The organism is Lichenibacterium minor, assembly GCF_004137685.1.
Taxonomy (GTDB): domain Bacteria; phylum Pseudomonadota; class Alphaproteobacteria; order Rhizobiales; family Beijerinckiaceae; genus Lichenihabitans; species Lichenihabitans minor.
Map to the genome: position 1 here is coordinate 1 of NZ_QYBB01000037.1, position 44,302 is coordinate 44,302.

Consider the following 44,302-nt stretch of genomic DNA (forward strand, 5'->3'; position numbering starts at 1 on the left):
GAGAAGCTGCAGGGCATGCCGCTGCCTCGGCGGTGCGTGGAGACCTACACTCCCCATCCTGATCTCCCGAATGACAGACTCCTGCACAGGACTTGGATGCCCGGCGAGCGGCGCATCACCCGCCGGGCCGAGATTATCGCCGCCCACAATACGTGGATGGTTGAGCGCCAGGCTGTGAAGGATCGGCTCGGGATGGACGCGGCCGATGACGCCGAGGAAGAGGCCTTCCGAGTGCTGTGGGAGGTCGAGGCCGAGATCCTGTCGACGCTGCCGACGACGACAGCGGGGCTCGTCGCGAAGGCACGGTGGGCATCGTGGGATGGGCTCCCGAAGGCAACCGCGGAGGTCTGGGCCAAGCAGGTCACAGGCGACGTGATCGCCATGGCGGAACGCAGCGGGGTGGCGTCGTGATCCTCGCCTCAATCCTCCGACAGGATGGTCCGCAGATCCTCCTTCCGGCGCTGGATCAGATCGGCCCAGGCCGTCAGGGCGCCGTGCAGCGTGTCCAGCGCCACGGCAACCACTTCGATGTCGGCGACGTCCGTGACCATGACCTCCACCTCGGCATTCGCGTTGGGCCCCTCCACCGCAAAGGTCACGGAAAACAGGTCCTCCGGCCCATCGTCCTCGGCGTCGGGTTCGATGCGCTGCACCTCCCTCATGCGGACTTCCCAATCGAGGTCGGTGATCTCCTCGGCCGCAGCCGCTTCGCCCTTATCGTCGTCCGCCATGCCGCCCTCCCGCTGCTGATGTCCGCAGCATCGCAGGACCGGCGGCGGAAACGGGCCACAGGTCGTGGTGACTGCACCACGGTCGGTGGGGGCTCGCCCGACGCCGTCGCGGCGGAGCTGCGGGACCTCGTGCACCAAGCCGCGGGGAACGTGGCGGGGAAAACGGTTGCAGCGCAGGTCCGGCAGGCGGCGCGGCACCTCGGCTACCCGGCGGAGAGCTGGCGCGTCCGGGAAGCCTGGTACGGCCGGGCTGGTGGGTGGTCGGCCGCGGCGGTCGACGACCTGCGGCGGCGGTTCGTGGCCTGGCGGGATGGGGGACGTGGACGGGCCGGCTCGGACGCTTTGGTCCGGCGCATCCACGATCTGAGGGCCGGCTTTGCCCAATTCGATCGAGACCTCGCCGCCCTAGAGGTCGAGGTCGCCCGGCTGTCGAGTGCCGCCGAGCGCGAGGGAAACCCCGATGCGTGACGCGGTTCGGCGAAGCCGATCAGTAGGTCCGTTCGAATTGGATCTGCCGGCTCACGGCATTCTCCTGCGCGTTGAGCGTGCGCTGCTCGCCGCGGGAGATAGCTCCGCCTCCGATGGTCGCGTCGGCGCGCTCCTCCAGGCGGATCGCCGTGTCCTCCTGGTGCAGCCGGTGCGCCTGGCCGGCGGACGGCTCGCCATCGCGGAGACCGTCAACGATGCGGTCCTGCTGGCGGTCAAGCCTCGCGCCGACCTCAGCGCGACGTGGGTGGTTCCAGTCCCACTCGCTCGCATGCGCGGCGGTGCCGGCGCCGAGCGCGAGGACGAGGGCAGCGGCGCGGAGGGCAGAAAAGGCGGTCATGGCGAGGTCCCCATCGAAGACGGAGCCACCCTGATCCGTGGGCCCTTAACCTGGGCTGAGAAAGCGCTTCAGCGGGCGTTCACGCTCCGGTCGCCCGCCCCTTCCCTAGGGCTGGTCCCCCTACGCTGCGGGTTATTAGCCCTCGCGGCTGATCCGCTCGCGTCGGGCGGGCCTTCAAGCCGCGACCGCGTCGAACTGCAAGACGGCCGGCATCTCGGACAGGAACTGCCGGTAGCCCTGTCGAGCGAGCTGGTAGTCTGCCATGCGGAGGATGAGCTTGGCTTTGCCTTCTTTGACGACGGCGATCGAAGTCTCGGAGGCGAACAGGCCGTCCCGGTAGAGCCGGAGCAGGACTTCGAACCGACCGTCCGCGGCCGGGCGCATCCTCAGATCGAAGCGGATTTTGTCGGTCTGCTCAGCCATGGCTGCTTCCGCCTCCTACCCCTTAATCCCGTTGCGATGGAAGGTAGAAGCGTCATGGTTAACGGCCGGTTAAAGAATGCAATCGCCTTGTATGCTGAGAAAGTTAACTGTGCCGAGGCCGCTCCAGGGGGCAGGCGGTTGGCGCACTGCAGGCGTAGCCTTGACCACACCTCACTGCCGGGAAGACGGGTTTCCGGCGGTGGTCCTCCTCTAGCGGAAGCGGATATCGGAGCGTTCGCGAATTGGCTGGACCCGGTAGGGTTCGGTTGCCCCAGGCCGATACGGCTGCTGTCGCGGCGCCACCGACGGCGCGGCCTTGCGCGATCGGCGATGCAGGAGCCTGCCGAACGTATAGCCGACGAAGGCAACCACAGCGACCTTAGCCAACGGGTGGGTCAGGTCGATGCCGAGTACGATGGGCTGCGCAGCCCGGGTTTGCCGAGTGAACGGCGCTTGGCCGCCGACTTGGCTGGACCACTCTCGGAAACCAGATCGGGCATGATCATGCCCGGTTTGAGAATGGTCAGGATGCGGCATCGGTCGTGGGTTCAGCGGCATAGATGCCTCCTTGTCGGAGGGCAATGGACCGAGGCCGGCTTGGTTCCTGACCCTGTCATCAGCAGGGAGCACAGAGAGATGGCCGCGGCGCTCACGCTGGGCACGGGTAAGGTGCCGCGGCCATCCCGAGCCGTTGGGTCGAACCGGCTCGCCCGAAGAGTCCCTGATCGTTGCGAAGCCTCAAGCGAGTGGCGCACTCAAGCTGAAGACGGCCGCGGCACGGATCGCTCTGAGGGACCCATCCGCGGCCGTCCGAGCCGAGGCGCCCCTCTCGGCTCTGAGGAAACGATAGCAAAACCACGCTAGCCCTCAAGCGGGCGCTACCTATCTGCTACCTAGGTAATCCTACCTCGCCCACTTCTACGAGGTAAAACACCCTTGAATTACCTGCCCTCCTTCGGAAGGTCGGCGGGAGCGAGGTTGACGGTGATCCGCTTCGCCGGCAGCGCCAGGCCCGACGCCGACAGGGCCGAGCGCACCCGCTCGCGCGATTCAGCGACGGCCTTGTCGCCGAGGCCGACGACGTTGAACACCACGGTGCCGTTGGTGATCTGCACCTGGACGTCGACCGGCCGGGCCTCGATGCCCTCGAAGGCGACCGTCGCAATCCGCACGACCATCGCGCCCTCGCCGATGCGATCCAAGATGGCAGGAGGCTAGCGCGGGGCCGGCCGCGCCGCAAGGCGCCCGCCGCGGCGGCCCCGGGGCGGCCCCGGGGCGGTGTGGACAGGGGCGCCGGGCTCCGCATGGCCGACGGCAACCCCTCCTTCCCAACCTGTCACGGGCGGGAGCGCGCCGAGCGGCCCCGTTTCCCATCGAGCCGACCCGGGCAAGGGATCCGCGGCCGGTCCGCCGACCGCTCGGACGCTCAAGCGGCGTCGAAGGGCTCCGCGCCGGCCGGCTTGCCATCGGCGCCGAGGGTGATCTTCTCGATGCGCATCTCGGCGCTGCGGAGCAGCTTGTCGCAATGCGTCTTCAGCGCTTCGCCGCGCTCGTAGATCGCGATCGAATCCTCCAGGGCGACGTTGCCCCGCTCCAACCGGGTCACGATGTCCTCGAGTTCCGCCAATGCCTTCTCGAAGGGCAATGCGGCAATCTCGCCCAATCCTGCCTGATCCAAATCGAAACCTCGCTTCCGCGTCCGTCGTACCACCTTGGAGGCCCGCGCCAGGAAGGCAAGGCCGTCCGTCCGTTCGATCGAGATCCGATCCCACCATGACAGATGCCACCACCGTCCCCCGGCCGCGGCTGATCAAGCGCCACAGCGCCCTCGTGCGCGTGACGCACTGGATCAACGCCCTGTGTCTCGTCCTCCTGCTGATGAGCGGGTTGCAGATCTTCAACGCCCACCCCGCGCTCTACCTCGGCTCCAAATCCGACTTCGCCGCCCCGGTCTTCGCCATCGACTCGCGCGACGTGAACGGCCACACGGAAGGCTACACGGCGCTGCTCGGCCACAGCGTGAACACGTCGGGCGTGCTCGGCCTGTCGCAGTCCGGCGGCCGGGCGGTGGAGCGGGCGTTCCCGAGCTGGCTCACGCTGCCGTCCAACCAGGACCTGGAGACGGGCCGCCACTGGCATTTCCTGATGGCGTGGCTGCTGGTCGTCAACGGCACGCTCTACCTGCTCTACGGCCTGGTCTCGCGCCACTTCGCCCGCGATATCGTGCCGGACCGGGGCGAGCTCGCCCACACGGGCCAGGCCATCGTCGACCACCTCAAGCTGAGGTTCCCGCACGGCGAAAACGCGCGCCGCTACAACGTGCTGCAGAAGCTCACCTATTTCGCCGTGATCTTTGTCGCCTTGCCGCTCATCGTGGTCGCGGGCTGGACCATGTCGCCGGGCCTCGACGCCGCTTTCCCGTTCCTGACCACCCTGCTCGGCGGCCGGCAGACCGCCCGGACCATCCATTTCGTCGTCGCCTGGGGGCTCGTCGCCTTCTTCGTGGTGCACATCGCCATGGTGCTGCTGACGGGGGTGTTCAACAACATGCGCTCCATGATCACCGGCTGGTTCGACACCGGCGAAGCCAAGGACAGCGAGGTGACCACCAATGCGTGACCATGACCAGTCCCGGCGCGGGCTCATCAAGGGCGCGCTCGCCAGCCTGGGCGGCCTCGGCCTCGCGGGCTGCGATGGCGGCGCCAACAACCCGCTCGTGCAGAAGCTGTTCGCCCTCGAAGAGATGCTGACCTTTCGGACGCAGAGCGCCATCCTCGGCCCGGACTCCCTCGCCCGGGAATATACCGAGTCCGACATCAGCCGCTTCTTCAAGCCGAACGGCTCGAAGGACCCGCAGGACGAATCCTACAAGGCCCTGGCGGCCGACGGCTTCAAGGACTACCGGCTCGCCGTCGACGGCCTGGTGGAGCGCCCGGCGCACTACAGCCTGGCGGAGCTGCGCGCCATGCCGTCCCGCACGCAGATCACGCGGCACGATTGCGTGGAGGGCTGGAGCTGCATCGGCAAATGGTCGGGCGTGCGGCTGTCGCACATCCTCGACGCGGCCGGTGTGAAACCCGCCGCGCGCTACGTCGTGTTCCACTGCGCCGACACGCCCGACGAAGCCTCCTTCGGCGAGGAGCCGGCCCATTTCTACGGATCGATCGACTTCCAGGCGGCACGCCACGAACAGACGATCCTGGCCTACGACTTCAACGGGGCCCCGCTGGAAGTCCCGCACGGGGCGCCGCTGCGGTTGAGGGTGGAGCGCCAGCTCGGCTACAAAATGTCGAAATACGTGATGCGCATCGAGGTCGTGGACAGCTTCGCCCATCTCGGCGACGGCCACGGCGGCTATTGGGAAGACAACGGCTATACCTGGTACGCGGGCGTGTGACCCGCCCACCGGCCGGCCGATCGCGGTCGCGGCGGCGTCAAACGGCGGCCGCCTCGCGCCGGTCCGGCACGTCGAGGGCGAAGACGTCGCCCTCGAAGCAGTCCCGGCCACGCCCGATGGCGCGGATCGCGTCCACCATGCGGCCGGCGCGTCCCAGGGCGTCGTCGGCCAGGGCGATCAGGCGGGGGTTCGGCGTGGCGCTGGGCGACGCCCGGCGGAGCGACGCCGCGATCTCGGCCTCGCCGCGCTCCGGCCGGAGCGCGCAGGCGACCGCGTAGGCCGCCGCGGTCGAGCGGCTGACGCCGGCATAGCAGTGGAGGACCAGCGGCCGGTGCCGATCCCAGGCCCGCGCGAAGCCGAGCAGATCCGCGACATGGTCGGCGCCGGGAAGGGCGAAGCCGTCGCGCGGCGCGGTGATGTCGGAGGCGTCGAGCATCAGGCGCGCGACGCCCGGCATCGGCGGCAGCCCCGCGCGCCGATCTGCCGCCAGCAGGGTGACGACGTGGCGGGCGCCGGTCGCCGCGAGCACCTCCGCCAGCCGCGATTGCGGGCAGACGACGATGCTGGCCGTCAAACGTCCACCATGCCGAGAGCGCGGCAGCGGTCGACGAAGGCGGCCTCGACCTGGTCGGAGGGGCGGGGGCGAAGCCAGGCCGCGAAGCCATCGAGCCCCGCCTCCGCGGGCCCCAGCACGGCCTCGGCTTCGGCCTCGTCGAAGCCGGCGAGCAGCACGGCTTCGAGGCGGGCGGCGGCGCGGTCGGCGCGCTTGATCAGCGCCAGCAACGCGGCGTCGGGGGGCGCCAGGGCGAACCGGTCGAGGATGGCGGCGAAGAGGCGGGCTTCCACGGCCTTGTAGGCGTCGCCCACGCAGGCCTTGAAGGGCGAGATCAGGTCGCCGACGACGTATTCGGGCGCATCGTGCAGCATCGCCACCGCCCGGGCGTGGCGGTCGGCCTTCGGGCGGAGGTGGCCGAGCAGCGCTTCCACGAGCAGCGAATGCTGAGCCACCGACAGGATGTAGGGCCCGCGCGTCTGGCCGTTCCACCGCGCCACGCGGGCGAGGCCGTGGGCGATGTCGTGGAGGTCGATGTCGCGAGGCGAGGGCGCGAGGAGGTCCAGGCGGCGGCCGGACAGCATGCGCTGCCACGCCGGGCCGGTGCCGACATCATGGATCGCCTCGCCCATGACGGCCGAAGCGTCCGTCACGACAGCGCCAGCGCGACGTGGACGCCGTCGGCGATCGCCGGCGCGCCGAGCGCGGCCGCGTCGGCGGCACGATCGGTCCGCACCGTGGCGAGGCCGACCTCGCCGGAACTCGTGCCCATGGTGCCGATGGCGGTCTCGCCGACGGTGATCTCCGCGCCCGGCGCCGGCGCGCGGCCGTCGAACCTCACCGGGACGATGCGCTTCCGGGCCGTGCCGCGATGGTGGACGCGCGACACGACCTCCTGGCCGACGTAGCAGCCCTTGGCGAAGTCGACGCCGCCGAGACGGTCGAGGTTGGCGTCGTGCGGGAACGCGTCGCCGTAGGCGAAGTCGCGGCCGCCATCCGGCACCCCGAGGGCGATGCGGTGCGCGTCATAGGCGGATGCCGCGTCGGCGTCCGCGGCGGCGCGGGCCCCGACGGCGCGCGTGCCGAGGTCGGGGTGGCGCGGGTCGCGCGGGCCGGGGCCGTCCGGCCAGTGCGCCGTGACGCCGAGCTCGGCGCTGCGGTCGACGATGCGGACGTCGGCGCGCAATCGATACAGCGACAGCTTCCTGGCGAGGTCCCCCGCCTGAGCGGCCGGCACGTCGAGCAGGAACCGGTCCGGCCCTGCCTCGCCCGTCCCGTCCACGATGAGAAAATCGAAGGTGATCTTGCCTTGCGGGCTGAGGAGCGCGGCGTAGCGCGTTTCGCCCCGGCGGAGCCCCGCCACGTCGCTGGTGACGAGGCGATGGAGGAGCGCGCGTGCGTCGGGGCCATCGACCTCGACGATGCCCCGCTCGGCGAGAAAGGCCGTCCCCATGTCAGACTCCGCCGAAAGCACCGCCGCCGCGGCGACCGATCCTAACGGGACATAAACCCTCACCGCGCCGGCGCAAGATGCCCCGCCGCGCCGTCCACCGTTCAGCGCATGTCGCGCCCTAGGACCGAGTCTGCGCCGCGGCTCATTTTGCAGGATCGGCAGGAGGCTCGGATCGGCGGGACGCCGCCACGGTCGGGGCACTGCGACGCGCGGACAAATCACCTGGGCCCGCAGGTCCGAATCGCGATGGCCGCCCGACGCGTGGTGGCGCTCGCCGACACGAGCCTAGCGGCCGCATGCGGTTTCCGTCACGCCGCACGGCACGATCCGACGCCACGCGCCCCCGGATCGGCGACCGGGCTTGTTGGCGACGCATGCCCGACGGATCGAGACGCACCGCCGTCGGCGCATTTCGGCGCCGGAACCACCCGTCAGCCGATCGGCACTTCGAAGGCGTCGGCGACGTGGCGGGGCCAGCGCCGCGGCACGACCAGCACGGCGTCGCCGCGGAACGCGTGGCCGGACGCCCACGCGTTCCGGGACAGCCACACGGCGGCGGCGCGGGCGATGCGGCGGCGTTTCGGCCCGTCGATGGCGGCGAGCGCGGCTTCGGCGTCGGCGCGCGCCTTGACCTCGACGAAGGCGATCCGGTCGCCCCGCAACGCCACGATGTCGATCTCGCCGCCCGACACGGTGAAGCTCCGGGCCAGAATGCGATAGCCCTTCGCGACCAGCAGCGCGGCCGCGATCCACTCGGCGCGCCGCCCGGCCCGCCCGGCCCGCCGGCGGTCCTCCGCGCCGCGCCGGGTCACCGCCCGTCGCGCCGGGCGGCCACCAGGGCCACGGCGCGGCCGTAGACGTCGCGCCGCGGCAGGCCCGTCTCGCCCGCCACCACGGCGGCGGCGTCCTTCACCGACAGGGTGTCGAGCGCCGCGGCGAGGCGGGCGTCGAGCTCGGCGGCGCTCGGCACCGCTCCGGCGGCCGGCCGGTCCACCAGCACCACGCATTCGCCGCGCGGCGCGCCTTCGGCCGCGTAATGGGCGGCCAGCGCATCCGCGGTGCCCCGGCGAACCTCCTCGAACTTCTTGGTGAGCTCGCGCGCCACCGCGGCCGGCCGGGGCCCGAGCACGGCGGCGACGTCGGCGAGCGCGTCGGCGAGGCGGCGGGCCGATTCGAAGAACACCAGCGTGCCCGGCACGGCGGCGAGGTCGGCCAGCCGCGTGCGCCGCGCGCCGGACTTTTCCGGCAGGAAGCCTTCGAAGAAGAAGCGGTCCGTCGGCAGGCCGCCGAGCACCAGCGCGGCCATCACGGCGGACGGGCCCGGCAGGGCCGTGATGGCCGCCTCGGCCGCGACGGCGTCGAGCACGAGCTTGTAGCCGGGGTCGGACACGAGCGGCGTGCCGGCGTCCGAGATCAGCGCCAGCGCCTGGCCGGCGGCGAGGCGGGCCAGGACCTGCGGGCGCATCGCCGCGGCGTTGTGCTCATGGTAGGGGATCAGCGGCGCGTCGATCCCGTAATGGTTCAACAGCACGCGCGACACCCGCGTGTCCTCGGCCAGAACGGCGTCGGCACCGGCGAGGGTGTGGAGCGCGCGAAGCGTGATGTCGCCGAGGTTGCCGATGGGCGTGGCGACGACGTGGAGCCCCGGCGCCGAAGCGGCGGCGGGCACGCGCGCGCCGAACGCCGTGAAGCTCCTGTCCCGGCGGCGCTCGCCGCCGTCCGCCTTCGGGTGATCGTCGCTGCGGTGAGGGTCCATCGCCCCTGTGTGGCGCGACGGCCGCGCCCTGGCAAGCGCCGGTGGTCTCGGTCGCGGGGAGGTGTTAGGCTGGCGACTCGACGGAGGCCCCGGCCCGGGCCTTCTCGCGCGGATGCGCTTCGGGGAGACGCGGTTTGGTGTCGGCACGATTTTTCGGGACCTGCGCGCTGGCCCTGGCTTCGGCGTCGCTGCTGTCGGCCTGCGGCCAGTTCGGCGCGGGGACCGACCGCCCGCGCGTCGCGGCGGCTCCGCCGCCGCTGTCCGCGCCCGTTTCACCCGTCCAGTCGCGCCCGCTCGCCAGCGCGGCGCCGATCGGCGCCATCGGCAGCGGCCCCGTCAAGGTCGCCCTGGTGCTGCCGCTGACCCAGGCCAACGGCGGCGCTTCGGGCGTCGGCGTGTCGCTGCGCAACGCGGCCGAGCTCGCCTACGCGGACGCCGGGACCAACGACCTCACCATCCTGGTGAAGGACGACCATTCGACGCCCGACGGCGCGCGCGATGCCGCCCAGGCGGCGGTCGGCGACGGCGCCGAGCTGATCATCGGCCCCGTCTTCGCGCCCGACCTGCGCGAAGCCGCCAAGGTCGCCAAGGCGGCCGACAAGCCGGTGATCGGCTTCTCCACCGACACGTCCACGGCCACCAAGGGCGTGTACCTCCTGTCCTTCCTGATCGAGGGCTACGTCGACCGCGTCGTCGACTACGCGGCCTCGCACGGCAAGAAGAGCCTCGGCGCGCTGGTGCCGGAGTCGGATTACGGCAACGTCGCCCTCGCCGAATACCAGCAGGCCGCGGCGAAGCTCGGCCTGCGCGTCGAGGCGATCGAGCGCTACAAGCCCGGCGCGCCGGCCGACGCGGCGGCACGGATCGCCGCCGCCCTGCCCCGCATCGACGCGCTGTTCATCCCCGGCACGCCCGACGAGATGCCCGCAGTGGCGGCCGCCCTGACGGCGAACGGCATCGATGGGGCCAAGGTGCAGATCCTCGGCACGGGCCTGTGGGTCGACCCCAAGGTGCTGAAGCTGCCGGCGCTCCAAGGGGCCTGGTTCGCCGCGCCCGAGAACGCCGGCTTCGCCGGCTTCGCCGGGCGCTACCGCGCGAAATACGGCACCGATCCGTCGCGCATCGCCACCCTGTCCTACGACGCCGTGTCGCTCGCCGCGGCCTTGGCCCACCAGCCGGCGTCGCCGCACTTCACGCCGGAGCTGCTGACCAGCACATCGGGCTTCAACGGCGCCGACGGCGTGTTCCGCTTCCGCGCGGACGGGCCCAACGAGCGCGGCCTGGCGGTGCTGCAGATCTCGGGCGGCGCCACCACGGTGCTGAGCGCGGCCCCGCGCAGCTTCGCCAGCGCCCCGTCGGGGTTCTGACGCGCCGCGATAACAGCGAGGCGGACATGCGGATCATCGAAGGCTTCGCGCCGTTCGACGGCTTCGAAACCTGGTACCGCGTCACGGGCGACCTTCGGGGTCCGCGGGCACCCGTGGTGGTGGTCCATGGCGGCCCGGGCTGCACCCACGACTACGTCGACAGCTTCAAGGACCTCGCCGACGACGGCCGGGCGGTCGTGCATTACGACCAGCTCGGCAACGGCCGCTCGACCCACCTGCCCGACCGCGGCGCGGATTTCTGGACGGTCGCGCTGTTCCTGGCCGAGCTCGACAACCTCTTGGCGCATCTCGGCATCGGGGAGCGCTACCACCTGGTGGGGCAGTCCTGGGGCGGGATGCTGGGCGCCGAGCACGCGGTACGGCGACCGTCGGGGCTGTGCGCGCTGGTGATCGCGGATTCACCCGCCTCCATGGCGCTGTGGGTGGCGGAAGCGAACCGTCTCCGGCTCGCGCTTCCCCCGGACACCCAGGACGCCCTGCTCCGCCACGAGGTCGCCGGCACGACGGCGCATCCCGAATACGAGGCCGCCACCCAGGCGTTCTACCGTCGGCACGTGTGCCGCCTCGACCCGTGGCCCCCGGAGGTGACCCGCACCTTCGACGCGATGGCGTCCGACCCCACGGTCTACGGCACGATGAACGGTCCCAACGAGTTCCACGTCATCGGCACGCTGCGCGACTGGACGGTGGTGGACAGGCTCCACGCCGTCCTGGCACCGACCTTGCTGATCTCCGGGCGCCACGACGAAGCCACGCCGGCGACGATCCAGCCCTTTGCAGACCGCATCCCCGACGTGAGATGGACGGTGTTCCCCGACTCCTCCCACATGCCCCACGTCGAGGAGCGCCGCGCCTGCATGGAAGTCGTCGGCACGTTTTTGCGGCAACGCGATTGATATTTGGGCAGCGACGCGATCAACACTCGCTTACAAGCCGCCGCGACCGAGGGACCACCATGCGTTTGAGGACATTGCTGACCACGAGCGCCCTGGCGCTGGGCTTCGCCGCCTCGGCGGTGCAGGCGGCGCCCGACCGGGCCGAGCTGATGAAGCAGCATCGCGGCGGCACGCTGAAGCTGAACGCCCACGGCTCGGCCGGCACGATCGATCCGCAGATCAACTACGAAGCCGAGTTCTGGCAGCTCCTCTACACCACAAACGACGGACTGGTGACCTTCAAGAAAGTCGAGGGCAAGGACTCGAACGACGTCGTGCCCGACCTCGCCGAGGCCATCCCGAGCCCGCAGGACGGGGGCAAGACCTACGTCTTCAAGCTGCGCCCCGGCGTCAAGTTCTCGACCGGCAAGGACGTGATGCCGTCCGACGTCGTCGCCTCGCTCCAGCGCGTCTTCAAGGTGTCGAGCCCCACGGCGGGCTCCTTCTTCAACGGCATAGTCGGCGCCGACGACTGCCTCAAGACGCCGGCGACCTGCACGCTGAAGGACGGCGTGATCGGGGACGACAAGGCGGGCACCGTCACGGTCCACCTGACGGAACCGGACGCCGACTTCTTCTACAAGATGTCCGCCGTGCATGCCTCCATCCTGCCCGCCGACACGCCGGCGAAGGACCTCGGGACGACGCCGGCCGCCGCGACCGGCCCCTACATGATTGAGAGCTACAACCCCGACCGCGGGATGAAGATCGTCCGCAATCCCTACTTCAAGCAGTTCAGCGCCGACGCGCAGCCGGACGGCTACGTCGACGGCATCGAGTACAACTTCGGGCTGGACGACCAGGCCGGCGTCACCGCCGTGGCCAACGGCCAGGCCGACTGGACCTTCGACGACGTCCCGACCGATCGCTTGAACGAGCTCGGCACCAAATACCCCAAGCAGGTGCACGTCCACACGCTGCTGGCCTACTATTACGTGCCGATGAACGTGAACCTCGCGCCGTTCAACAATGTCAAGGCGCGACAGGCGGTGGCCTATGCGGTGGACCGCAAGGCGCTGGTGGGCCTGTTCGGCGGGCCGAACCTCGCGAGCCCGCTGTGCCAGCAGCTGCCGGCCGGCATGGCGGGGCACGAGGACTATTGCCCCTTCACGCAGAAGCCGGGCGCGAAGTGGACGGCGCCCGACATGGCGAAGGCCAAGCAGTTGATCGAGGAATCCGGCACCAAGGGCGCCAAGATCACGCTGATCGGCGACGACAAGGCGATCCCCAAGTCCATCGCCACCTACATGCAGAGCCTCCTGCGCGAGCTCGGCTACGACGTCGACCTGAGGGTGGTGTCCCACAACATCCAGTTCACCTACATCCAGAACACCAACAACAAGGTGCAGATCTCGGTGTCGGACTGGTACCAGGACTATCCCGCGCCGTCCGACTTCCTCGGCGTGCTGTTCTCCTGCGCGTCGTTCCACGAGGGATCCGACTCCTCGATCAACATCTCGGGCTTCTGCGACAAGAAGATCGACGACGACATGAAGAAGGCGGCCGCGACCGCGGTGACGGACCGCGCGGCCGCCGACAAGATGTGGGCGCAGGTGGACCGGGAAGTGACCGACGCCGCGCCCGCCGCGGCGCTGTTCCAGCCGAAAAGGGTGGATTTCGTCGCGTCCCGCGTCGGCAATTTCACCTACTCCGACCAGATCCACTTCCTGTTCTCGCAGGCCTGGGTGCAGTGAGGCCGGTCGCTTGACGCTGGCCTCCCCCGGCGCGGCATCCCAGGATGCCGCGTCGCAGGTCGCAGGATCGGAGCGCCCGGACACGCCCGGCGCCGGCCGGGAGCCCGGGGCGCGGGCGACGAGCCGTGGGCCCTGGGTCACGGCGCTCCGCAAGCTGCTCCAGGACCGGGCAGCGGTGGCGTCGCTGGCGGCCCTAGTGCTCATCGTGCTGTGCACGCTGGCGGCGCCCCTCTACGCCACCCGCGTGTCGGAAACCGACCCCTTCACCTCCAACCTCAGCGGTTCCGTCGTGGTCGACGGCGAAACCGTGGACGTGATCCAGGCCGACACCGGCGGGCTCGGGCTCGGCACGACGCCCATCGGGCCGACCTGGACCGGCCACTACTTCATGGGCGCCGACGGCCAGGGGCGCGACGTGATGGCTCGCCTGCTCTACGGCGGCCAGAACTCGCTCGTCATCGCGGGCGGCGCGACGGTCATCACGCTGGTGGCCGCCGCGGTGGTGGGCATCGTGGCGGGCTTCTTCGGCGGGATCGTCGATGCCGTTCTGTCGCGGCTGCTCGACGTGCTCTGGGCCTTCCCGGTCTACCTGCTCGCCATCTCGCTCTCGATCGTCACCATCGGGCGCGGGCTCGTGCTGGGCCCCGTCACCATCAGCTCGTCGAGCCTGCTGCTGCCGATCGTCATCATCGGGATCATCTACGTGCCCTACGTGGCACGGCCCATCCGGGGCCAGGTGCTGCAGCTGAAGCGGAGCGAATTCGTGCTGGCCGCCACGGGGCTCGGCGTGCCGCGGCACCGCATCCTGGTCACCGACATCCTGCCCAACGTCGCCACGACGCTGATCGTGTTCGCGCCCCTGATGATGGCGCTGAACATGATCACCGAATCCGCCCTGTCGTTCCTGTCGATCGGGGTGCAGTCCCCCGCGGCCTCCTGGGGCACCATCATCGAGGACGGGCAGGGGCTGCTCTACACGCGCCCGTGGGTGGCGATCGCCCCGGGCATCGCGATCGTGCTCACCGTGCTGGCGTTGAACGTCCTGGGCGACGGGGTGCGCGACGCGCTCGACCCCAAGGCCAAGCTGCGCGTGAGGAAGGGCCGATGATCCGCGTCGTGCTGGCCCGGCTGGGCCAGATGGCCTTCGTGATGGCGGGGATCTCGATCCTGGTCTTCCTGATCTTCTTCGCCACGCCCGGCACGGATCCCGCTGCCCGCATCGCGGGGCGGAACGCCGCGCCGGAGGTGCTGGCCGCGGTGCGGCACGATTTCGGCTTCGATCAGCCGCTCGCCGTCCAATACGTCCTGCTGATGAAGCGCCTCTTCGTCACCGGCGACCTCACCTCCTTCGTCAACCGCGGACAGAAGGTCGTGCCCTCGATCCTCCAGGCCGTGCCGGTGACGATGTCGCTCGTGGTCGGTGCGGCGCTGGTCTGGGTCGTCGCTTCCGTCGCGGTGGGCACGCTCGCCTGCGTGTGGCGCGGCACGGTCGTCGACAAGGCGCTGATGATCCTCGGGCTCATCGGCATCTCCATGCCGGTGTTCTGGGTCGGCGAGGTGGCGAACCTCATCACCCAGAGCCGCTACCACGACACCTGGCTCTTCTCCTGGGTGCCGGGGCTCGGCTACGTGCCGCTGACCCAGGACCCGGTCGGATGGTTCAAGGCCCTCGTCATCCCCTGGGTGGCCCTGGCGATCCTGTTCGTCGGGCTCTACGGGCGCGTGCTGCGGGCGAGCCTCGTCGAGGCCTACGGCGAGGACTTCATCCGCACCGCGCGAGCGAAGGGCCTCGGCGAAGGGCGCATCCTGTTCCGGCACGCCCTGCGCACCTCGATGGTCACCTTCGTGTCGATGTTCGGGCTCGACTTCGGCCTGCTGGTCGGCGGCGGCGCCCTGCTGACGGAGGTCGTCTTCGGGCTGCAGGGGGTCGGCTACCTCACCTACAACGCGCTGCAGAACCTCGACCTGCCCGTCATCATGGCGACGGTGATGTACGCGTCCTTCTTCGTCGTCGCGTCCAACGCCGCCGTGGACCTGATCTACGCGGCGCTCGACCCGCGCGTGAGGCTCGCCCGTGCCTGACCCCGTCGCCGAGCCGCTCCTGCGCGTCGAGAACCTTTGCGTGTCGTTCCGGTCCGAGCGCGGGATGCTGCGCGCCGTCGAAAACCTGTCCTTCGCGCTGCAGCCGGGCGAAATCCTGTCGGTTGTGGGCGAATCGGGCTCCGGCAAGTCGCTGACGAGCCTCGCCGTGATGGGCCTCATCGACGACCCGAACGCGGTGCTGACGGGCTCGATCCGCTACAAGGGGCGCGAGCTGATGGGGCTGTCGCGGCGCGCGCTGCGCGAGGTGCGCGGCGCCGAGATCGCCATGATCTTCCAGGACCCGATGAGCGCCATGACGCCGGTCTACACGATCGGCTGGCAGATCGCCGAGCAGGTGCGCGCCCATTCGGGGCTGACGAAGCGCCAGGCGCGGGCGCGGGCCGTCGAGCTGCTGGGCGAGATGGGCATGCCGAACCCGGAGCTGCAGGTGGACCGCTTCCCCCACCAGCTTTCGGGCGGCATGCGCCAGCGCGCCATGATCGCCATGGCGCTCAGCTGCAACCCGTCGCTGCTGATCGCCGACGAGCCCACGACGGCGCTCGACGTCACCGTGCAGGCGCAGATCCTGCGGCTCCTGGAGCAGCTGCGCCGCCACCACGGTTCGTCCATCGTCTTCATCACCCATGACATGGGCGTCGTGGCCGAGATCGCCGACCGGGTCATGGTGATGTACGCCGGCAAGGTCGTGGAGCGCGGCCCGAAGCCGGACGTGTTCGCACGGCCCGCCCACCCCTACACGGTCGGGCTGCTCGACTCGATCCCCCCCATGGCGGGGGAGAAGCCGCACCGCCTGCCCGCGATCCCCGGCGCGCCGCCGTCCATCGCGAGCCGGCCGACCGGCTGCCCCTTCGGCCCGCGCTGCGCCCACCACCACGACGCGTGCCGGATCGACCCTCCGCTCTTCGCGCTGGGCCGCCAGGACGTCAGCTGCCACCTCGTGCCCGAAGGCGCCGCCGCTTGACCGCCCTGCTCGAAGCCGAGAACCTGTCGAAGCACTTCACCCTCGGGGGGCGCTTCACGGCCGGCGGGCCGCAACTGCTGCGGGCGGTCGACGGCGTGTCGCTCAAGGTCGAGCGCGGCGAAACGCTGGGGCTCGTCGGCGAATCGGGCTGCGGCAAGTCCACGCTCGGCCGCTGCCTCGTGCGCCTCTACGAGGTCGATGGCGGCACGGTGCGGTTCGAGGGACGCGACATCACGCGGCTCGGCACGGGGGCGCTCCGGCCGCTGCGGCCGCGGATGCAGATGGTGTTCCAGGACCCGTCCTCGTCGCTGAACCCACGCCGCCGCGTCGCCGACCTCATCGCCGAACCGTTGCGGGTCCACCGAGGCGCCGACGGCCGCGCGCGGGGCCGGGGCGAGATCCGCGAGCGCCTGCACGAGCTGATGGACATCGTCGGCCTGTCGCGCGAACACCTGGAGCGCTTCCCGCACGAGTTCTCGGGCGGCCAGCGTCAGCGCATCGGCATCGCGCGCGCCCTGGCGCTGGAGCCGGCGCTGATCGTCGCCGACGAATCGGTGTCCGCGCTCGACGTGTCGGTGCAGGCGCAGATCATCAACCTGTTCATGGACCTGCAGGACCGGTTGGGCATCACCTACCTGTTCATCGCCCACGACCTTTCCGTGGTGCGGCAGATCTCGACGCGCACCGCGGTCATGTACCTCGGCTCGGTCGTCGAGACGGGCGACACCGAGGTGCTGTTCCGCAGGCCGGCGCATCCCTACACCGAGGCGCTGCTGTCCGCCGTGCCGGTGGCCCATGCCGGGGAAGCGCGGCGGGAGCGCATCGTGCTCAAGGGCGACGTGCCGAGCCCGCTCCGCCCGCCGCCCGGCTGCCGTTTCCACACGCGCTGCCCCAAGATGCAGGAGCGCTGCCGGACCGAACCGCCGGCCCTGCGCGACGTCGGCGACGGCCGCGTCGCCGCCTGCCACTACCCGAACGGGTGAGGCCGGGCCGTCCGGTGCGATCCGCGGCGGCCCGGCGCGCGAGGCGGGCGTCTCGCGAGCGCCGTGCGGGCCGGTGGATCGGGGCTCACTTCGGGTAGTTCCCCGCCGCCTCCGTCATGTCGAGATCGCCCCCCTTCGCGTCGAGCGCGTGGATGGTCCAGATGTAGTGGTGGCTCGCGCCCTTCGGCGGGCACGGCCCGGTGTAGGACACGGCGCCCCTCGGCACAGCGCCGCGGCCGGCGTAGGGGACGGTCGAGCCGCTTTCCCGGGCGTCCGGGGCGTCGCGGTCGCGCATCGCCAGGCTGAGCGAGGCGGTTCCGCGCGGCACGCCCTTCAGCGCGAAGGCGGGCGACACGGCCGCACAGGCCGGGATGCCGCGCCAGGAAAAGCGGGCCGAGAAGGCCGCGGCGGGCGCCGTCGCCGCCAGGAGGGCCGCGACCGTCAGGGTGGACACGACACCGCGGGGCATGCGGGAGCTCACGTCGCGGACCTCGCCGGGGTCGCCGAGCGCGGCAGGAGCAGGATCAGCGCCGAGCCGATCACCGCCGACACCGCCAGCGCGTAAAGGCTGGCCGACGGGGCCCCGAACGTCGACTCCGCCCAAACGCGCAGGTTCGGGGCCAGGAAGCCGCCCAGGTTGCCGACGGAGTTGATCGCCGCGATGCCGCCCGCGGCGGCGACGCCGCCGAGGTAGTTGGTCGGGAAGGTCCAGAAGATGGGCTGGGCCGATGCGATGCCCGCCGTGGTGATGCACAGCGCCGCCACCGCCCAGAACGGCGGCGCCGAGACGGCGATCACCAGCCCCACCGCGATGGCGAGGACCGACAGGGCGCCGAAGCCGCGTTCCCGGCCCGACGTCACCGCCCAGTGCGGCCACACCGCCATGGCGAGCAGCGCCACCGCCCACGGAATCGCCGACACGAAGCCGACGAGCGGCCCGACCTTGACGCCGAGCAGCGCCGACACCTGCGTGGGCAGGTAGAAGGCCACGCCGTAGCTGCCGACCTGGATCAGGAAATAGATCAGCACGAAATGGAGCATGCGGGGATCGGTGAAGGCGGCCTTGAGCGAGGCGGGTCCATGGCCGACCTTGGTGGTCTCCTCGTGAGCGATCTGGCGCGCCACGGCGGCACGCTCGCCCGCGCCCAGCCACGCCGCCTGCTCGGGCCGGTCCGTCAGCACGAAGAACGCGAACACGCCGACCGCCGAGGCGCACAGGCCCTCGACGAGGTACATCCATTGCCAGCCGTGCAGGCCCAGCGAACCGTCGAGCGCCAGGAGCAGGCCGCTCACCGGGCTGCCGAACATCAGCGACAGCGGGTAGCCGAAGTAAAACATGCCGAGGATGCGGCCGCGCTCGGCGCGCGGGAACCAGTAGGTCACGAACAGGATGACGCCGGGGAAGAAGCCCGCTTCCGCCATGCCGAGCAGCACCCGCAGGACGTAGAACGACAGCTCGCCTTGGGCGAACATCATGGCGGCGGCCACGATGCCCCAGGTGACCATGATGCGGCACAGCCAGCGGCGCGCCCCGATGCGGTGGAGGATGAGGTTCGACGGCACCTCGAGGATGGCGTAGCCGACGAAGAACAGCCCGGCGCCGAACGCGAAAGCGGCATCGCCGATCCCCGTGTCCGCCTGGAACGCCTGCTTGGCGAACCCGACGTTGGAGCGGTCGAGGAAGGCCATCGTGTACATCAGGATCAGGAAGGGCACGAGCCGCCCCCGCGCCTTGCGCACGGCGGCCGCGAGATCGCCGCCGCCGCCGATCCGCGCCGCATCTCCCGTGAGGGCCGTCATGCCGTGTCTCCCCGATGCCGGCCGCCGTGTCGCGGCCTTCGCGCCGGGAGGTTAGGCCGCGGGGGCACCCGGGATCAAGCCACGGTCAGCGCGCCTCGGTTTGCCGCGCCCGCGGCACCAGCAGCACCAGCCCGGACGCCAGCGCCGCGGCGGCCGCGAGGGCGTAGAAGCCCGCCGCCGGCGTGCCGAAGGTCTGCTCGGCGAGCACGCGCAGGTTCGGCGCCACGAAGCCGCCGAGGTTTCCCACCGACGAGATCAGCGCGATGCCGCCCGCCGCCGCGGCGCCGCCGAGCCGCGTCGTGGGGAAGGTCCATACGATGGGCTGCGCGGCGGTGATCCCCGCCGCCGTGGCGCTCAGCGCGACGATGGCGAGCGCCGACGGGGCCGTCGCCGCGACGGCGAGCCCGACAGCCGCCACGGCGAGCAGCACCGCCACGGTCTGCTTTTCGCGCCCGCTGCGCACCGCGCGGTCGGGCAGCAGCGCCATGGCGACGAGCGCCACCCCCCAGGGCCCCGCCGACACCAGCCCCACTTCGGGGCCGACCTTGACGTCGAGCAGCGTGGCGATGGTGGTCGGCAGCGAGAAGGCCAAGCCGTAGGAGCCGACCTGGATCAGCGTGTAGAGCGCGACGAGCAGCAGCATGACGGGATCGGTGAAGGCGCGGCCCAGCGACACGTCGCCGGCTTCCGCCTTGCCCCGCTCCTCGGCGGCGATCTCGTCCGACAGCGCGCGCTTGGCGTCGTCGTCGAGCCACGGCGCGTCCGCCGGCCCGTCGACCAGCACGAACCAGGCGGCGACGCCGACCATGGAGGCCAGCGCGCCCTCGGCGAGGAAGAGCCATTGCCAGCCGTGCAGGCCGAGCGCCCCGTCGAGCGACAGCAGCGCGCCGCCGAGCGGGTTGCCGAGCACCAGGGCGAGCGGCAGGCCGAAGTAGAAATAACCGAGGACGCGCCCCCGCTCCCGGCGGGGAAACCAGGAGCCGAGGTACAGGATCACGCCCGGGAAGAAGCCCGCCTCGGCGACGCCGAGCAGGAACCGCACGGACCAGAAGGACCGGTCGCCCTGGGCGAAGACCGTGGCGGCCGCCACGATGCCCCAACTCACCATGATGCGGGCGAGCCAAGCCCGCGCGCCGACGCGCCGCAGGATCAGGTTCGACGGCACTTCGAGGATCGCGTAGCCGACGAAGAACAGCCCTGCCCCGAAGGCGAAGCCGGCGTCGCTGACCCCCGTGTCGGCGCGGAACGCCTGCTCGGCCAAGCCGATGTTAGTGCGGTCGAGGTAGGCGAGGGTGAACATGAGCACGAGGAACGGCACGAGGCGCGCTCGTGCCGTGCCGACCGCGCGGGCGAGCCCGGCGTCGCGCGTTCCCGTCGATGTCATGCCGAACCCGATCCCCGCGCCACGATCCGCCCGACTATGGCGAGCCCCCGCCCCGGCGCGCAAGCGCGCCCGCGTCGCGGGGGCATGGGTCAGGGTTTGGCGGGGTCGAGCCCCGTCCGCTCCATCACGGGCGCCGCGGCGGGCGACGCCATGAAGGCGATGAGGGCGCGGCCGGCCTCGGGGTGCCGCGCCTTGGCGGAGATGCCCGCGGAGAAGACGGTGTTCTTCTGGACCTCGGCCGGGAGGCGGCCCGCGAAGGTGATGCCCGGGACCGGCAGGATCTCGGCGACCTGCTGGAACCCGAGTTCAGCTTCGCCCCTGGCCACGATCTCGGCCACCGGGGTCGCCGGGATCATGCGCGCCCGGCCCTTCATCTCGGCCGCGATGCCGAGGCGCGTGAACAGCTCGTTTTCGATGTAGACGCCGCTCGCGCTGTCCGAATAGGCGACCGACTTGGCGGCGAGCAGCGCGGCCCTGAGCTTGTCGACGGTGGAAATGTCCGGCACCGGCGCACCCGCCTTCACCGCCATGCCGATGGGCGACAGCGCGAGGTCCACCTTCGAGCCCGGCACCGCCGCCCCGTCCCGGACGAGGCCGTCGAGGGCCGAACCCACCATGATCAGCACGTCGTCGGGCTCGCCGCGGGCGAGGCGCTGCGGGATCGCGTCCGGCGTCGTGCCCATGGACGGTCCGGGGCGCGTCGTGACGCGGTCGCCGCTCGCCGCCTCGAAGGCCGGCAGCAGCGCCCCGTAGGTCGATTTGAAGCCGCCGGAGATCATGACGTCGACGTCCTCGGCGCGGGCCGCCGCTGGAACGAGGACGAGCGCGGCGAGCGCGACGGCGCGGAACGTGTGGGGCATGCGGACCACCTCCCAGGATTTCGGCGAGATGTCCCACATCCGGCCCGCGACCGGAAGGGCAGGTTCCCCGCACCCGTCGCGCCGTCGGTGGCGGGACCGCTACCGCCCCGACCGCAGAAAGGCTTCGAAGGCGTCGAGCGTCGCGTCGGACACGTGGTGTTCGATGCCTTCCGCGTCCGTTTCGGCGGCGTCGGGCGGCACGCCCACGGCGAGCAGCAGCTTCACCACCGCGCGGTGGCGGGCCCGGCAGCGCTCCGCCATCGCCTGCCCGGCCTCCGTCAGGAAGATGCCGCGATAGGGCTTGGAGGTCGCGAGCCCTTCGCGCTTCAGCCGCGCGATGGCCTTGTTGGCGGTGGGATGCGTGACGCCCAGGGCCCGGGCGATGTCGGTCGTGCGCGCCTCCCCCCGCCCTGCCTGGAGGTCGGCGATCAGCTCCGTGTAGTCCTCCAGCACCGCGGAGGACCGGGCCGAACGCGCCTTGCCGAAACGCTGCGCGGCGTCGTCCCGCCCTTCGCCCGCCGGCCGGACCTCCTCGTCCATCTGCTGTCGCCCCGCGTTGGCCATGTCGCGCCCGATGTCGGCCGTTTCGGCCACCGGCGTCAACCGAGCCGATTGACGACGATGTAGCCTCGGCTACATTCCGGCTCAGAGGCGAGGTCGGGACGGCATGGGGAGCATGGGATGTCGGTGCGGGACACGGCGGCGGGTGCCGTGAGCGGGAAAACGGACGCGGCGATCCGCGACGTGCTGGCGGGGCGGCGGGGCGGCTTCGGCTCGGCGCTGGTGATGGCGGGGCCGGCCGTGGTGGCGTCGATCGCCTACATGGACCCCGGCAACTTCGCCACCAACATCCAGGCCGGAGCCAAGTTCGGCTACACGCTTCTGTGGGTCGTCGTGGTGGCGAACCTCGTCGCCATGCTGTTCCAGGCGCTGTCGGCCAAGCTCGGCATCGTGACGAGCACCAACCTCGCCGAGATGTGCCGCCGCCATTGGCCGGCCCGCGTCACCGTGCCGATGTGGCTCGCCAGCGAGGTCGCCGCCATGGCGACCGACCTCGCGGAGTTCCTCGGCGGCGCCATCGGCTTGTCGCTGCTCGCCGGCATCCCGCTGCTGGCCGGCATGGCCGTGACCGCGGTCGCCACCTACGCGCTGCTGTCGCTGGAGCGGCGCGGCTATCGTTCGCTCGAGGTGGTGATCGGCGTCCTCGTCGGCGTCATCGGCCTGTCCTACCTCGCCGAGGTGCTCATCGCGCCGGTCGACTGGGCGGCGGCGGGCCTGGGCAGCGTGGTGCCGCGGATCCCCGCCGCCGAAGCGCTCACCATCGCGGTCGGCATCATCGGCGCCACCGTGATGCCCCATGCCCTGTACCTCCACTCGGGCCTCACCCAGCACCGCGCGCCGGCGCGGGACGATCGCGAGCGCGCGCTGCTCGTGCGCTTCTCCAACCGCGAGGTGCTGGCGGCGCTGACGGCGGCGGGGCTGATCAACATGGCCATGGTGGTGATGGCGGCCGCCGCCTTCCACGGAGGGCACGACGACGTGGCGGAGATCGGCACCGCCTACCGCACGCTGACGCCGCTGCTCGGGCCCGCCGCGGCCGGCATCTTCCTGGTGTCGCTGCTGGCCTCGGGCCTGTCCTCCTCGGCCGTGGGCACGATGGCGGGCCAGATGATCATGCAGGGCTTCGTCGGCATCTCCATCCCGGTCTGGGTCCGGCGGCTGGTCACCATGGTGCCGGCCTTCGCCGTGGTGGCGATGGGGGTCGATTCCACGAGGGCGCTCGTGTTGAGCCAGGTCGTGCTGAGCTTCGTGCTGCCGCTCCCCATGGTGGCGCTGGTGCTGTTCACGCGCCGCCGCGACATCATGGGGCCCTTCGCCAACACGCGGCTGGTCGACGCCGCGGCGATGGTCGGCACCGCGGTGATCGTGGCGCTGAACGTCGTGCTGATTCTGCAGGTCGTCGGCGTCCCGATCCCCGGCCTGCCGGACGCGGGCTGAAGCGGATCGCGATTCACCGGAGTCGCCTGCCCGAGGCGAGGCGCGACGGCGCTAGCCCGGGCGCCGGGCCAGCACGGCGGACAGGGCCAGCGCGACGAGGAGGACGCAGCCGGCGAGCGCCACCACGCCGTCCCATCCGGCGCGGCCGTAGGCGACGCCGCCCATCCAGCCCACGACGCTCGATCCCGTGTAGTAGCTGAACAGGTACAGCGACGCCGCCTGCGCCTTGGCTCGCCCCGCCGCGATGCCGACCCAGGCCGACGCGACCGTGTGGGCGCCGTAGAACGCGAAGGTCACGACGGCCATGCCGAGCAGGATCACGGCGACGCTGCTCGACAGCGTCATGGCCGTGCCGGCCCCGATCAGCGCGACCAGCGCCGGGAACACGCGCCCGCGCCCGAGCCGGCCCGCGAGGTCGCCCACCCAGGCAGACGACACGATGCCGACGAGGCCGATCGCGAAGATCAGGCCCACCGCGGTCTGGCTGAAGCCGTAGGGCGGGGCCATCAGCCGATAGCCGAGGTAGTTGTAGAGGGACACGAAGACGCCGAGCAGCAGCAGCCCCTCGGCGTAGAGCAGGAGCTGCGTCGGGCGTCCGAGATGGCGCGCGAAGCCCGCCGCCAGCGCGCGCGGGTCGGGCCGGCCCGGGCGGAAATGGCGGGACGCCGGCAAGGCCAGCACAAAGACGAAGCTCGACAGCAGCGCCAGCACGCCGACGACGAAGAGCCCGATGCGCCACGAACCGAGGTCGGTGAAGGCGCCGACGATCAGCCGCCCACCCAGCGCTCCGAGCCCGGTACCGCCGATGTAGAGCCCCATGGCGAGGCCGAGCGAGCCCGCGTCCATTTCCTCGCCCACGTAGGCCATGGCGGTGGCGGGCAGGCCGCCGAAGGCGATGCCGGCCAGGGCGCGGACGACCAGCAGGCTCGTCCAGTCCGGCGCGAAGGCCGAGCCGATCATCAGCGCCGACGAGGCGAACAGCGACAGCACCATCACGGGCTTGCGGCCGTAGACCTCGGACAGCGAGGACGCGACCAGCATCGACACGGCGAGGCACTGCGTGGTGGCGGACAGCGACAGGCTGGCGGTGGCGGCGTCGACGCCGAAGTCGCGGCCCAGCACCGGCATGATCGGCTGCACGCAGTAGATCAGCGCGAAAGTGGTGAAGCCGGCGGCGAAGAGCGCCAGGTTGGCGAGGGCGAATTCGCGCGTGCCGCGGCGGATGAAGCGTGCGGCGTCGCCGGCGGCGGACGCCTCGCGGGCGACGGCGGCGCCGGCAGGTTCGGATGCGGACATGGCGGCGTTGTCCCCCGCGGAACCCGGCCTGGCAAGGCCGGGGCCCTGCGGGCCCGTCACGCCGGGGACGGCCTTCGCCGTCGCGCGAAGGGCCGGCTGCGCTCGGTCTCGTCCCGCATCGTTCCGGCGCGCACCTGGAGCAGGTCCTTGCGGGTCACAATGCCGACGAGGCGCCCCGTCGCGGGGTCGGTCACGGCGAGCCGGCCACGGTCCGCCGACAGCATCGCATCCACGGCGCGCGACGCCACGTCGCCGGGATGCAGCACCGGCATGGCGGCGTCCGACACGCGGTCGCCCAGCATCGAGCCGTCGTCGACGGCGTCCGACATCCAGCGCAGGGCGTCGGCTCGGGTCGCCATCCCGACCGGACGGCCGGCGGCGTCGATCACCGGATAGGCGCGGTGGCGCCCCGCGCCGATCGCCGCGAGGGCGTGGGACAGGGGCATGTCGGCCGGCAGCGTGTCCACGCCGCGCGCCATGATCTCGCCGACGCGCGTCAGCTCGTAGGGGTCGACGGCGTATTCGCGCGTGATGTGCTGGCCGCGCCGGGCGATCTTCTCCGTCAGCATGGAGCGTCGCAGCAGCAGCACCGTGGTGGCATAGGCCACCGCGGTGGCGGCCAGCAGCGCCGGCAGGGCGCGCAGGTCGCCCGTGAGCTCCACCGCGAAGAGCGCGCCCGTCAGCGGCGCCCGCATGGTGCCGCCCAGCATCGCCGCCATGCCGATCAGCGCCCAGAAGCCGGGCTCGCCGGGCAGGGCCAGGCCGAGCAGCCAGCCGATGGCGCCGCCCAGGATCAGCAGCGGCGCCAGCACGCCGCCCGACGTGCCGGACGACAGCGCGACGAGCCAGATGGCGGCCTTGACGCCGAGGATGAGAGCGACGGCGCCGACGAGCATGTGGCCGGCGAGGAGGTCGGCGATGACGTCGTAGCCGACCCCGAGGGCGCGCGGCTCGACGAGGCCGCCGACGCCGACCGCGAGGCCGCCGAGCGCCGGCCACCACATCCAATGCACCGGAAGGTGCTCGAACAGGTCCTCGCAGGCGTACAGGAGCTTGGTCAGCACGGTGGCGGCGAGGCCGGCCGCGAGGCCGATCAGCGCCGCGGCGCCGATGCCCCAGGCGGCCTGCGCGGGGTCGGCCGCGAAGGGGAACAGGGGACCCGACCCGAACAGGAGCGGGCGCCAGCAGATGGCCGCCAGCGCCGCCGCCACCACGGGGACGAAGGAGCGGGGGCGCCATTCGAACAGCAGCAGTTCGACGGCGAGCAGCACGGCCGCCACCGGGGTGCCGAAGATGCCCGTCATGCCGGCCGCCGCGCCCGCCACGAGCAGCGCCTTGCGCTCCGCGGCGCTGAGGTCGAAGAACTGGGCGAACAGCGAGCCGATGGCGCCGCCCGTCATGATGATGGGCCCTTCGGCGCCGAAGGGCCCGCCGGTGCCGATCGACACCGCCGACGAGACCGGCTTCAGCACCGCCACCTTCGGCGACATGCGGCTGCCGCCGATCAGGATGGCCTCGATGGCTTCGGGGATGCCGTGGCCGCGGATCTTCTCCGAGCCGAACCGCGCCATGAGCCCGATGACGAGCCCGCCGAGCGCGGGCGCCGCCACCGTCCAGGGCCCCCGGTGGATGGACCCCATGGGGCGGGACAGCGTGTCGGCGGCGCCGAACCAGACCAGGTTGGTGACGAGCACGATGAGCTTCACCAGTACCCAGGCGGCGAAGGCGCCGCCGGAGCCGATCAGCAGCGCCATGGCGGCGAGCATCAGGAGCCGCGGGTCCGCCTTGAAGTCGGCGAGGCGCCGCTCGTCCACCCGCGCCGGCGCCACGCCCGCTGTTCCATCCGGTTCCACCATCGTCCGTCCTCGTTCCGTCGCCATCGGATATATATCGTGTTACGACACATTCCAGGGTCGACCAGGAGCGCGGGCATGGAAGACGGGTCGCGGACGGTCGGTCCCGAGCAATACCGGGCGCTCGCACGGTTCCGGCACGAGCTCCGTCGCTTCCTGCACTTCAGCGAGGCGGCCGCGGTGGCAGCAGGGTTGCCGGCCCAGCAGCACCAGGCGCTGCTGGCCATCATGGGCCACGACGGCCCCGGTCGGCCGACCGTGGGCGACCTCGCCGAACGGCTCGTGGTCGCGCCCCACACCGCGGCCGAACTCGCGTCGCGCATGGCGGAAGCCGGTCTGGTGACGAAGGCGCACCCGCCCGCCGACCGCCGGCGGACCGAGCTGGCGCCGACCGCCAGAGCGGAGGCGCTGCTGGCCGGGCTGACCGAGGCTCACCTGCGCGAACTCGAACAGCTGGCGCCGGCCTTGGCGCGGGCCTTGGGACTGGATGGGCCGCCGGGCGGGTGAGCCGCGGCGCGGTCGCCTCGAACAGGTCCGGTCTATCCGACGGCGATGGGGGCCCTCACCGGGGTTCCGTCGCCGGCCGGCCCCGCGCGAGGTCACGCAGCAGCAGCGCCACCACGCCGGCGCTCAGCGCGATGTCCACCGCCGACAGCGCGGCGCTGCCCTGCCACAGGCTCGCCGCCGCGAAGCAGGCCAGCGCCACGTTGGTCACCGCCACCCGCGCCAGCACCTCGCGCACCGTGAAGCCGCGCGCCACCGCCACTTGGTAGAAGTGGTGGCGGTGCGCTTCCCACACGCGGTCGCCGCGGCGCAGCCGCCAGACCAGCGTGAGGCCGCTGTCGGCGATGTAATAGAGCGGCAGGATCACCGCCGCGGCGAGGCCGCCGCGCGATGCGAGGTCGAACAGCCCATAGGCGACCAGAAGCCCGATCGCGAGGCTGCCGACGTCGCCGAGGAACAGCCGCGCCACCGGCTTGTTGAAAGGCGCGAAGCCTAGGATGGCGCCGAGCAGCGCCAGCATGAGGATTCCCGCCGGGGCCGACACGGCCCCGAAGAACCAGAACAACGACAGCGCGGCCGTCACCGGCACGGTTTCGGCCACCGTCATCCAGTCCATGCCGTCCATGAAGTTGGTGAGATTGACGAACCACGCGCCGCCCACGACGAGCAGCAGCCGCTCGAGCGCCAGGGGGATCCACGGCAGCACCCGCGCGCCGTCCGGCAGCGCCGACACCGCGATCCCCACCGCGATGATCTGCAGCGCCAGCCGTGGCAGGGGTGGCAGCGGGCGGATGTCGTCGACGGCACCGACGACCCCCACCAGCACGGCGGCGCCGAGCGCGGTCCACATCCGCCACCAGCCGGCGACGTCGACGGCGAAGCTCGATCCCGGGCCGAAGCCCAGCGCCGTCGGCCCCTCGCTTCCCAGGGCGGCGGCGCCGAGCCAGCCGGCCAGCACCACGGTGCCGACCACCGCCATGCCGCCCCCCTGGGGCGTCGGCGCGGTGTGGGCCGAGCGGGCGTTGGGCCGCGCTATCGCGTAGCGCACCAGCAGCGGGCGAAGGAGGCCGATCAGCATCAGGCAGCCGAAGGCGGTCGCGACGACGTAAATCAGCCCGAAGGCGCCCAGCAGGGCGCCGAAGGGGGACAGGACCTCGTTCATGCCCGAAATCCCCCGCCCACGAACGGCGCCCTCAACGGAGGCATGCGCGCGGCGTCTTGTTGCAGTGCATCGATCGACCTTATATCAGCGCCAGTTTTCGCCGTGACCCAGAGCCGCAAATGCCGGGACGTTTGTCCGCCCATCTCCGACGCCTCGAATCCGAGGCCATCCATATCATGCGCGAGGTGGTGGCCGAATTCCGCAAGCCGGTCATGCTGTACTCGATCGGCAAGGACTCCACCGCCATGCTGCACGTGGCGCAGAAGGCGTTTTTCCCCGCCGTGCCGCCCTTCCCGCTGCTCCACGTCGACACGACGTGGAAGTTCAGGGAGATGATCGCGTTCCGCGACGACGCCGCGAAGCGCGCCGGCATGGAGCTCATCGTCCACGTCAACCAGGACGGCGTGCGCCGCGGAATCTCCCCGGTGGCCTCGGGCTCCTCCGTCCACACCCAGGTGATGAAGACGGAAGGGCTGCGACAGGCGCTCGACCAGCACGGGTTCGACGCGGCCTTCGGCGGCGCGCGGCGCGACGAGGAGAAGAGCCGCGCCAAGGAGCGCGTCTTCTCCCACCGCTCCGAAGCCCATGCCTGGGACCCGCGCAACCAGCGCCCGGAGCTTTGGCACCTCTACAACACGCGCATCCGCCAGGGCGAAAGCATGCGGGTGTTCCCCCTGTCGAACTGGACCGAGTTCGACGTCTGGGACTACATCCAGGCCGAGGACATCCCGGTCGTGCCGCTGTACTTCGCCAAGGAGCGGCCGGTGGTGCGGCGGGACGGCGCCCTCATCATGGTGGACGACGAGCGCCTGCCGCTGAAGTCCGGCGAGACTCCCGAGATGCGCCGCGTGCGCTTCCGCACGCTGGGCTGCTACCCGCTGACCGGCGCGGTGGATTCCGACGCCGACACGCTCGACGCCGTGCTGGCCGAGATGCGCGATTCCACCACCTCCGAGCGGCAGGGACGCCTCATCGATTCGGACGAGGCGGGCTCCATGGAAAAGAAGAAGCGGGAAGGGTACTTCTGATGTCCGGCGACGCGAACCACTTCGCCCTCCCCACCCTGCGCTTCCTCACCTGCGGCTCCGTCGACGACGGCAAGTCGACGCTGATCGGTCGGCTGCTCTACGAGCAGAAGTCGATCTTCGACGACCAGATGTCGGCGCTCGAACGCGATTCGAAGAAGCACGGCACGGTCGGCGACGACATCGACTTCGCGCTGCTGGTCGACGGCCTCGAGGCCGAGCGCGAGCAGGGCATCACCATCGACGTCGCGTACCGCTACTTTTCCACGAAGAAGCGCGCCTTCGTGGTGGCCGACACGCCCGGCCACGAGCAGTTCACCCGCAACATGGCGACCGGCGCGTCCAACGCCGACCTCGCCATCCTGCTGGTCGATGCGCGCAAAGGGCTGCTGCCGCAGACGCGCCGCCACGCCTTCATCGTGTCCCTGCTCGGCATCCGCGACGTGGTGCTGGCGGTGAACAAGATCGACCTCGTGGGCCACGATCCCCACGTGTTCTCGTCCATCGTGAAGGACTTCGAAACCTTCGCGGAGCGGCTGAACTTCCGCTCCGTCACGCCGATCCCGGTGTCGGCGCGCTACGGCGACAACCTTAGCGAGCCGTCGCAGGCCATGCCCTGGTACACGGGGCCGACGCTGGTGGGCTTCCTCGAAACGGTGGAGGTGCGCGACCGCCGCGCCGACGGGCCGTTCCGCCTGCCGGTGCAGTGGGTGAACCGCCCCAACCTCGACTTCCGCGGCTATGCCGGCACGGTTGCGGGCGGGCGCGTGTCGCCCGGGGACGAGGTGGCGGTGTCGGCGTCGGGCCGCACCACGCGGGTCCTGCGCGTGATCGCGTCGGGCCACGACGTCGAAGCGGCCGAGGCCGGCGACGCCGTGACGCTGACGCTCGCCGACGAGATCGACATCGCCCGCGGCGACCTCCTGGCCGACCCGAAGGCGCGGCCGCCGGTGGCGGACCAGTTCGCCGCCCACGTGATCTGGATGAGCGAGGAGCGCCTGCTGCCCGGCCGCTCCTACCTGATGAAGATCGCCGAAAAGCTCGTGCCCGTGACGGTGACGGACCTGAAGCACCGCATCGACATCAATTCGCTGGAGCACAATGCCGCGAAGACGCTGGGGCTGAACGAGATCGGCTTCTGCAACTTCGCCACCTCGGCGCCGATCGCCTTCGACCCCTACGGCAAGAACCGCGACACGGGCGCGTTCATCCTCATCGACCGCGCCACCAACGCCACGGCGGCGGCCGGCCTCGTCGACTTCGCGCTGCGCCGCGCCACCAACATCCACCTCCAGGACCTCGCCGTCACCAAGGCGGCGCGCGCCGCGCTGAAGCACCAGAAGCCGGCCATCCTGTGGTTCACGGGCCTGTCGGGCGCCGGCAAGTCGACGGTGGCCAACGTCGTGGAGACCAAGCTCCACGCGCGCGGCGTCCACACCGTGATGCTCGACGGCGACAACGTGCGCCACGGGCTGAACAAGGACCTCGGCTTCACCGACGCCGACCGCGTCGAGAACATCCGCCGCGTCGGCGAGGTGGCGAAGCTGATGGTGGAAGCCGGCACGGTGGCGCTGTGCTCCTTCATCTCGCCCTTCGCGGCGGAGCGGCGGATGGTGCGCGAGCTGGTGGAGCCGGGCGAGTTCGTCGAAGTCTTCGTCGACGCCCCGATCGAAAGCTGCATCGCGCGCGACCCCAAGGGCCTCTACAAGCGGGCGCTGGCGGGCGAGATCCGCAACTTCACCGGCATCGACCAGCCCTACGAGCGGCCGGAGCACGCCGAGGTGGTGCTGGCCGCCGGGGAAGCCACCCCCGAAGCCCTGGCCGACCAGGTCATCGCGGCCCTGGAAGAGCGCGGCATCATCCAGCGGTTCTGACCGCCCTGCCCGGTCCGGTTCGCCCCGGACCGGGCCGACGCGATGGCGCCAGCCCGGCCCTTCACCATTTGTCCGACGAAGCCGGGACGAGCGGCAATCTTCGTTTGACAGAGCAGCCATGCGTCCCCCTAATGCGGCCATCCGAGCGGTGAACACGCCGCCGGTTCGACGGATTCGGCCGCGCTGCCGCTCGCGACGAGCGGGCTGCACGGTCCGCGAAAGGGAGTGGAACGTGATCAATAGACGGACGTTTGCCGGCATGGCGCTCGGCGCGATGGCCCTGTCCTCGACCGCCCTGACCCCGGCCTACGCCGCCAAGGGGGACCTCATCGGCGTCGCCATGCCGACCAAGTCGTCGGCCCGGTGGATCGACGACGGCAACAACATGGTCAAGCAGCTCCAGGACAAGGGCTACAAGGTCGACCTGCAGTACGCCGACGACGACATCCCGAACCAGCTCGCCCAGATCGAGAACATGGTCACGAAGGGCGCCAAGGTGCTCGTGGTCGCGTCCATCGACGGCACCACGCTGACCGACGTGCTGCAGAAGGCGCACGACGCCGGCGTCAAGGTCATCGCCTACGACCGCCTCATCCGCAATTCGCCCAACGTCGACTATTACGCCACCTTCGACAACTTCAAGGTGGGCGTCCTCCAGGGGCAGAGCCTGGTCGACGCGCTCGACCTGAAGGACGGCAAGGGTCCGCTCAACATCGAGCTGTTCGGCGGCTCGCCCGACGACAACAACGCCTACTTCTTCTACGACGGCGCCATGTCGGTGCTGAACCCCTATATCAACTCGAAGAAGCTGGTCATCCAGTCCGGCCAGCAGGGCATGAAGCAGGTGTCCACGCTGCGGTGGGACGCGGCGGTCGCCCAGGCGCGCATGGACAACCTCCTGTCGGCCTACTACACCAACAAGAAGGTGGACGCCGTCCTGTCGCCCTACGACGGCCTGTCGATCGGCATCCTGTCGTCGCTGAAGGGCGTCGGCTACGGTTCCGGCGACATGAAATATCCGGCCGTCTCCGGCCAGGACTGCGAAGTCCAGTCGGTCAAGTCCATCATCGCCGGCGAGCAGTACTCGTCCATCTACAAGGACACGCGCGAGCTCGCCAAGGTCGTGGTGTCGATGGTGGACGCGCTGGAGAACGGCTCGAAGCCGGAGATCAACGACTCCAAGACCTACGACAACGGCAAGAAGGTCGTCCCCTCCTACCTCCTGAATCCGGTCCTCGTCACCAAGGCGAACTGGAAGCAGGTGCTGGTGGACGGTGGCTACTACACCCTGAAGCAGCTCGGCCAGTAGGACCGGGTCATCAGCCCGCCCGGGACGCCCGGGCGGGCCCTTCCATCGCGATGCCGCGGCGATCCGCCCGGGCCTGCGCCCGCGCATCGCCAGCGTGACGATTGCGCGAACGCGCGCGATCTGGTGAACTCAGCCGCAACAGCGCCCAGGGTGCGGGTCGACCCCGTGCGAGCGGACCAATAAAGGGACCGAATGAGCCCGATCCTTGAAATGCGGGGGATCACGAAGACGTTTCCGGGCGTCAAGGCGCTGGACAACGTCAATCTGGTCGTCAACCCCGGCGAGATCCACGCCATCTGCGGCGAGAACGGCGCCGGCAAGTCGACCCTGATGAAGGTCCTGTCCGGCGTCTACCCGCACGGCACCTACACGGGCGACATCCTCTACGAGGGCAAGACGGTGTCGTTCCGCGACATCTCCGAATCCGAGCACCTCGGCATCATCATCATCCACCAGGAGCTGGCGCTGGTGCCCCTCCTGTCGATCGCCGAGAACATGTTCCTCGGCAACGAGACGTCCCGCTTCGGCGTGATCGACTGGGACCGCGCCTTCGCCCGCACCCGCGAGCTCCTCGCCCTGGTCGGCCTGCAAGAGAACCCCGAAACGCTGATCACCAACATCGGCATCGGCAAGCAGCAGCTCGTCGAGATCGCCAAGGCGCTGGCCAAGAAGGTCAAGCTGCTCATCCTCGACGAACCGACGGCGTCTTTGAACGAGAGCGACAGCCAGAAGCTGCTGAACCTCCTGCTCGACTTCAAGAAGCAGGGCATGGCGTCCATCATCATCTCGCACAAGCTGAACGAGATTTCCAAGGTCGCCGACCAGATCACCATTATCAGGGACGGCACTTCGGTCGAAACGCTCGACTGCCGGACGGATGCCATCTCGGAAGACCGCATCATCAAGGGGATGGTGGGCCGCGACATGGAGAGCCGCTACCCGCCGCGCACGCCGAAGGTCGGCGAGCCGCTGCTGGACGTGCGGAACTGGAACGCCTACCACCACCTTCATGCCGACCGCGCCGTGTGCCGCAACATCAACCTCACGGTGCGCCGCGGCGAGATCGTCGGCGTGGCGGGACTGATGGGCGCCGGCCGGACGGAGCTCGCCATGAGCCTCTTCGGCCGGTCCTACGGCCAGAACATCTCCGGCGAGGTGACCATGAACGGCGCGCCGGTGGACGTGTCGACGATCACCAAGGCGATCCGCGCCGGCATCGCCTACGTGACCGAGGACCGCAAGCAGCTCGGCCTCGTGCTGGACGAAAGCATCACCAAGAACACCACGCTGGCGAACCTGCCGAGCGTGTCCTCCGCCATGGTGATCGATTCCGACAAGGAGTTCCGGGTCGCCACCGACTACCGCAGCAAGCTGAACATCCGCTCCTTCGGCGTCGAGCAGCAGGCGGTGAACCTCAGCGGCGGCAACCAGCAGAAGGTCGTGCTCAGCAAGTGGCTGTTCACGAAGCCCGAGGTGCTGATCCTCGACGAGCCGACGCGCGGCATCGACGTCGGCGCGAAATACGAGATCTACACGATCATCAACGCGCTGGCCGACGAGGGCAAGGGGGTGCTGATGATCTCCTCCGAGATGCCCGAGCTGCTCGGCATGTGCGACCGGATCTACGTGATGAACGAGGGCCGCTTCGTCGGCGAGTTCCCGGGGCGCGAGGCGACCCAGGAGATCATCATGCGCGCCATCATGCGATCGAAGGAACTCCACTGATGAGCTCTGTCAACGCCCCCGGCGGGCTCGACCCCGTCACCGTCGCGCATCCGAAGCCGGGCGCGCTGCCGCCCGCCAAGACCGGCACCGGCTCGGGCCTGCGGCAGATGCTCGCCAAGGGCAACTTCCGCGACTACGGGCTGCTGATCGCCCTCGTGGCTATCATGCTGTTCTTCGAATACGCGACCGGCGGCGTGCTGTTCCAGCCGCTGAACCTGACCAACCTGATCCTGCAGAACTCCTACGTCGTCGTGATGGCGCTGGGCATGCTGCTGATCATCGTGGCGGGTCACATCGACCTGTCGGTCGGCTCCATCGTGGGCTTCGTCGGCGCGCTGGCGGCGGTGCTGATGGTGAACTACCAGGTCGAATACATCACGGCGACGCTGCTCTGCCTCGTGGTCGGCGGCATCGTGGGCGCCAGCCAGGGCTATTTCGTCGCCTATTTCGGCATCCCGAGCTTCATCGTCACGCTGGCGGGCATGCTGGTGTTCCGCGGCCTGACGCTGTCGATCCTGAACGGCTCCTCGGTCGGGCCCTTCCCGGACGTGTTCCAGCTCCTCGCCAAGGGCTTCTTCCCGAACTTCGCCGGCCCCTACACGTCGCTGGTCATCGCGCTCGTCATCTGCGCCATCTTCATCGGGACGAGCCTGCGCCGCCGCGCGGTGCAGCAGCGCCACGGCGCCCTGGCGGAAAGCATGGCCGCCTTCGCCCTGCGCAACGGCCTCCTCGCCGTGGTGCTGCTGGCCTTCGCGTGGTCGATGGGCCAGTACCGCGGCCTGCCCAACGTTCTCATCATCATGACGGTGCTGATCCTGCTCTACCGGTTCGTCACCAACAAGACGACGGTCGGGCGGCGGATCTACGCGCTCGGCGGCAACATCAAGGCCGCGCGCCTGTCCGGCATCAAGACCGAGCGCCTGACCTTCCTCACCTTCGTCAACATGGGCGTCCTCGCCGGTCTCGCCGGCATGATCTTCGCCGCCCGGCTCAACACCGCCACGCCGAAGGGGGGCCTCGGCTTCGAGCTCGACGTCATCGCGGCCTGCTTCATCGGCGGCGCTTCGGCGTCGGGCGGCGTCGGCAAGGTCACGGGCGTGGTGATCGGCGCCTTCATCATCGGCGTGATGAACAACGGCATGTCGATCATCGGCATCGGCATCGACTACCAGCAGGTCATCAAGGGCCTTGTGCTGCTCGGCGCCGTCTGCCTCGACGTGTACAACAAGAAGGCCTCGGCCTGATCCGGCCGGCACGCCGACTCCATCGCGCCGGGGAGACCGTCCCCGGCGCAGGAGGGCGGAAACGGGCGGCAGATGCGCAGTCCCCCGAACGGCCGCAACGGCACATCGGCGTCGTGCGCGTCTCGACGTAGCCTGCGCGGCGAATCGAGCGCCGCCCCCGCCTGCGGATCTCATCCATACGGGCGCCCCAAGAGGCCATCGCCCTCGACGCGGGAAATCCTAAGATCGGACGCATCAGGGATGCTGCCCGGGATCCTCGCACGATCGCCGAAGTGTCAGGCGGCAGCGACGCCGCGGCGGTCCGCTGCGTGGGCCCGACGATAGCGCACCACGGTGCGGCAGGTCGGGCGTCAGAGCCCTGCCCCGCGCCCTAGACGGGCGACCACGGCAGCGCGAGCATCGAGGTCCACCCCTGTCCCGAACGGCCCCGACGAGCCGATCAGGCGCGGCGGATGAGCCTGACTGCGAAGAACCCATCCAGGCCGGCCATCGGGGGGTCCAGCCGCGCGAGGTGGCACGGCAGTGTCCTCAGCTCGCCCTGGGCGTTGATGCTGTCGGGAAGGCTGCCGATCTCCTCGGCGAGGATGGGAGAGCGCACGAGGTCGGGGTTGCGGCGCAGCAGGGCCGCGATCTGCGCTTCCCCCTCCTCCGGCTCGATCGAGCAGGTGCAGTACACGAGGCGTCCGCCCGGGCGCAGCAGCGATGCCGCGCGGTCGAGCATGCGCGACTGCAGCGCCGACAGCGTCGTGATGTCGGACGCGCGCTTGGTCCAACCGACGTCGGGGTGGCGCCGCATCGTGCCCGTCGCCGTGCAGGGGGCGTCGAGCAGCACCGCGTCGAAGGGCTGGGCCGTGTAGGACGTCGCGTCGGCGACCTCGGTTTCCGCGGTGAAGCCCAGGCGTTCCAGGTTGGCGGCGAAGCGCTTCAGCCGCTCGGCCGAGCGGTCGACAGCCGTGACCGTGGCGCCCGTTAGGCAGAGCTGGGCGGTCTTGCCGCCCGGCGCGGCGCACAGGTCCGCCACGCGCTCGCCGGATTCGGCCTTGAGCAGGCGCGCCGGCAGCGCCGCCGCCGCGTCCTGGACCCACCACTCGCCTTCGGCATAGCCCGGCATGTCCCTCACGGGCACATGGCCGCGCAGGCGCACGGAGCCGGTCGCGAGCACGTCCCCGTCGAGCCGCTCGGCCCATCCCGCCGCATCGGACTTGACCGACACGTCGAGGGACACCTCGGCGCGATGGGCCGCCGCGATCGCCGCCGCGGTCTCGTCGCCGTAGGTCTTGCGCCAGCGGGTGGCGAGCCAGGTCGGCGTGTCGACGAAGGGATCGTCGCTCTCGTGCTCATCGCGCTGGCGGGCAACGTTGCGCGCCACCGCGTTGGCGAGCGCGGCGAAACCCTGGCTGGCGGGGTCGAGCCTCACCGCCTGGACGCAGGCGTTGACCGCCGCATGGTCGGGCACGTCGAGGAACAGGATCTGCGCCGCCGTGACGATGAGGATCCACTCGAGCTGCACGCTCTTCTTGGGCAGCCCTTTGTCCAGCAGCTTGCCGAGGAAGCGCCGCAGCGTTCCCAGCCTCCGCAGCGAGACGACCACGATGGAACGCGCCAGGGCGCGGTCTCGATCCTCGAGCGGCTGCGTGAAGCGGGGGTGCTGCGCCGCCGAGGTCAGCGCCTCGTCGAGGCCGCGACCGTTCATCACCACGTCGCTCAGCGCCGCCGCCGCGGCGAGACGGCAGGCCAGGCCTGGCGGCAGTTCGACGGGCGGGGGGGCGACCTTCATGCCGGGCTTGGAACGATGGGGGCGGCCCGGAGGCTGTGTCTGCGCCATGGTTCAGGCCGGGATCGGGGTTGAAGGCGAGGATGGGGCCGCGACGGACCCGAACACGAACGGCATTGATGGCCTTCCAACCAACTCGCTCCGCCGCATGGCCGGACGGCGCAAGGCGACCTACATGAAGGGCGAGCGGAGCGACGCTCCCGGATCAAGCCGGGTGCCAGACAAAGGTGGTGGAAGCGTGATCGACGACGAACATCGGACAAATTCGGCCGAACCGGCCAGCGTCCCGCAGGCCGGAGCGGCCGAACGCGCGCTGGAGGAGGCGGAACAGCGGCGTGCCGCCCGCAAGCGCGCCGACCAGGCCCGCCCCCGCGAGATCAACGGTCGCCAGGGTCCCGAGCCGGTGCGCTACGGCGATTGGGAGAACAAGGGCATCGCCTGCGACTTCTGACGCCGCAGCCGCGCCCCCCCGCGATGGGGGGCGCGGCCGGGGATCACACGTCGCGCGTGCCCGTCCCGAAGGAGTCGCCCGCCTTGCCGACGACGGTCTTCAGGTTGTCCGCCGCGGAATGGCGGACGTTGTCGATCGCTTCGCCGGCCGCGGCGCGCATCTCGTCCACCTCGTGGCGCGCCGCGTCGGTGGCCTGGTCCCGAAGGCGGTGCGCCGTCGAGCCCATGAGGTTGTCCTCGGTTTCGGTCATCGGCAGGGCGGCGCCGATCGCCGCGCCGATGGCGAGCCCGATCGCCCCCAGCACCAGCGGCTGTTCCTCGAACAGCGTCGACAGCTTCGACTTCACCTCGCCGCGGTCCGACGGGAGGTAGCGTGACATGGACTGCATGGCTTCACCCGCTTGCGAGGACGTGGACTGGTAGGCGTCGGCCGCCTGACGGCGCAGCGCGGCACCCCGGGTCGACAGACCCTCGACGAGGTCGTCGCGCGCCTCGGCCAGGGTGGACGCCGCGGACCCGCCCCGGCCCGGCGCCGGCTGGAAGCTCGACGGGTTGCGCAGCATGGGCGGGCGCGACGCGAGGACCCGAGGGGTCTGGCTCGGCCGCGGCGAGGCGCCGCCGAATGCCTCGGAGCCCGACGGACCCGTGTCGCCGCGCTTGGAGAAGAAGCGCATGATCAGCGCCGAACCGGCGGCGATCAGCACCGACGGGATCGGGTATTGCTTGGCGACGCCGACGAGGTTGTCGGCCACGCTGGCGGCGCCGATGCGCGCGTTGGAGACGACCTCCTCCATCACGTTCTGGGGCTGCAGGTTGGTGCGCAGCTGTTCCAGGGTGGAGGCGAGGTTCGCGCGGGTGTCCTCCGCCTCGTGGGCGACCTCGCTGGACGATTGCCGACCGTTGCCGCCGCTCATTTCACCTGCTCCTTCACGATGGTGGCGTCCTTGCCGAGCTGGTCCATGGACTGCTTGGGCATGAGGTTGTCGGCCGACAGACGGTTCAGCGCCACGTAGAGCGCGATGGCGCCGACCGCCACGAAAAACCCGCCCACGGCGAGGAAGGCGCCCCAGGTGGGCAGGCCCAGCGCCACCACGACGTAGACGACGCCGAACAGCACCAGCAGCAGCCCGACCAGCAGAAGCACCGCCGCGGCGAGCAGCACCACCACGGCCTTGATGGCCAGGGAGATCTTCTCCGAGATCTCCGTCCGCACGAGGCGGATCTCGGTCTCGAACAGCACCGTCATCTGCGACAGCGCGTCGGCGAAGAGGGATGGCGTCGAGGGACGCCCGGGGGATTCGAAACTCATGGTCCCGCTCCTTCCCCGGCTCAAACGGAGCGGTCGCCGTACAGCGCCGCCTCGTCGACCATGGGAACGTCGCTCTTGAAGAAGCGCGCGACGAGGAAGCCGGCCACGACCGCCCCGCCGAAGAACGCCACGGGCTGCCGGCGACCGAAGTCGGCGAGCGTGGCCAGCACGTCGCCGAGGTCGCGCGAGCGGACGTCGTCGGCGATGCGGTCGACGTTGTCGGCCGCGCTGCGGACGAGGCGGCCGAGCTGCGGGTTCGTCTTATCGAGGTCGCCGGCGGCGGAATGGGCCGCCTTGGCGACGCCGGCGATCTTGTCGGCGCCGGCCGTCTTCTGCTGGTCGACGATCTCGTTCAGCCGCGCCCGGGCCTGCTCGGCGATCGAGGCCGCGGCGCCCTTGGCCTCGTCGGCGGCCTGCGACGCCTGCTTGCGGAAGGCCGAAGCGGCTTCCCCGGCGGCTTCCGTCGCCGGCTGGGCGGAACGGTCGTTCGGGCCGGCGCCCCCGCGTGACGCGGCTTCGCGGCGGAGGTCCTGGAAGCGATGGTTCAGGTCGTCCCGGGCGCGGGCCGCATCGGCGCCGAAGCTCGACGTGGGATCGGTGTCAAAGGGGTCTGCCATCGCGTCCTCCAGCCAGCGGGGCCGGGGACGCTCCGCGCGCCGCCTCCCGCCCTCTATCGGCGAGCCAACGTGGCCACACGCTCGCGGTTCCGGCGACGCGCCAGAGGCTTGAGGAAAACCGGGTGCCGCCGTCCGGCGCGTCGGCGCGGAGGGCGACAGCTGCCGCTGCCCGGCTTCACGGCATGACGACGACCGGCGTTCCGACGTCCACGCGCTCGTACAGGTCGACGATGTCCCGGTTGAACATGCGGATGCAGCCGAAGGAGGCGGCGGTCCCGATGGAGTCGGGCCTGTTCGTGCCGTGGATGGCATATTCGCCGCCCGACAGCGTCAGCGCGCGCATCCCCATCGGGTTGCGGGAGGAGCCGCCGGGGATGTAGTCGGGCAGCCAGGGCTCGGCGCGCTTGACCTCGGCCGGGGGCGCCCAGGCCGGGTTGCGGTACTTGCCGTCCACCACGGCCGTGCCACGCCACTGCTTGCCGAACCGCCCGACCGCCACCGGATAGCTGATGGCGCCGCCGTCCTCGCCGATGAGGAACAGCCGGCGCTGTGCCTGGCTGACCACGATGGTGCCCGGCGCATAGCCGGTCGGCCCCGCCGGCACGGCGGCCCGCGCCGGCGCCACCGCGGTGCACAGCACCAGGGCCGCCGCCACGACGATGCAGGACGCCAGCAGGATGTGGATGACGACGGGCCCGCGGCGGCCCGTGGGCCGGCTGTCGAACCCCGCGCGATGCGTGAATTCCATGTCGAACGCTCCCCTGCCGCTTTCGGCCGGCCTTGGGCGCAAAATGGCACTCCGGGCCTACGGCCCCGTTACGGCGTCACCCATCGCGGGACGGACCTGACGAGACGGTGAACGATTCAGCGAAATGGTCCGAAATCCGGCCTGGGGCCGCCGGCCCCGGCTCAAGCCGTGGTTTCCTTGGACTTCACCAGCGTGCAGCCCGAGATGGCCCAGCGCCCGTCGACCTTCTCCATGGCGTAGACGGCGGTCCACACCACGCCGTCCGCATCCACCACGGTGACGTGCTGGATCGTGCCGCCCTCGGCCGTGACGGTCGGCTCGAAGTGGGTCGAGCGGGGGTGGACCAGCGGCGCATAGCTCTGCTTGACCATGCCGTAGAACGCCGACGCGTCCGGGAACATGGCCTTGATGCCGGGCGAGGCGAAGCTTTCCGCCTCGGCGGCATCGCCTCGACCGAAGGCCGCGATCTGGGACGCGATGGTCGACTGGATCGCGGGATCGGCTTCCGCCTCGGCGGCACGCGACGGCGCGGAGACGGCGGAAACTGCGGCGAGCAGCAGGGCGGGGGCGAGAAGGCGGCGCATGGCACACTCCGGTCTGACCCCACGAACTTAACGCGCGTGCGCCCCGCGGCGAGAGGGCCGACGGCCGGTTGTAGCGCGATCGCCCCGCGTCGCGTCATCGCGGGAGCCGCCTGGAGCCTTGACCTGTTCGAGGCGACGCTTTACCCGATGATTTCCCGCTCGCGGGAGCGCGTAGCTCAGTCGGTAGAGCGCCTGACTTTTAATCAGGATGTCCCGGGTTCGAGCCCCGGCGCGCTCACCAAGCGGAAACAAGCACTTAGGCGCTGTTGCGGCGGGTGAATGCTTCCCAGAAATGCTCATCGGGAAGCACATGGGAAGCGGCAGCGTGCCGCAGCTTCCCAGGCAATCGACGAACACGGCACGGGACGGGTTGCCGACGCCTTCACTGCTTGAGGCCAGCTTGAGCCTGCTCCGCGGCTATCGGCGGTGGCGGCCTCTCACGAGGCGAGCAGCGCACGCTCGAGGCGCAGGAGAATGCCGTCAGCCGGCAGATCCACTTCGACGGGAGCTACTGATCGGCCTTTCGCTCCGCTACGCGCTCGCGATCCCCGCGCTTCATCGCCTCCCGGCGGCGTTCCAGCATCGCCTCGAAGACGGCGGCCGTCTCGGCTGGGTCGAACGGCACCTCCAGTCCCGCGAGGTCGCGCGCGAGGGCGTTGATCCAGGTGGGCGCCTGATTGGGACGAAGAACCGCGGCGGTCAGGAGCATCCGCAAGGCTGCGTTGGCCACGTCGTCCCGCGCTGGGCGCCTCCTCGCCTTGTTCTTGGCGCGGTGCCTCGCTTGGTCCGCACGCTGCCTCTCCAGATGAGCCCTGTGCTTGAGTGCCGCCTTGGCATCTGACTTTGTCGCCATCGCACGGCCCTCCTTTCTCGGCCGTGCTGCTCATCATTGGCCAATCGTAGCAAGCCGCCAGTTCGATCTCAGCGGCGAGGTCGCACCCCGCGTCGCACCCCCGCGACCTCACCGGGTGAGCTGTCGGGGTTGGCTCCGGGCCGGGGCTAGGCGTTTGGGGTGAGCTCACCCGGTGAGTGAACCCGAGGCGACTCGTCTGATTCCGTATGCGACGAAGGTCGTACATACCGAGTAGGTAATGGGGGACGTGCCTCCCCCGCTTCACACCCGATCTCGGGGTGCCGAATTTTAATCGGTCACTTCTCGGCTTCAAGTGCTTGGTCACGACGTGGGTGCCGTGACCAGCAGCCCCACGACGGCCGACCACGCCAGAGCCGCGGGCTCCTGCGACGGCAAGCCAGCGGCGTGGGACTGCACGATGCCGACGAGGTCCGTCGCGTCGTCGCCCATCTCGACGAGGCTTCGAGCAGCAACGCGTGCAGCGGCCCGGGCGCCTGCGACGGTGCCGGGGCGCACGTCTCGGACCGCATCCCGGATCGAGACCTGCACCCGGTACAGCGCCGAGCAGCACTCCCGCAGGGGCAGAACGCCGGCGGCCTCGACCGCGGCTTGGTGCTCGCGCCCCCACGCGTTGACGGCTTCAACGATGCGCCGCCGACGGCGCCACGCTTGGGACCCGATCCTCAGGGTGAGGCGTCCGAGATCCCAGCACGATTGCGGGTCCGTCCACCCCTCGAACGCTTTCTCGTCCGGCAGGAAGCCGAACAGGGCGCCGTCGATGACGTTCATCTGTGCGGCCTGCGCCGGCGTCACGATGCGGCGCGTGTCCTCCGCCTCCAAGAGGAGCTTGATGAGCGAGTCGGCGGCGTCCGACACGGCGTCGTGCAGCCGCGCCGCTGCCAGCAGCCACGGGTCGGGCGCCGCCGGCGACGCGGGCCCGTCGCGCAGGCCGAGCAGCCCTCGCATCATGGCACCGTTCACGCGCGCGGCGAGCAGCGCCAAGCGGAGGCCCGCGATGACGTCCACCGGCGCGAGCTGCGCGGAGGCCATGCGCAGGTCGAAGTGCGCCGAGCCGAGGGCGGCGGCGCTGCACCGCCGCAGGTGTTCCAGGTTCTCAGGCATGCCCGACCTCCACGAGGCCTTGCAGCCGAACCACGTCGCGCGCCATGTCGAAGCCGAGGGCGTCGACAAGCTCCGTCGGCAGCAACGCGACACCAACCGACGCCCGCGCGGCCCGCGCCTTCGCCAACGCGCCGTGGGGCGTGACGGCCGGCAAGGCCACGATCGCGCGCACCACGGCCTCGGCCCGCGCCGTGCAGTTCGCGAGACGCTCGTCGTCTTCGGGCTGCCCGCCCACGAAGGCATAGCTCGCTTCCCCGCCCAGCTCTTCCATGAGGTCGGCCAGCGCCGCCAGAGCCCTGTCCTGTGCCGGCATGTCGGCGCCGGCCCCGTCGTTCATCGCGTCCATGGTGTTCTCCCCCGGCTCGCGCCGGACTCGGGTGTGGTGACTGTGGGTTCGGGAGGGAGCCGCCCTCACGGCGCGGGCAGCGCGAGGGCGAGCAGGCGATGCCGCAGAATGGCGAGGGCGGAGGCGCGGCGGGTCACGGCGCTGTCCTCCGGCCCCGGACGCGCCGCAAATCGGTGGCGATGTCGGCCTGCACGGCCGCATAGACCCGGAGAGCAGCGTCGCGCCGTCCTGCCACTGCAAGGCGCCGGGCGTGCCGGAGCCGGAGGTCCACTCCCCAGGAGAAGGCGAGCGCCGGGGCGACCGCGAGCGTGATGGACGGCGCCCACCAGACGGCGGCGATGGTTCGGAGCGCGGCGTCACGCATCGGAGGACGAGCCTCGACCGTGCATGCCGGCCACCTCCGCTTCGAGCCCAGCGATCTGCCGCTCCAACTCGGTCAGCAATCGCCGGATCTCGCCGACCCGCTGCGCCAAGCTGGACGACCCCGTCGCGGTGACGGCCGCCTCGTACTTCCGCCACGCCGTGAACCGCCCTCGCAGGTCATCGACCGCCGCGGCCGACCACCCACCACCCCGACCGTACCAGGCTTCCCGGACGCGCCAGCTCTCCGCCGGGTAGCCGAGGTGCCGCGCCGCCTGCCGGACCTGCGCGGCGACCGTCTTCCCCGCCACGCCGCCGGCGGCTTGGTGCACGAGGTCCCGCAGCTCCGCCGCGACGGCCTCGGGCGAGCTTCCACCGGCCGTGGTGCGGTCACCACCAACTGTGGCCCGTTTCAGCCGCTGGTCCTGCGATGCTGCGGACATCAGCAGCGGGAGGGCGGCATGGCGGACGACGACACAGTGAAGGGCGACGAGATCACGGACGGGTCCGACTGGACCTATCGGCTGATGAGCCTGGAGCGGATCCAGGCCGACGAGCCCGAGGACGACGGCGAGGACATCTTCACCGCCACGTTCCAGGTCGACGGGCCGAACGCCAACGCCGAGGTCGAGATCATCGTGTCGGACTATGTGGACGAGGCGAACGTGGTCTCCATCGCGCTGCACACGCTGCATGTCTCGATGCGGGAATGGGCCCGCGCCACGGAGAACCGGCGCATCGCGGCGCGGGACGTGGACGAGTTGGCAGGCGACTGACTGCCGGCCGCGCCCCTCCGACGTCGCCCGATAGATCAAGGGCGTTGCCGCTTCGCTCGTCACACGGCGCGCACGCTCCGGGTGGACGGAGATGAAGGAGGACGGCCCTTGAGCGCGGTGCAGATC

At 70.8% G+C, this 44,302-nt stretch carries 49 protein-coding genes, 1 tRNA gene and 1 pseudogene; 21 read left to right on the top strand and 30 right to left on the bottom strand.

Translation table 11 applies throughout. The features are described 5' to 3' along the window. The coding region (locus D3273_RS21520; protein WP_207210863.1) for a hypothetical protein at window positions 1–411 on the top strand (411 nt) is incomplete at its 5' end. 8 nt (window positions 412–419) lie between these two features. On the opposite strand, the gene D3273_RS21525 is transcribed toward D3273_RS21520, so the two are convergent. Beyond that, window positions 420–731, bottom strand: coding sequence for a hypothetical protein (locus D3273_RS21525; RefSeq protein ID WP_129228956.1), 312 nt, complete (start codon window positions 729–731; stop codon window positions 420–422). 18 nt (window positions 732–749) lie between these two features. Between D3273_RS21525 and D3273_RS21530 the strand changes: the two genes are divergently transcribed. Beyond that, window positions 750–1,199, top strand: coding sequence for a hypothetical protein (locus D3273_RS21530; RefSeq protein ID WP_129228957.1), 450 nt, complete (start codon window positions 750–752; stop codon window positions 1,197–1,199). A 19-nt stretch (window positions 1,200–1,218) separates the two neighbouring features. Here the strand turns inward: D3273_RS21530 and D3273_RS21535 are convergent, their stop codons facing one another. From D3273_RS21535 to D3273_RS21555, 5 genes and pseudogenes are all read right to left on the bottom strand, one after another. Beyond that, window positions 1,219–1,557 carry a hypothetical protein gene (locus D3273_RS21535; RefSeq protein WP_129228958.1) on the bottom strand — a complete coding sequence of 113 codons (339 nt, stop codon included), beginning with the start codon at window positions 1,555–1,557 and terminating at the stop codon, window positions 1,219–1,221. 174 nt (window positions 1,558–1,731) lie between these two features. Then, window positions 1,732–1,980 carry a hypothetical protein gene (locus tag D3273_RS21540; RefSeq protein WP_129228959.1) on the bottom strand — a complete coding sequence of 83 codons (249 nt, stop codon included), beginning with the start codon at window positions 1,978–1,980 and terminating at the stop codon, window positions 1,732–1,734. Window positions 1,981–2,190: 210 nt separating this feature from the next. Continuing rightward, window positions 2,191–2,538 (bottom strand): hypothetical protein, encoded by a 348-nt coding sequence (locus tag D3273_RS21545; RefSeq protein WP_129228960.1) that lies wholly within the window; start codon window positions 2,536–2,538, stop codon window positions 2,191–2,193. Window positions 2,539–2,927: 389 nt separating this feature from the next. Continuing rightward, window positions 2,928–3,158, bottom strand: a pseudogene (locus tag D3273_RS21550) (magnesium chelatase domain-containing protein); the annotation flags it as partial. A gap of 248 nt (window positions 3,159–3,406) precedes the next feature. Beyond that, a complete protein-coding gene (locus D3273_RS21555; RefSeq protein WP_207210864.1) occupies window positions 3,407–3,658 on the bottom strand; it encodes an exodeoxyribonuclease VII small subunit in 252 nt (83 codons plus the stop codon). A 95-nt stretch (window positions 3,659–3,753) separates the two neighbouring features. Between D3273_RS21555 and D3273_RS21560 the strand changes: the two genes are divergently transcribed. Both D3273_RS21560 and D3273_RS21565 read left to right on the top strand, forming a co-directional pair. After that, window positions 3,754–4,599, top strand: coding sequence for a cytochrome b/b6 domain-containing protein (locus D3273_RS21560; protein ID WP_129228962.1), 846 nt, complete (start codon window positions 3,754–3,756; stop codon window positions 4,597–4,599). Then, window positions 4,592–5,377, top strand: a complete 786-nt coding sequence (locus D3273_RS21565; protein WP_129228963.1) for a molybdopterin-dependent oxidoreductase — start codon at window positions 4,592–4,594, stop codon at window positions 5,375–5,377. Before D3273_RS21560 ends, D3273_RS21565 begins: the two co-directional genes overlap by 8 nt. Window positions 5,378–5,414: 37 nt before the next feature. Here D3273_RS21565 and D3273_RS21570 read toward each other — a convergent pair whose 3' ends face one another. The 5 genes from D3273_RS21570 to rsmI all read right to left on the bottom strand — a co-directional run bounded on the left by D3273_RS21570 (window position 5,415) and on the right by rsmI (window position 9,139). Continuing rightward, window positions 5,415–5,951, bottom strand: coding sequence for a tyrosine phosphatase family protein (locus D3273_RS21570; RefSeq protein ID WP_129228964.1), 537 nt, complete (start codon window positions 5,949–5,951; stop codon window positions 5,415–5,417). Then, window positions 5,948–6,562 (bottom strand): HD domain-containing protein, encoded by a 615-nt coding sequence (locus D3273_RS21575; RefSeq protein ID WP_129228996.1) that lies wholly within the window; start codon window positions 6,560–6,562, stop codon window positions 5,948–5,950. Before D3273_RS21575 ends, D3273_RS21570 begins: the two co-directional genes overlap by 4 nt. A gap of 17 nt (window positions 6,563–6,579) precedes the next feature. Beyond that, window positions 6,580–7,383, bottom strand: coding sequence for a CAF17-like 4Fe-4S cluster assembly/insertion protein YgfZ (ygfZ, locus tag D3273_RS21580; protein WP_129228965.1), 804 nt, complete (start codon window positions 7,381–7,383; stop codon window positions 6,580–6,582). Window positions 7,384–7,814: 431 nt separating this feature from the next. Beyond that, complete coding sequence (locus D3273_RS21585) at window positions 7,815–8,195, bottom strand: YraN family protein (protein ID WP_129228966.1); 381 nt, start codon at window positions 8,193–8,195, stop codon at window positions 7,815–7,817. Next, complete coding sequence (gene rsmI / locus D3273_RS29355) at window positions 8,192–9,139, bottom strand: 16S rRNA (cytidine(1402)-2'-O)-methyltransferase (protein WP_129228967.1); 948 nt, start codon at window positions 9,137–9,139, stop codon at window positions 8,192–8,194. Before rsmI ends, D3273_RS21585 begins: the two co-directional genes overlap by 4 nt. Window positions 9,140–9,276: 137 nt before the next feature. Here rsmI and D3273_RS21595 point away from each other — a divergent pair, with 137 nt between their 5' ends. From D3273_RS21595 to D3273_RS21625, 7 genes are all read left to right on the top strand, one after another. Then, window positions 9,277–10,506: a penicillin-binding protein activator gene (locus D3273_RS21595; RefSeq protein ID WP_245501321.1), complete on the top strand. Its 1,230-nt coding sequence runs from the start codon at window positions 9,277–9,279 to the stop codon at window positions 10,504–10,506. 26 nt (window positions 10,507–10,532) lie between these two features. After that, window positions 10,533–11,423, top strand: coding sequence for a proline iminopeptidase-family hydrolase (locus D3273_RS21600; RefSeq protein WP_129228969.1), 891 nt, complete (start codon window positions 10,533–10,535; stop codon window positions 11,421–11,423). Window positions 11,424–11,482: 59 nt separating this feature from the next. Next, complete coding sequence (locus D3273_RS21605) at window positions 11,483–13,156, top strand: ABC transporter substrate-binding protein (RefSeq protein ID WP_129228970.1); 1,674 nt, start codon at window positions 11,483–11,485, stop codon at window positions 13,154–13,156. A gap of 10 nt (window positions 13,157–13,166) precedes the next feature. After that, entirely contained in the window at window positions 13,167–14,264 is a 1,098-nt protein-coding gene (locus D3273_RS21610; RefSeq protein WP_245501322.1) for an ABC transporter permease, read from the top strand. Further along, window positions 14,261–15,238, top strand: a complete 978-nt coding sequence (locus D3273_RS21615; protein WP_129228971.1) for an ABC transporter permease — start codon at window positions 14,261–14,263, stop codon at window positions 15,236–15,238. Before D3273_RS21610 ends, D3273_RS21615 begins: the two co-directional genes overlap by 4 nt. A 64-nt stretch (window positions 15,239–15,302) precedes the next feature. Further along, window positions 15,303–16,220 (top strand): ABC transporter ATP-binding protein, encoded by a 918-nt coding sequence (locus D3273_RS21620; RefSeq protein ID WP_129228998.1) that lies wholly within the window; start codon window positions 15,303–15,305, stop codon window positions 16,218–16,220. After that, a complete protein-coding gene (locus D3273_RS21625) occupies window positions 16,217–17,203 on the top strand; it encodes an ABC transporter ATP-binding protein (protein WP_207210866.1) in 987 nt (328 codons plus the stop codon). The genes D3273_RS21620 and D3273_RS21625 overlap by 4 nt, the downstream gene beginning before the upstream one ends. Before the next feature lie 85 nt (window positions 17,204–17,288). On the opposite strand, the gene D3273_RS21630 is transcribed toward D3273_RS21625, so the two are convergent. The 5 genes from D3273_RS21630 to mntR all read right to left on the bottom strand — a co-directional run bounded on the left by D3273_RS21630 (window position 17,289) and on the right by mntR (window position 21,787). After that, window positions 17,289–17,672, bottom strand: coding sequence for a YbhB/YbcL family Raf kinase inhibitor-like protein (locus D3273_RS21630; RefSeq protein ID WP_129228972.1), 384 nt, complete (start codon window positions 17,670–17,672; stop codon window positions 17,289–17,291). An 8-nt stretch (window positions 17,673–17,680) separates the two neighbouring features. After that, entirely contained in the window at window positions 17,681–19,003 is a 1,323-nt protein-coding gene (locus D3273_RS21635; RefSeq protein WP_129228973.1) for an MFS transporter, read from the bottom strand. Between the two features lie 85 nt (window positions 19,004–19,088). Then, on the bottom strand, window positions 19,089–20,387 hold the full coding sequence (locus D3273_RS21640) for an MFS transporter (protein WP_129228974.1): 1,299 nt from the start codon (window positions 20,385–20,387) through the stop codon (window positions 19,089–19,091). Window positions 20,388–20,476: 89 nt separating this feature from the next. Beyond that, on the bottom strand, window positions 20,477–21,247 hold the full coding sequence (locus D3273_RS21645) for a substrate-binding domain-containing protein (protein WP_129228975.1): 771 nt from the start codon (window positions 21,245–21,247) through the stop codon (window positions 20,477–20,479). Window positions 21,248–21,346: 99 nt separating this feature from the next. Then, the gene (mntR, locus tag D3273_RS21650) at window positions 21,347–21,787 is read right to left on the bottom strand and encodes a manganese-binding transcriptional regulator MntR (RefSeq protein WP_129229000.1); all 441 of its coding nucleotides are present in this window, start codon (window positions 21,785–21,787) and stop codon (window positions 21,347–21,349) included. Between the two features lie 141 nt (window positions 21,788–21,928). Here mntR and D3273_RS21655 point away from each other — a divergent pair, with 141 nt between their 5' ends. Further along, entirely contained in the window at window positions 21,929–23,245 is a 1,317-nt protein-coding gene (locus tag D3273_RS21655; RefSeq protein ID WP_129228976.1) for an Nramp family divalent metal transporter, read from the top strand. A 51-nt stretch (window positions 23,246–23,296) separates the two neighbouring features. Here the strand turns inward: D3273_RS21655 and D3273_RS21660 are convergent, their stop codons facing one another. Beyond that, window positions 23,297–24,541 (bottom strand): MFS transporter, encoded by a 1,245-nt coding sequence (locus tag D3273_RS21660; protein ID WP_129228977.1) that lies wholly within the window; start codon window positions 24,539–24,541, stop codon window positions 23,297–23,299. A 56-nt stretch (window positions 24,542–24,597) separates the two neighbouring features. Beyond that, window positions 24,598–26,397, bottom strand: coding sequence for a chloride channel protein (locus tag D3273_RS21665; RefSeq protein ID WP_129228978.1), 1,800 nt, complete (start codon window positions 26,395–26,397; stop codon window positions 24,598–24,600). 75 nt (window positions 26,398–26,472) lie between these two features. Between D3273_RS21665 and D3273_RS21670 the strand changes: the two genes are divergently transcribed. Further along, on the top strand, window positions 26,473–26,901 hold the full coding sequence (locus tag D3273_RS21670) for a MarR family winged helix-turn-helix transcriptional regulator (protein ID WP_129228979.1): 429 nt from the start codon (window positions 26,473–26,475) through the stop codon (window positions 26,899–26,901). A gap of 55 nt (window positions 26,902–26,956) precedes the next feature. On the opposite strand, the gene D3273_RS21675 is transcribed toward D3273_RS21670, so the two are convergent. After that, on the bottom strand, window positions 26,957–28,060 hold the full coding sequence (locus D3273_RS21675) for an MraY family glycosyltransferase (protein ID WP_245501323.1): 1,104 nt from the start codon (window positions 28,058–28,060) through the stop codon (window positions 26,957–26,959). Window positions 28,061–28,179: 119 nt separating this feature from the next. Here D3273_RS21675 and cysD point away from each other — a divergent pair, with 119 nt between their 5' ends. From cysD to mmsB, 5 genes are all read left to right on the top strand, one after another. Continuing rightward, on the top strand, window positions 28,180–29,088 hold the full coding sequence (cysD, locus tag D3273_RS21680; RefSeq protein WP_129228980.1) for a sulfate adenylyltransferase subunit CysD: 909 nt from the start codon (window positions 28,180–28,182) through the stop codon (window positions 29,086–29,088). Next, complete coding sequence (cysN, locus tag D3273_RS21685; RefSeq protein WP_129228981.1) at window positions 29,088–30,959, top strand: sulfate adenylyltransferase subunit CysN; 1,872 nt, start codon at window positions 29,088–29,090, stop codon at window positions 30,957–30,959. The genes cysD and cysN overlap by 1 nt, the downstream gene beginning before the upstream one ends. A gap of 259 nt (window positions 30,960–31,218) precedes the next feature. Continuing rightward, window positions 31,219–32,268 (top strand): multiple monosaccharide ABC transporter substrate-binding protein, encoded by a 1,050-nt coding sequence (gene chvE / locus D3273_RS21690; RefSeq protein WP_129229002.1) that lies wholly within the window; start codon window positions 31,219–31,221, stop codon window positions 32,266–32,268. A 210-nt stretch (window positions 32,269–32,478) separates the two neighbouring features. Continuing rightward, a complete protein-coding gene (mmsA, locus tag D3273_RS21695; protein ID WP_165359608.1) occupies window positions 32,479–33,993 on the top strand; it encodes a multiple monosaccharide ABC transporter ATP-binding protein in 1,515 nt (504 codons plus the stop codon). 107 nt (window positions 33,994–34,100) lie between these two features. Next, on the top strand, window positions 34,101–35,237 hold the full coding sequence (gene mmsB / locus D3273_RS21700; protein WP_245501325.1) for a multiple monosaccharide ABC transporter permease: 1,137 nt from the start codon (window positions 34,101–34,103) through the stop codon (window positions 35,235–35,237). Window positions 35,238–35,676: 439 nt separating this feature from the next. Here the strand turns inward: mmsB and D3273_RS21705 are convergent, their stop codons facing one another. Beyond that, on the bottom strand, window positions 35,677–37,014 hold the full coding sequence (locus tag D3273_RS21705) for an RsmB/NOP family class I SAM-dependent RNA methyltransferase (protein ID WP_129228984.1): 1,338 nt from the start codon (window positions 37,012–37,014) through the stop codon (window positions 35,677–35,679). Between the two features lie 46 nt (window positions 37,015–37,060). Between D3273_RS21705 and D3273_RS30010 the strand changes: the two genes are divergently transcribed. Beyond that, window positions 37,061–37,462 carry a DUF1674 domain-containing protein gene (locus D3273_RS30010; RefSeq protein WP_428977796.1) on the top strand — a complete coding sequence of 134 codons (402 nt, stop codon included), beginning with the start codon at window positions 37,061–37,063 and terminating at the stop codon, window positions 37,460–37,462. A gap of 43 nt (window positions 37,463–37,505) precedes the next feature. On the opposite strand, the gene D3273_RS21715 is transcribed toward D3273_RS30010, so the two are convergent. The 5 genes from D3273_RS21715 to D3273_RS21735 form a co-directional block, all read right to left on the bottom strand. After that, window positions 37,506–38,375 carry a DUF3618 domain-containing protein gene (locus D3273_RS21715; RefSeq protein WP_129228985.1) on the bottom strand — a complete coding sequence of 290 codons (870 nt, stop codon included), beginning with the start codon at window positions 38,373–38,375 and terminating at the stop codon, window positions 37,506–37,508. Continuing rightward, on the bottom strand, window positions 38,372–38,770 hold the full coding sequence (locus D3273_RS21720; RefSeq protein ID WP_129228986.1) for a phage holin family protein: 399 nt from the start codon (window positions 38,768–38,770) through the stop codon (window positions 38,372–38,374). Before D3273_RS21720 ends, D3273_RS21715 begins: the two co-directional genes overlap by 4 nt. Window positions 38,771–38,790: 20 nt before the next feature. Continuing rightward, entirely contained in the window at window positions 38,791–39,387 is a 597-nt protein-coding gene (locus D3273_RS21725) for a hypothetical protein (RefSeq protein WP_129228987.1), read from the bottom strand. 175 nt (window positions 39,388–39,562) lie between these two features. Beyond that, on the bottom strand, window positions 39,563–40,135 hold the full coding sequence (locus D3273_RS21730) for a L,D-transpeptidase (RefSeq protein ID WP_129228988.1): 573 nt from the start codon (window positions 40,133–40,135) through the stop codon (window positions 39,563–39,565). Between the two features lie 161 nt (window positions 40,136–40,296). Beyond that, a complete protein-coding gene (locus tag D3273_RS21735; protein ID WP_129228989.1) occupies window positions 40,297–40,719 on the bottom strand; it encodes a DUF4864 domain-containing protein in 423 nt (140 codons plus the stop codon). Between the two features lie 165 nt (window positions 40,720–40,884). On the opposite strand from D3273_RS21735, the gene D3273_RS21740 reads away from it, so the two are divergent. Then, window positions 40,885–40,960: transfer RNA gene (locus D3273_RS21740), tRNA-Lys, on the top strand. A gap of 267 nt (window positions 40,961–41,227) precedes the next feature. Here D3273_RS21740 and D3273_RS21745 read toward each other — a convergent pair. From D3273_RS21745 to D3273_RS21765, 5 genes are all read right to left on the bottom strand, one after another. Then, the gene (locus D3273_RS21745) at window positions 41,228–41,449 is read right to left on the bottom strand and encodes a hypothetical protein (protein ID WP_129228990.1); all 222 of its coding nucleotides are present in this window, start codon (window positions 41,447–41,449) and stop codon (window positions 41,228–41,230) included. A 444-nt stretch (window positions 41,450–41,893) separates the two neighbouring features. Next, a complete protein-coding gene (locus D3273_RS21750; protein ID WP_129228991.1) occupies window positions 41,894–42,694 on the bottom strand; it encodes a hypothetical protein in 801 nt (266 codons plus the stop codon). After that, window positions 42,687–43,040: a hypothetical protein gene (locus tag D3273_RS21755; RefSeq protein WP_129228992.1), complete on the bottom strand. Its 354-nt coding sequence runs from the start codon at window positions 43,038–43,040 to the stop codon at window positions 42,687–42,689. Before D3273_RS21755 ends, D3273_RS21750 begins: the two co-directional genes overlap by 8 nt. 133 nt (window positions 43,041–43,173) lie before the next feature. Continuing rightward, the gene (locus D3273_RS21760; RefSeq protein ID WP_129228993.1) at window positions 43,174–43,404 is read right to left on the bottom strand and encodes a hypothetical protein; all 231 of its coding nucleotides are present in this window, start codon (window positions 43,402–43,404) and stop codon (window positions 43,174–43,176) included. Continuing rightward, window positions 43,397–43,843: a hypothetical protein gene (locus tag D3273_RS21765; RefSeq protein ID WP_129228994.1), complete on the bottom strand. Its 447-nt coding sequence runs from the start codon at window positions 43,841–43,843 to the stop codon at window positions 43,397–43,399. The genes D3273_RS21760 and D3273_RS21765 overlap by 8 nt, the downstream gene beginning before the upstream one ends. Before the next feature lie 18 nt (window positions 43,844–43,861). Here D3273_RS21765 and D3273_RS21770 point away from each other — a divergent pair, with 18 nt between their 5' ends. After that, complete coding sequence (locus D3273_RS21770; RefSeq protein ID WP_129228995.1) at window positions 43,862–44,176, top strand: hypothetical protein; 315 nt, start codon at window positions 43,862–43,864, stop codon at window positions 44,174–44,176. Window positions 44,177–44,302 lie beyond the last annotated feature (126 nt).

Coding starts and splice junctions, on each gene's coding strand:
- D3273_RS21525 (WP_129228956.1), bottom strand. CDS start 731: ATGGCGGACGACGATAAGGGCGAAGCGGCTGCGGCCGAGGAGATCACC.
- D3273_RS21530 (WP_129228957.1), top strand. CDS start 750: ATGTCCGCAGCATCGCAGGACCGGCGGCGGAAACGGGCCACAGGTCGT.
- D3273_RS21535 (WP_129228958.1), bottom strand. CDS start 1,557: ATGACCGCCTTTTCTGCCCTCCGCGCCGCTGCCCTCGTCCTCGCGCTC.
- D3273_RS21540 (WP_129228959.1), bottom strand. CDS start 1,980: ATGGCTGAGCAGACCGACAAAATCCGCTTCGATCTGAGGATGCGCCCG.
- D3273_RS21545 (WP_129228960.1), bottom strand. CDS start 2,538: ATGCCGCTGAACCCACGACCGATGCCGCATCCTGACCATTCTCAAACC.
- D3273_RS21560 (WP_129228962.1), top strand. CDS start 3,754: ATGACAGATGCCACCACCGTCCCCCGGCCGCGGCTGATCAAGCGCCAC.
- D3273_RS21565 (WP_129228963.1), top strand. CDS start 4,592: ATGCGTGACCATGACCAGTCCCGGCGCGGGCTCATCAAGGGCGCGCTC.
- D3273_RS21575 (WP_129228996.1), bottom strand. CDS start 6,562: ATGGGCGAGGCGATCCATGATGTCGGCACCGGCCCGGCGTGGCAGCGC.
- ygfZ (WP_129228965.1), bottom strand. CDS start 7,383: ATGGGGACGGCCTTTCTCGCCGAGCGGGGCATCGTCGAGGTCGATGGC.
- rsmI (WP_129228967.1), bottom strand. CDS start 9,139: ATGGACCCTCACCGCAGCGACGATCACCCGAAGGCGGACGGCGGCGAG.
- D3273_RS21600 (WP_129228969.1), top strand. CDS start 10,533: ATGCGGATCATCGAAGGCTTCGCGCCGTTCGACGGCTTCGAAACCTGG.
- D3273_RS21605 (WP_129228970.1), top strand. CDS start 11,483: ATGCGTTTGAGGACATTGCTGACCACGAGCGCCCTGGCGCTGGGCTTC.
- D3273_RS21615 (WP_129228971.1), top strand. CDS start 14,261: ATGATCCGCGTCGTGCTGGCCCGGCTGGGCCAGATGGCCTTCGTGATG.
- D3273_RS21620 (WP_129228998.1), top strand. CDS start 15,303: ATGCTGCGCGCCGTCGAAAACCTGTCCTTCGCGCTGCAGCCGGGCGAA.
- D3273_RS21630 (WP_129228972.1), bottom strand. CDS start 17,672: ATGCCCCGCGGTGTCGTGTCCACCCTGACGGTCGCGGCCCTCCTGGCG.
- D3273_RS21635 (WP_129228973.1), bottom strand. CDS start 19,003: ATGACGGCCCTCACGGGAGATGCGGCGCGGATCGGCGGCGGCGGCGAT.
- D3273_RS21640 (WP_129228974.1), bottom strand. CDS start 20,387: ATGACATCGACGGGAACGCGCGACGCCGGGCTCGCCCGCGCGGTCGGC.
- D3273_RS21645 (WP_129228975.1), bottom strand. CDS start 21,247: ATGCCCCACACGTTCCGCGCCGTCGCGCTCGCCGCGCTCGTCCTCGTT.
- mntR (WP_129229000.1), bottom strand. CDS start 21,787: ATGGACGAGGAGGTCCGGCCGGCGGGCGAAGGGCGGGACGACGCCGCG.
- D3273_RS21655 (WP_129228976.1), top strand. CDS start 21,929: ATGTCGGTGCGGGACACGGCGGCGGGTGCCGTGAGCGGGAAAACGGAC.
- D3273_RS21660 (WP_129228977.1), bottom strand. CDS start 24,541: ATGTCCGCATCCGAACCTGCCGGCGCCGCCGTCGCCCGCGAGGCGTCC.
- D3273_RS21665 (WP_129228978.1), bottom strand. CDS start 26,397: ATGGTGGAACCGGATGGAACAGCGGGCGTGGCGCCGGCGCGGGTGGAC.
- D3273_RS21670 (WP_129228979.1), top strand. CDS start 26,473: ATGGAAGACGGGTCGCGGACGGTCGGTCCCGAGCAATACCGGGCGCTC.
- D3273_RS21675 (WP_245501323.1), bottom strand. CDS start 28,060: ATGAACGAGGTCCTGTCCCCCTTCGGCGCCCTGCTGGGCGCCTTCGGG.
- cysD (WP_129228980.1), top strand. CDS start 28,180: ATGCCGGGACGTTTGTCCGCCCATCTCCGACGCCTCGAATCCGAGGCC.
- cysN (WP_129228981.1), top strand. CDS start 29,088: ATGTCCGGCGACGCGAACCACTTCGCCCTCCCCACCCTGCGCTTCCTC.
- chvE (WP_129229002.1), top strand. CDS start 31,219: ATGGCGCTCGGCGCGATGGCCCTGTCCTCGACCGCCCTGACCCCGGCC.
- mmsA (WP_165359608.1), top strand. CDS start 32,479: ATGCGGGGGATCACGAAGACGTTTCCGGGCGTCAAGGCGCTGGACAAC.
- mmsB (WP_245501325.1), top strand. CDS start 34,101: ATGCTCGCCAAGGGCAACTTCCGCGACTACGGGCTGCTGATCGCCCTC.
- D3273_RS21705 (WP_129228984.1), bottom strand. CDS start 37,014: ATGAAGGTCGCCCCCCCGCCCGTCGAACTGCCGCCAGGCCTGGCCTGC.
- D3273_RS30010 (WP_428977796.1), top strand. CDS start 37,061: ATGGTTCAGGCCGGGATCGGGGTTGAAGGCGAGGATGGGGCCGCGACG.
- D3273_RS21715 (WP_129228985.1), bottom strand. CDS start 38,375: ATGAGCGGCGGCAACGGTCGGCAATCGTCCAGCGAGGTCGCCCACGAG.
- D3273_RS21720 (WP_129228986.1), bottom strand. CDS start 38,770: ATGAGTTTCGAATCCCCCGGGCGTCCCTCGACGCCATCCCTCTTCGCC.
- D3273_RS21725 (WP_129228987.1), bottom strand. CDS start 39,387: ATGGCAGACCCCTTTGACACCGATCCCACGTCGAGCTTCGGCGCCGAT.
- D3273_RS21730 (WP_129228988.1), bottom strand. CDS start 40,135: ATGGAATTCACGCATCGCGCGGGGTTCGACAGCCGGCCCACGGGCCGC.
- D3273_RS21735 (WP_129228989.1), bottom strand. CDS start 40,719: ATGCGCCGCCTTCTCGCCCCCGCCCTGCTGCTCGCCGCAGTTTCCGCC.
- D3273_RS21750 (WP_129228991.1), bottom strand. CDS start 42,694: ATGCCTGAGAACCTGGAACACCTGCGGCGGTGCAGCGCCGCCGCCCTC.
- D3273_RS21755 (WP_129228992.1), bottom strand. CDS start 43,040: ATGGACGCGATGAACGACGGGGCCGGCGCCGACATGCCGGCACAGGAC.
- D3273_RS21760 (WP_129228993.1), bottom strand. CDS start 43,404: ATGCGTGACGCCGCGCTCCGAACCATCGCCGCCGTCTGGTGGGCGCCG.
- D3273_RS21765 (WP_129228994.1), bottom strand. CDS start 43,843: ATGTCCGCAGCATCGCAGGACCAGCGGCTGAAACGGGCCACAGTTGGT.
- D3273_RS21770 (WP_129228995.1), top strand. CDS start 43,862: ATGGCGGACGACGACACAGTGAAGGGCGACGAGATCACGGACGGGTCC.